Origin of the sequence: Desulfobulbus sp. (assembly GCF_031547805.1) — a bacterium.
Lineage (GTDB): Bacteria > Desulfobacterota > Desulfobulbia > Desulfobulbales > Desulfobulbaceae > Desulfobulbus.
Genome location: NZ_JAVBRQ010000015.1, coordinates 1 through 57,671 on the forward strand (window position 1 = coordinate 1; position 57,671 = coordinate 57,671).

At 57.9% G+C, this 57,671-nt stretch carries 51 protein-coding genes (1 of these 51 running past the window's edge); 17 read left to right on the top strand and 34 right to left on the bottom strand.

Translation table 11 applies throughout. From position 1 onward, the window contains the following. Positions 1 to 202 precede the first annotated feature (202 nt). A complete protein-coding gene (locus RMR13_RS05335) occupies positions 203 to 709 on the bottom strand; it encodes an Hsp20/alpha crystallin family protein (RefSeq protein ID WP_409070263.1) in 507 nt (168 codons plus the stop codon). Positions 710 to 839: 130 nt separating this feature from the next. Between RMR13_RS05335 and RMR13_RS05340 the strand changes: the two genes are divergently transcribed. The 8 genes from RMR13_RS05340 (at position 840) to RMR13_RS05375 (ending at position 11,972) form a co-directional block, all read left to right on the top strand. Continuing rightward, entirely contained in the window at positions 840 to 1,511 is a 672-nt protein-coding gene (locus RMR13_RS05340) for a glycoside hydrolase family 25 protein (RefSeq protein WP_310599605.1), read from the top strand. Further along, the gene (gene nadB / locus RMR13_RS05345) at positions 1,508 to 3,085 is read left to right on the top strand and encodes an L-aspartate oxidase (RefSeq protein ID WP_310599606.1); all 1,578 of its coding nucleotides are present in this window, start codon (positions 1,508 to 1,510) and stop codon (positions 3,083 to 3,085) included. Before RMR13_RS05340 ends, nadB begins: the two co-directional genes overlap by 4 nt. Positions 3,086 to 3,093: 8 nt before the next feature. Then, a complete protein-coding gene (locus RMR13_RS05350; RefSeq protein ID WP_310599607.1) occupies positions 3,094 to 4,677 on the top strand; it encodes a peptide chain release factor 3 in 1,584 nt (527 codons plus the stop codon). A gap of 269 nt (positions 4,678 to 4,946) precedes the next feature. Then, a complete protein-coding gene (locus tag RMR13_RS05355) occupies positions 4,947 to 6,536 on the top strand; it encodes a radical SAM protein (protein WP_310599608.1) in 1,590 nt (529 codons plus the stop codon). Positions 6,537 to 6,763: 227 nt separating this feature from the next. Further along, positions 6,764 to 7,327 (top strand): hypothetical protein, encoded by a 564-nt coding sequence (locus RMR13_RS05360; RefSeq protein ID WP_310599609.1) that lies wholly within the window; start codon positions 6,764 to 6,766, stop codon positions 7,325 to 7,327. An 85-nt stretch (positions 7,328 to 7,412) separates the two neighbouring features. Continuing rightward, positions 7,413 to 11,213: a phosphoribosylformylglycinamidine synthase gene (gene purL / locus RMR13_RS05365; RefSeq protein ID WP_310599610.1), complete on the top strand. Its 3,801-nt coding sequence runs from the start codon at positions 7,413 to 7,415 to the stop codon at positions 11,211 to 11,213. A gap of 124 nt (positions 11,214 to 11,337) precedes the next feature. Then, a complete protein-coding gene (locus tag RMR13_RS05370) occupies positions 11,338 to 11,580 on the top strand; it encodes a FitA-like ribbon-helix-helix domain-containing protein (RefSeq protein ID WP_310599611.1) in 243 nt (80 codons plus the stop codon). Further along, positions 11,577 to 11,972 carry a type II toxin-antitoxin system VapC family toxin gene (locus tag RMR13_RS05375; RefSeq protein ID WP_310599612.1) on the top strand — a complete coding sequence of 132 codons (396 nt, stop codon included), beginning with the start codon at positions 11,577 to 11,579 and terminating at the stop codon, positions 11,970 to 11,972. The genes RMR13_RS05370 and RMR13_RS05375 overlap by 4 nt, the downstream gene beginning before the upstream one ends. A gap of 191 nt (positions 11,973 to 12,163) precedes the next feature. On the opposite strand, the gene RMR13_RS05380 is transcribed toward RMR13_RS05375, so the two are convergent. The 24 genes from RMR13_RS05380 to RMR13_RS05495 form a co-directional block, all read right to left on the bottom strand. Continuing rightward, positions 12,164 to 12,724: a sugar transferase gene (locus RMR13_RS05380; protein ID WP_409070266.1), complete on the bottom strand. Its 561-nt coding sequence runs from the start codon at positions 12,722 to 12,724 to the stop codon at positions 12,164 to 12,166. Further along, on the bottom strand, positions 12,721 to 13,671 hold the full coding sequence (locus RMR13_RS05385) for an NAD-dependent epimerase/dehydratase family protein (protein ID WP_310599614.1): 951 nt from the start codon (positions 13,669 to 13,671) through the stop codon (positions 12,721 to 12,723). The genes RMR13_RS05380 and RMR13_RS05385 overlap by 4 nt, the downstream gene beginning before the upstream one ends. 67 nt (positions 13,672 to 13,738) lie before the next feature. Next, positions 13,739 to 14,971 carry an oligosaccharide flippase family protein gene (locus tag RMR13_RS05390; RefSeq protein ID WP_310599615.1) on the bottom strand — a complete coding sequence of 411 codons (1,233 nt, stop codon included), beginning with the start codon at positions 14,969 to 14,971 and terminating at the stop codon, positions 13,739 to 13,741. Positions 14,972 to 15,178: 207 nt separating this feature from the next. Next, positions 15,179 to 15,940 (bottom strand): glycosyltransferase family 2 protein, encoded by a 762-nt coding sequence (locus RMR13_RS05395; protein ID WP_310599616.1) that lies wholly within the window; start codon positions 15,938 to 15,940, stop codon positions 15,179 to 15,181. A gap of 105 nt (positions 15,941 to 16,045) precedes the next feature. Further along, complete coding sequence (locus tag RMR13_RS05400) at positions 16,046 to 17,002, bottom strand: glycosyltransferase family 2 protein (RefSeq protein WP_310599617.1); 957 nt, start codon at positions 17,000 to 17,002, stop codon at positions 16,046 to 16,048. Then, entirely contained in the window at positions 17,002 to 18,306 is a 1,305-nt protein-coding gene (locus RMR13_RS05405; protein WP_310599618.1) for a glycosyltransferase family 4 protein, read from the bottom strand. Before RMR13_RS05405 ends, RMR13_RS05400 begins: the two co-directional genes overlap by 1 nt. A 13-nt stretch (positions 18,307 to 18,319) precedes the next feature. Further along, entirely contained in the window at positions 18,320 to 21,769 is a 3,450-nt protein-coding gene (locus RMR13_RS05410; RefSeq protein ID WP_310599619.1) for a glycosyltransferase, read from the bottom strand. Positions 21,770 to 21,823: 54 nt separating this feature from the next. Then, positions 21,824 to 22,771, bottom strand: a complete 948-nt coding sequence (locus RMR13_RS05415; protein ID WP_310599620.1) for an NAD-dependent epimerase/dehydratase family protein — start codon at positions 22,769 to 22,771, stop codon at positions 21,824 to 21,826. A 63-nt stretch (positions 22,772 to 22,834) separates the two neighbouring features. After that, entirely contained in the window at positions 22,835 to 23,551 is a 717-nt protein-coding gene (locus tag RMR13_RS05420; RefSeq protein WP_310599621.1) for a WbqC family protein, read from the bottom strand. Positions 23,552 to 23,576: 25 nt separating this feature from the next. Next, the gene (gene cysC / locus RMR13_RS05425) at positions 23,577 to 24,185 is read right to left on the bottom strand and encodes an adenylyl-sulfate kinase (protein ID WP_310599622.1); all 609 of its coding nucleotides are present in this window, start codon (positions 24,183 to 24,185) and stop codon (positions 23,577 to 23,579) included. Then, positions 24,182 to 25,405: an aminotransferase class I/II-fold pyridoxal phosphate-dependent enzyme gene (locus RMR13_RS05430; protein WP_310599623.1), complete on the bottom strand. Its 1,224-nt coding sequence runs from the start codon at positions 25,403 to 25,405 to the stop codon at positions 24,182 to 24,184. The genes cysC and RMR13_RS05430 overlap by 4 nt, the downstream gene beginning before the upstream one ends. Beyond that, positions 25,386 to 26,600, bottom strand: a complete 1,215-nt coding sequence (locus tag RMR13_RS05435; RefSeq protein ID WP_310599624.1) for an aminotransferase class I/II-fold pyridoxal phosphate-dependent enzyme — start codon at positions 26,598 to 26,600, stop codon at positions 25,386 to 25,388. Before RMR13_RS05435 ends, RMR13_RS05430 begins: the two co-directional genes overlap by 20 nt. Next, on the bottom strand, positions 26,581 to 27,300 hold the full coding sequence (locus RMR13_RS05440; protein ID WP_310599625.1) for a class I SAM-dependent methyltransferase: 720 nt from the start codon (positions 27,298 to 27,300) through the stop codon (positions 26,581 to 26,583). Before RMR13_RS05440 ends, RMR13_RS05435 begins: the two co-directional genes overlap by 20 nt. Positions 27,301 to 28,100: 800 nt before the next feature. After that, positions 28,101 to 28,913 (bottom strand): Stf0 family sulfotransferase, encoded by an 813-nt coding sequence (locus RMR13_RS05445; protein WP_310599626.1) that lies wholly within the window; start codon positions 28,911 to 28,913, stop codon positions 28,101 to 28,103. Positions 28,914 to 29,153: 240 nt separating this feature from the next. Further along, on the bottom strand, positions 29,154 to 31,181 hold the full coding sequence (locus RMR13_RS05450; RefSeq protein ID WP_310599627.1) for an ATP-binding cassette domain-containing protein: 2,028 nt from the start codon (positions 31,179 to 31,181) through the stop codon (positions 29,154 to 29,156). Positions 31,182 to 31,200: 19 nt separating this feature from the next. After that, positions 31,201 to 31,986, bottom strand: a complete 786-nt coding sequence (locus tag RMR13_RS05455) for an ABC transporter permease (RefSeq protein ID WP_310599659.1) — start codon at positions 31,984 to 31,986, stop codon at positions 31,201 to 31,203. Positions 31,987 to 32,176: 190 nt separating this feature from the next. Beyond that, positions 32,177 to 33,547, bottom strand: coding sequence for a phosphomannomutase CpsG (locus tag RMR13_RS05460; RefSeq protein WP_409070267.1), 1,371 nt, complete (start codon positions 33,545 to 33,547; stop codon positions 32,177 to 32,179). Continuing rightward, a complete protein-coding gene (locus tag RMR13_RS05465) occupies positions 33,544 to 34,977 on the bottom strand; it encodes a mannose-1-phosphate guanylyltransferase/mannose-6-phosphate isomerase (RefSeq protein WP_310599629.1) in 1,434 nt (477 codons plus the stop codon). Before RMR13_RS05465 ends, RMR13_RS05460 begins: the two co-directional genes overlap by 4 nt. Positions 34,978 to 35,048: 71 nt before the next feature. Beyond that, entirely contained in the window at positions 35,049 to 35,597 is a 549-nt protein-coding gene (rfbC, locus tag RMR13_RS05470; RefSeq protein ID WP_310599630.1) for a dTDP-4-dehydrorhamnose 3,5-epimerase, read from the bottom strand. Continuing rightward, positions 35,597 to 36,475 carry a glucose-1-phosphate thymidylyltransferase RfbA gene (rfbA, locus tag RMR13_RS05475; RefSeq protein WP_409070264.1) on the bottom strand — a complete coding sequence of 293 codons (879 nt, stop codon included), beginning with the start codon at positions 36,473 to 36,475 and terminating at the stop codon, positions 35,597 to 35,599. Before rfbA ends, rfbC begins: the two co-directional genes overlap by 1 nt. Positions 36,476 to 36,477: 2 nt before the next feature. Then, on the bottom strand, positions 36,478 to 37,374 hold the full coding sequence (rfbD, locus tag RMR13_RS05480) for a dTDP-4-dehydrorhamnose reductase (RefSeq protein ID WP_310599632.1): 897 nt from the start codon (positions 37,372 to 37,374) through the stop codon (positions 36,478 to 36,480). A 2-nt stretch (positions 37,375 to 37,376) separates the two neighbouring features. Beyond that, positions 37,377 to 38,438, bottom strand: coding sequence for a dTDP-glucose 4,6-dehydratase (gene rfbB, locus RMR13_RS05485; protein ID WP_409070265.1), 1,062 nt, complete (start codon positions 38,436 to 38,438; stop codon positions 37,377 to 37,379). 114 nt (positions 38,439 to 38,552) lie between these two features. Next, on the bottom strand, positions 38,553 to 40,538 hold the full coding sequence (locus RMR13_RS05490) for a nucleoside-diphosphate sugar epimerase/dehydratase (RefSeq protein WP_310599633.1): 1,986 nt from the start codon (positions 40,536 to 40,538) through the stop codon (positions 38,553 to 38,555). A 413-nt stretch (positions 40,539 to 40,951) separates the two neighbouring features. Continuing rightward, on the bottom strand, positions 40,952 to 41,242 hold the full coding sequence (locus RMR13_RS05495) for a GNAT family N-acetyltransferase (protein WP_310599634.1): 291 nt from the start codon (positions 41,240 to 41,242) through the stop codon (positions 40,952 to 40,954). 206 nt (positions 41,243 to 41,448) lie between these two features. Between RMR13_RS05495 and RMR13_RS05500 the strand changes: the two genes are divergently transcribed. From RMR13_RS05500 to RMR13_RS05515, 4 genes are all read left to right on the top strand, one after another. Continuing rightward, on the top strand, positions 41,449 to 42,627 hold the full coding sequence (locus tag RMR13_RS05500) for a phospholipase D-like domain-containing protein (RefSeq protein WP_310599635.1): 1,179 nt from the start codon (positions 41,449 to 41,451) through the stop codon (positions 42,625 to 42,627). 183 nt (positions 42,628 to 42,810) lie between these two features. Continuing rightward, a complete protein-coding gene (locus RMR13_RS05505; RefSeq protein ID WP_310599636.1) occupies positions 42,811 to 44,439 on the top strand; it encodes a hydantoinase/oxoprolinase family protein in 1,629 nt (542 codons plus the stop codon). Between the two features lie 99 nt (positions 44,440 to 44,538). After that, a complete protein-coding gene (locus tag RMR13_RS05510; protein ID WP_310599637.1) occupies positions 44,539 to 45,240 on the top strand; it encodes a cytochrome c biogenesis protein CcdA in 702 nt (233 codons plus the stop codon). 52 nt (positions 45,241 to 45,292) lie between these two features. After that, a complete protein-coding gene (locus tag RMR13_RS05515) occupies positions 45,293 to 45,790 on the top strand; it encodes a TlpA disulfide reductase family protein (RefSeq protein WP_310599638.1) in 498 nt (165 codons plus the stop codon). Positions 45,791 to 45,797: 7 nt separating this feature from the next. Here the strand turns inward: RMR13_RS05515 and RMR13_RS05520 are convergent, their stop codons facing one another. The 6 genes from RMR13_RS05520 to RMR13_RS05545 form a co-directional block, all read right to left on the bottom strand. Then, on the bottom strand, positions 45,798 to 46,223 hold the full coding sequence (locus RMR13_RS05520; RefSeq protein WP_310599639.1) for an acyl-CoA thioesterase: 426 nt from the start codon (positions 46,221 to 46,223) through the stop codon (positions 45,798 to 45,800). Between the two features lies 1 nt (position 46,224). Continuing rightward, entirely contained in the window at positions 46,225 to 47,619 is a 1,395-nt protein-coding gene (locus RMR13_RS05525; protein ID WP_310599640.1) for a TolC family protein, read from the bottom strand. Between the two features lie 487 nt (positions 47,620 to 48,106). Then, a complete protein-coding gene (locus tag RMR13_RS05530; RefSeq protein WP_310599641.1) occupies positions 48,107 to 49,258 on the bottom strand; it encodes a cytochrome d ubiquinol oxidase subunit II in 1,152 nt (383 codons plus the stop codon). A gap of 1 nt (position 49,259) precedes the next feature. Next, positions 49,260 to 50,798 carry a cytochrome ubiquinol oxidase subunit I gene (locus tag RMR13_RS05535; protein WP_310599642.1) on the bottom strand — a complete coding sequence of 513 codons (1,539 nt, stop codon included), beginning with the start codon at positions 50,796 to 50,798 and terminating at the stop codon, positions 49,260 to 49,262. Between the two features lie 2 nt (positions 50,799 to 50,800). Beyond that, positions 50,801 to 51,067: a DUF4492 domain-containing protein gene (locus RMR13_RS05540; RefSeq protein WP_309413187.1), complete on the bottom strand. Its 267-nt coding sequence runs from the start codon at positions 51,065 to 51,067 to the stop codon at positions 50,801 to 50,803. After that, complete coding sequence (locus tag RMR13_RS05545) at positions 51,064 to 51,549, bottom strand: Rrf2 family transcriptional regulator (RefSeq protein ID WP_310599643.1); 486 nt, start codon at positions 51,547 to 51,549, stop codon at positions 51,064 to 51,066. The genes RMR13_RS05540 and RMR13_RS05545 overlap by 4 nt, the downstream gene beginning before the upstream one ends. 197 nt (positions 51,550 to 51,746) lie before the next feature. Between RMR13_RS05545 and RMR13_RS05550 the strand changes: the two genes are divergently transcribed. Continuing rightward, a complete protein-coding gene (locus RMR13_RS05550; RefSeq protein ID WP_310599644.1) occupies positions 51,747 to 52,598 on the top strand; it encodes a class I SAM-dependent methyltransferase in 852 nt (283 codons plus the stop codon). 38 nt (positions 52,599 to 52,636) lie between these two features. Beyond that, positions 52,637 to 53,149, top strand: a complete 513-nt coding sequence (locus RMR13_RS05555) for a PaaI family thioesterase (protein WP_310599645.1) — start codon at positions 52,637 to 52,639, stop codon at positions 53,147 to 53,149. A 6-nt stretch (positions 53,150 to 53,155) separates the two neighbouring features. On the opposite strand, the gene RMR13_RS05560 is transcribed toward RMR13_RS05555, so the two are convergent. Next, the gene (locus RMR13_RS05560; protein WP_310599646.1) at positions 53,156 to 54,049 is read right to left on the bottom strand and encodes a hydroxymethylglutaryl-CoA lyase; all 894 of its coding nucleotides are present in this window, start codon (positions 54,047 to 54,049) and stop codon (positions 53,156 to 53,158) included. A gap of 219 nt (positions 54,050 to 54,268) precedes the next feature. Here RMR13_RS05560 and RMR13_RS05565 point away from each other — a divergent pair, with 219 nt between their 5' ends. Next, positions 54,269 to 54,838: a flavodoxin family protein gene (locus RMR13_RS05565; RefSeq protein WP_310599647.1), complete on the top strand. Its 570-nt coding sequence runs from the start codon at positions 54,269 to 54,271 to the stop codon at positions 54,836 to 54,838. Here RMR13_RS05565 and RMR13_RS05570 read toward each other — a convergent pair. Then, the gene (locus RMR13_RS05570; RefSeq protein WP_310599648.1) at positions 54,835 to 55,308 is read right to left on the bottom strand and encodes a hypothetical protein; all 474 of its coding nucleotides are present in this window, start codon (positions 55,306 to 55,308) and stop codon (positions 54,835 to 54,837) included. The genes RMR13_RS05565 and RMR13_RS05570 overlap by 4 nt on opposite strands. Positions 55,309 to 55,388: 80 nt before the next feature. On the opposite strand from RMR13_RS05570, the gene RMR13_RS05575 reads away from it, so the two are divergent. Both RMR13_RS05575 and RMR13_RS05580 read left to right on the top strand, forming a co-directional pair. Continuing rightward, positions 55,389 to 56,219 carry a nitroreductase family protein gene (locus tag RMR13_RS05575; RefSeq protein ID WP_310599649.1) on the top strand — a complete coding sequence of 277 codons (831 nt, stop codon included), beginning with the start codon at positions 55,389 to 55,391 and terminating at the stop codon, positions 56,217 to 56,219. Beyond that, positions 56,216 to 57,361, top strand: coding sequence for a glycosyltransferase family 4 protein (locus RMR13_RS05580; protein WP_310599650.1), 1,146 nt, complete (start codon positions 56,216 to 56,218; stop codon positions 57,359 to 57,361). Before RMR13_RS05575 ends, RMR13_RS05580 begins: the two co-directional genes overlap by 4 nt. A 53-nt stretch (positions 57,362 to 57,414) precedes the next feature. Here the strand turns inward: RMR13_RS05580 and RMR13_RS05585 are convergent, their stop codons facing one another. After that, on the bottom strand, positions 57,415 to 57,671 hold the final stretch of the coding sequence (locus tag RMR13_RS05585; RefSeq protein WP_310599651.1) for a hypothetical protein. Its footprint extends 2,941 nt past the window's final position; the window shows 257 of its 3,198 coding nt (coding positions 2,942-3,198); its start codon lies off the right edge, out of view; the stop codon is at positions 57,415 to 57,417.

Genomic DNA, 57,671 nt, shown 5'->3' on the forward strand with positions numbered 1-57,671 from the left:
TGCGTTTTTTGCCCACCGGACACCCCCCACCCCCCCGTGCCTGGGGCCCCGGCGTGTGTTAGCTCCTGGGCGCGCGCCATGCCCATAAATCAAAACCCCAGTGTCTGACATTTCCCGACTGGCCCCTCGACATGACGAAAAAAAAGCGTGCCCGGAAAGATTCCGGACACGCCGCCCAAGAGATGGGTGATTGCAGTAGGCCTTACTTCACTTCGATCAGCCGTTCTTTGGCCGCCTGTGCCTTCGGAGCGCTCTTCGGGATGCTGATGTTGAGCACCCCATGCTCCATTTTTGCCGAGATCTTGTCCGCCTTGATGTTGTCGGGCAGGATCATCGCCTGCTGGAAGCGCGTGTAGGAGAACTCCCGGCGCAGGTAGCGGCCTTCGCCGCCGCTTTTCTCGATGGCTTTGTCCACTTCGGCCCACTCCCGGGTCTGTTTTTCGGTCATTTTTTTCTCCGCTTTGGCATCTTTGTCCTCGCTCTGGAACTTCTTTTCCATCGTCACGACGAGCTGGTTGCCGTCGTTGATGCGGATGTTGAAATCCTCGCGGGTCATGCCGGGCGCGGCCACTTCGACCTTATACTCTTTGTCGGTTTCGATCACGTTGATGGCGGGTGCCGTGGCGTTGGCGCGGACCATCCAGCCGTTGTCGAAAAAATCGTCGAAAATGTCGGGAAGCCATTGGCGTTCCCTTCTTACGGGTAACATAATTTTATCTTTTTATTGGTTTGACATCATACCCGCCCAAAAGTCAAAATGTGTGCCACACCGCGCGGGGGCGGAAGCGGATTTCTGATTTTCCTAAATAAATATTACCTTTGCGCATCTTTCAAAAACGATGCGCCGGATCCTTCTTTTTTCGCTTCTTGTTGCCACAGTGTACGGTTGTTCGCGCAGTCGCACCCCGGACGACTACGAGGTTTGGGGGATCGACGTTTCGAAGCATCAGACGGGCGTCGACTGGCGCCGCGTGGTGGAGCGCAACCGCCCTCATTTCGTCTTCCTGAAGGCGACCGAGGGGCTCATCATTTCCGACCCGACCTACGCCCGCCACGCCTGCCAGCTGGATAGCCTGGGCGTGCTCTGGGGCGCCTACCACTTCTTCGGCCACCGCACCGGGGGACGCGAACAGGCGCGCAACTTCATCCGCACCGCGCAACTTAAACCCGGTAACCTGCTGCCCGTGCTGGACATCGAGAAGCACCGCTTCATGACCGACCCGAAAAAGACCGTGAAGGAGGCCAAAGCGTTCTGCGACGAGATCCGCGGCTATTACGGCGCCGACCCGATCATCTACTGCTCGACCGTTTTTTACGAGACCTACCTGAAAAAGGATTTTCCCGCCAAACGCTATACGCTCTGGATCGCCGATTACCGCGGCGAGCCGGGCGACCTGGAGTGGCACTTCTGGCAACACACCGACGCCCACCGCCTGGAAGGGATCCGCGGCAACGTCGACCGTAACGTGTTCGGCCACAAACCCGAGCACCTCAAGAGACTGACGCTATGAGTATCGAAACCGATTTTCTGGTCATCGGCAGCGGCATCGCCGGCCTGAGTTACGCCCTGCGCGCGGCCGACCACGGACGCGTGCTGATCGTCACCAAGGGCGACATCACCGAGTGCAACACGAACTACGCCCAGGGCGGCATCGCCTGCGTGATGTACGAGCCGGACACGTTCGAGCGACACATCCACGACACGCTGGTCTGCGGCAGCGGCATCTGCGACCGCCGCGCGGTGGAACAGGTCGTCACCGGAGCCCCGGCCGCGATCAAAGAGCTGGTGCGCATGGGCACGAAATTCGACCGCAGCGCCGACGGCACCTACGAACTCGCCCGCGAGGGAGGCCACACCGAAAACCGCATCCTGCACGCCAAGGACCTCACCGGCGCCGAACTGGAACGCGTCCTTGTCCGCCAGGTCAAGCGGCACCCCAACATCGAGGTGCGGGAACACCATTTCGCCGTCGACATCCTCACCCAGCACCACCTGGGCCAGATGGTGCGCAAGAACACCTCCGGGATCACCTGTTACGGCGCCTACGTGCTCGACCTGAAAACGCAGCAGGTCGCCACGGTCCTCTCGCGCGTGACGGTGCTCGCCACGGGCGGGGTGGGGAACATCGACCACACCACCACCAACCCGTCGGTCGCCACCGGCGACGGCATCGCGATGGTGCACCGCGCCAAAGGGGTGATCGACAACATGGCCTTCATCCAGTTCCACCCCACCTCGCTGTACCACCCCGGCGAGCGCCCCGCCTTCCTGATCAGCGAGGCGATGCGCGGCTTCGGGGCGAAACTGCGCCTGCCGAGCGGCGAGGAGTTCATGAGCAAATACCACCCGATGGGCTCGCTCGCCCCGCGCGACGTGGTGGCCCGCGGCATCGACAACGAGATGAAGACGCGCGGCCTGGATTACGTCTACCTCGACGTGACGCACCTCGACCCGCGCTCGGTGATCGACCATTTCCCGAACATCTATAAGAAGTGTCTCTCCGAGGACATCGACATCACCAAGGACGTAATCCCCGTGGCCCCGGCCGCCCATTACTGCTGCGGCGGGGTGAAGGTCGACCTGAACGGCCAGACCTCGATCCGGCACCTCTACGCCCTGGGCGAAACCTCCTCCACGGGCCTGCACGGCGCCAACCGACTGGCCTCCAACTCGCTGATCGAGGCGGCGGTCTACGCGTCCAAAGCCGCCGCGCACTCCATCCAAAAGATCAAAGAGATCGAGCTGCGCACGGACATCCCCGCCTGGGACTACGAGGGCACCTCGCACCCCGAGGAGATGATCCTGATCACGCAGAACTACCGCGAGATGCAGCAGATCATGTCCGCCTACGTGGGCATCGTCCGCTCGAACCTGCGCCTGGACCGCGCCAACCGCCGCCTGGAGATCATTTTCCGCGAAACGGAGGAATTGTACCTGCGCTCGACCCTCTCCCGTAACCTGTGCGAGTTGCGCAACATGATCGCCGTGGGCTACCTGATCATCAAGGACGCCCGCCGCCGCACCGAGAGCATCGGGTTGCACTATTCGCTCGATTACCCGGCCTCACCCGGAAACGAATTTTAATCGCATACATGGACCTGACCCAAGAAATAGCCCGGCGGCGGACTTTCGCCGTGATCGCGCATCCCGACGCCGGGAAAACCACCCTGACCGAAAAACTGCTCCTCTTCGGCGGCGCCATCCAGATGGCCGGCGCGGTCAAATCCCGCAAGACGGCGGTGCACGCCACCAGCGACTGGATGGCCATCGAGCGCGAGCGCGGCATCTCGGTGACCACCTCGGTGATGAAGTTCAACTACCGCGACTACGAGATCAACCTGCTCGACACCCCCGGCCACCAGGACTTTTCCGAAGACACCTACCGGGTGCTGACCGCCGTGGACTCGGCGCTGATGGTGATCGACAGTGCCAAGGGCGTCGAGGCCCAGACCACCAAGTTGATGGAGGTCTGCCGGATGCGCAACACCCCGATCATCACCTTCATCAACAAGCTCGACCGCGACGGCCTGGAGCCGCTCGACATCCTTTCCGACATCGAGGACAAACTGCAGATCGAATGCGCGCCGCTTTCCTGGCCGATCGGCATGGGCAAGGGATTCAAGGGGGTCTACGACCTACACCGCCGGCAGATCACCCTGTTCACGCCCAGCAAGGATACCCGTCCCGAGGACTGCATCGTGGTCAAAGACCTGGCCGACCCGATGCTCGACCAACTGCTGGGAAACTACGCCGCCGACAAGCTGCGCGAGGACATCGACCTCCTCCACGGCGCCGCCAACCCCTTCGAATACGAGCACTACCTCAAGGCCGGCCAGACACCGGTGTTCTTCGGCAGCGCCATCAACAACTTCGGCGTGCGCGAACTGCTCGACGCCTTTGTCGAACTGTCGCCGCCGCCCGGTCCGCGCGCCACCACCACCCGCATGGTCCACCCCGAGGAAGAGGCCTTCAGCGGCTTCACGTTCAAGATCCAGGCCAACATGGACCCGGCCCACCGCGACCGCATCGCCTTTTTCCGCATCTGCTCGGGCAAGTTCACCCGGGGCATGAAGGTGGTCCATCACCGGCTGGGCAAGGAGGTGAACCTGAGCAACGCCACGGTGTTCATGGCCCAGGAGCGTTCGCACGTGGACGAAGCTTACCCCGGCGACATCATCGGCATTCACAACCACGGCACCATCAAGATCGGCGACACCTTCACCGACAAGGAAGAGCTCAAATTCACCGGCATCCCCAACTTCGCGCCCGAGCATTTCCGCCGGGTGATCCTGAAAAATCCGCTGAAGATGAAGCAGTTGCAAAAGGGCCTGCTGCAGATGGCCGAGGAAGGCGCGGTGCAGGTCTTCCGGCCGCTGATGGGCAACGACTACATCCTCGGCGCGGTGGGCGTGCTCCAGTTCGAGGTGACCATGACCCGGCTCAAGGACGAGTACGGTGTGGACGCCACCTACGAACCGCTCAGCTACACCCTGGCCCGCTGGGTCAGTTGCGACAACAAGCAACAGTTGCGCGAATTCGAGAAGAAAACCCAATTCAACCTGGCCTTCGACGCCGAAGGCCACCTGACCTACTTGGCCGAGGGGACCTGGCGGCTGGCGCATACCCAGGATCTGTTTCCCGAGGTGGTTTTCCACAAGACCCGGGAATCGGTGTGAGTTGCGCCGGCAACGCGGCCTTTTCCTTCTCCGCCGCCGGCATCCTCCGCCATGTCGATTGTTCACGATGCCGAACGCCATTGCCGCTGAGCCGGGCGACGGGGTGCGGAACCGGGACCAGGGGCAAGCTGTTTAAGCGCAGCGAGTTCTTGCCCCGCCGGGTTCGCGGCTCGGCGGCCGGCGAGGGAGCGACCTTGTTCGGTCAGGCACGAACGGTTTTCGCCTGACGAAGAACACTCGCCAAGAAGAAGCCGAGCCGGAATCTCCCCATGACCTCAATCCTGCTGATCCATCCGCCGGTGGCCAAACCCGGCGAACCGCCGCCCGGCATCGCCGCCCTGGCAGGTTGCCTGCGCCGGCACGGCATCGCCTGCGCCCAGCTGGACGCCAACCTCGAAGGCCTGCTGTTCCTCCTGGATCAAGAACCTCCTGCAGCCGACGACGCCTGGTCCAAACGGGCCCTGCGCCATCGGCACGCCAATCTGACCGCCCTGCGCTCTCCCGAACTCTACCGGAATGTCGATCGCTACCAGCGGGCGGTGCGCGACCTCAACCGGGCGCTGGAACTACTGGCCCGGAAGCGGCCGACAATCCATGTAAGCCTCGGCAATTATCAAGACGAGTTCGATCCGCTCGCCAGCGACCAACTGTTGCAGGCGGCCGCACATTGTAGGCGCAGTCCCTTTTTCCCCTGGATGGAAGCGCGACTGCCCCCCCTGCTGGAGGCGCTCGCACCCGAGTGGATCGGCCTGTCGCTGTGCTATCTCAGCCAGGCGGTCTGCACCTTTGCCCTGCTCGGGTTCCTCCGGGACCGGTATCCCGCGATCAAGCTGGTGCTGGGCGGCGGCCTGCTCAGCTCCTGGATGGGCCGCCCCGGCTGGAACGAGCCTTTCGCCGGCCTGGTGGACCGCTGCATCCAAGGCCCCGGCGAAGCGCCGCTGCTGCGTCTGTTGGGATACGATGGCCCAATAACGGGCGCGGCTCCCGACTACACCGACCTGCCGCGGGCCGACTACCTCGCTCCCGGCCCGGTCCTGCCCTATTCCGCCTCGCGCGGCTGCTATTGGAACCGCTGCACCTTCTGTCCGGAAACCGCCGAGCAGAACCGCTACCAGCCGATTGCACCCCAAACCGCGACCGGCCAGCTGGCGCGGCTTTGCCGCGACCTGCGACCGAACCTGATCCACCTGCTCGACAATGCCGTCAGCCCGGCGCTTCTGACGGCGCTGCGCGACCAACCGCCCGGAGCGCCCTGGTTCGGTTTTGTCCGGTTCCACGAGCAATTGGCCGATGTCGACTTTTGCCGGCAGTTGCGTGCCGCCGGCTGCGTCCTGCTCAAGCTGGGGCTGGAATCGGGCTGCCAGGCAGTGCTGGACGCCATGGACAAGGGTATCCGCCTGGAGTTGGCGGCCCGGGTGTTCGCGGCCATGGAACAGGCCGGCATTGCCACCTACGTCTACCTTCTCTTCGGCACCCCCTCGGAATCGCTGGCAGAGGCGCGGCAAACCATGGACTTCGTCCTGCGCCACCACCGGGCCATCACCTTCCTCAACCTGGCCATCTTCAACATGCCGATTGCCAGCGAAGAGGCCAAGCGGTTGCCGGGCACCGAATTTTCTCCGGCCGATCTATCGCTCTACCTGGATTTCGTCCATCCCCGAGGCTGGGACCGGCGGTCGGTGCGAACCTTCCTCGACCGCGAATTCAAGCGCCAGCCGCAGATCGCCGCCATCCTCCACCGCGACCCGCCGTTTTTCACCTCCAACCATGCCCCGTTCTTCAGCGGCTGTTTTCCCTGGCCCAACGGAGAGAACCGTAAAAAAAGCGAGCCCGACGCGCACTTTGGGGCGGAAAAATAGGAACGGCATTGGTAAGTTGGACACGCCTGCGTTGAAGATGCGCCTCGTGTTGCACTCGCCGACGCAAACCGGAGCAAGGAGATGGCGGCATGACAAGCCGGCAGACCGTGCAGGCATGGTAGGCGTTGACAGTCTTGCCAAAAGAGGCAAGGCTTTCGTTCCGCCATGTCGAACTGAACGATAACTCGATGAAATAATTAATATATCTTCCAGGAGACAACCATCTTATGAACGATCACATCAAAGCAGTTCCTCGTGTTCTTTGGCAAGAAATCAAGAAAGATCTTCCATCTTTCGGAACCTTGGGTTTCATTGTCGGCTGCTTAGTGCTCATTCGATTTCACTTGATTGGCGTTGCCCCGAAAGATTCATACCTCAATGCTTTGCTCATCAGTTTTGTTGATCCCCGGACATTTTTCTTCATCTTCCTAACCCTTCTTTGGCTCGGCTCACTGATCACTTGCCTCCGCGCGCTAGGGATCAATTGCCTTTGTCTGGAGAGATCGGTTGCTCATACCGAGAATCGATTGGGACAACTGGCGAGCTCAATAATTTCCTTCACTGTTGGCTTGTCACTCTTCATCTGCCTTCATGCCCTGTGCACAAGTACGACACATGGCGCCATAGTAATCGTACTTGCGGTGGTCGACATTTTCATCGTCGGAGGCCTTGTGTATGCAGCATATGTTACCCACCGCTTACATCCATTTGATAAGTGCTGCGTTGGCTTGCTAATATTCATCACGGCTTCAGCCGCCATTACTTACCTCGTTCTCAATAAACAAGGCTAACTCAGCAATCTTACCACGCTCCCTGAAACTGCGATCACCATTGAAACTTACCACTAATTTTCATCCTCATACCCACCGACCAACCATGCCATCTCTCGTCACCCAACTCCATCGTCAAATCAAGCCCGATTTCGCCTATTGCTTCAATATCGAATCCAGCCGGGCGCTGAAGCCGGAGGAAACCGAGCGGCTGCGCCTGATCCTGGCCGACGGCTTTCTCCTCGACACCGTCACCTTTACGCCCGCCCTGGCCGGCGAACGGGTCATCGAAATCGGACCCCGGCTCAACTTCGCCACCGCCTGGTCCTCGAACATGGTGTCCATCTGCCGGGCAGTCGGCCTGGACATGGTCACCCGGGTGGAACGCTCCCGCCGCTATCTGGTGCCGGAAGGCGAAGAGATGGCGGCCTTTGCCGCCAAGCATCACGACCGGATGACCGAATGCGTCTACCCGACGCCGCTGACCACCTTCGAGACCGGCATCGAGCCCGAGCCGGTCTACGAGGTCGACCTGATGGGCAAGGGGCCGGACGGCCTGCTCGACATCCCCGGCATCTCCATGGACCAATGGGACCGGGAGCTGTACCACGATTATTTCGTCAAGCGTTGCGGCCGCAACCCGACCATTGTCGAGATCATGGACCTCAACAACGCCAATTCCGAGCATTCGCGCCACGGTTTTTTCCGCGGCAAACAGGTGATTGACAGCTACAACTACGACACGCCCCTGTTCAAGGTGGTAACCGATACCCTGGTCGCCAATCCCAAGGGCAGCAAGGTGGCCTTCAAGGACAATTCCAGCGTGATCGAAGGCACTTCCCTGCTCACGCTCCTGCCCGAACAGCCAGGCCAGCCCTCGCCGCTGCGCGAGGCCGCGGTCCACTATCACCCACTGCTCACCGCCGAAACCCACAACTTTCCCACCGGAGTCGCCCCCTTTCCCGGCGCCGAGACCGGCACCGGCGGCCGCATCCGCGACGTGCAGGGCACCGGCCGCGGCGGCCTGGTCATGGCCGGGACCGCCGGCTACTGCGTGGCCAACCTCCACATTCCCGGCTACCAACTGGAATGGGAAAACAACTACGCCTGCCCGGACACCCTGGCCCCGGCCCTGGAAATCGAGATCGAGGCCAGCAACGGTGCCTCGGACTACGGCAACAAGTTCGGCGAGCCGCTGATCCAGGGATTTACCCGCAGTTTCGATCTGCGCCTGGATAGCGGCGAACGCTGGGGCTTTCTCAAGCCGATCATGTTCACCGGCGGCATCGGCCAGATCGACGACCGGCACACCGAAAAAAAGCAGGCGGCCAAGGGCATGCTGATCGTCCAGGTGGGCGGCCCGGCCTACCGGGTCGGCTTCGGCGGCGGCGCGGCCTCGTCGATGATGCAGGGCGAGAACGAATCCAAGCTCGATTTCGACGCGGTCCAGCGCGGTGACGCCGAGATGGAACAAAAGATGAACCGGGTGATCCGCGCCTGCAACGAGATGGGCGACTTGAGCCTGATCGACGTTATCCACGACCAGGGTGCCGGCGGCCCAGCCAATGTGCTCAAGGAGTTGGTCGAACACGCCGGCGGCCGGGTGGAGATCCGCAACATCCGGGTCGGCGACCCGACCATGTCGGTTTTGGAAATCTACGTGGCCGAATACCAGGAGCGGGTCGGCCTCCTGATCAGTCCCGAGAACATCGAGCGCTTCCAACAGATCTGCGAGCGTGAGAAGGTGGCCTGCGAAATTCTGGGCGAGGTCACCGGCGACTTGCGCTTCACTGTCCATGACAGCCTGGACAACTCCACCCCGGTGGACATCGAGATTCCCGAACTACTCGGCAAGATTCCGCAGAAAACCTTCACCGACAGCCGGTCCGTCCTGCCCCTGTCCCCCTTTGTCCCGCCCAAGGGCCTGGATGTGCGGGAGGCCCTGCACCGGGTGCTGCGGCTGGTGTCGGTGGGCTCCAAACGGTTTCTCACCAACAAGGTCGACCGGGCGGTCACCGGCCTGATCGCCCAGCAGCAGTGCTGCGGCCCGCTGCAACTGACCGTCGGCGACGTGGCGGTGGTGGCCCAGAGCCATTTCGGCCACAGCGGCATTGCCACGGCCATCGGCGAACAGCCGATCAAGATGCTGGTGAGCCCGGCGGCCGGGGCGCGGATGGCGGTGGGCGAGGCGCTGACCAATTTGGTTTGGGCCCGGATCAGGGATCTGGAGCAGGTCAAATGCTCGGCCAACTGGATGTGGGCGCCGAAGTTGCCCGGCGAAGGCGCGGCCCTGCGCGATGCGGCCGAGGCCATGGCGGCGGCGATGATCGCCGTGGGCATCGCGGTGGACGGCGGCAAGGACAGCCTGTCCATGGCGGCCAAGGTGGGCGACGAGGTGGTCAAATCGCCGCGCGAACTGGTCATTTCCCTGTACGCCGCCATGGACGACATCCGCAGGAAGGTCACCCCGGACATCAAGGAGCCCGGGGCGGCCCTGCTGCTGGTCGACCTTGCCGGCGGCAAGAACCGCTTGGGCGGCAGCGCCCTGGCCCAGGTCTGCGGCCGGATCGGCGACGAGGTCCCGGACATGGACGACCCGCAGCTGGTCAGGCGGGCCTTTGGCGCCGTGCAATACCTGCTCGAACAAGGCCTGATCCACTCCGGCCACGACCGCAGCGACGGCGGCCTGATCACCACGGTGCTGGAAATGGCCTTTGCCGGCAACTGCGGCCTCAACCTGGCGCTCAGCGGCCAGGCTTCGATGCTGGAGATGCTCTTTGCCGAGGAGCTGGGCCTGGTGATCGAATGCGGCTGGAACCATCTGGCCGAGGTCAAGCAGCGGTTCGAGCAGGCCAAGGTGCCCTGCATGGTGCTGGGATCCACCACGGCGAAGAAGGCCATCACCGTCCAGTACAACGGGCAGGTGATTTTGGACGACGCCATGATCGTGCTCCGCCAATGGTGGGAGGAAACCAGCTATCAACTGGAGCGGTTGCAGATCGGCCCGGAACTTGCCGAAGCGGAGAAGTTCAACATCTTCGACCGCCAGGGTCCGGAATACGCCCTGAGTTTCAAGCCCGAGGCCACCGCGCCGGCCATCCTGCAAAAAAACGACAAGCCCAAAGTGGTCATTCTCCGCGACGAGGGCTCCAATTCCGACCGGGAGATGAGCTCCGCCTTTTACTCGGTCGGGTTCGAGCCCTGGGACGTGACCATGACCGACCTGCTGGCCGGCCGGATCGATCTGGCTCGCTTCCGGGGCATCGCGGCGGTGGGCGGTTTTTCCTATGCCGACGTGCCGGAGAGCGCCAAGGGCTGGGCCGCGACCATCCGCTTCAATCAGCGGCTCCAGGCTCAGTTCCACGCATTCTACAATCGGCCGGACACCTTTACCCTGGGCATCTGCAACGGCTGCCAGCTCTTCGGCCTGCTCGGCTGGGTGCCCTGGCAGGGCATCGAGGCCGAGCGACAGCCCCGCTTCATCCACAATCTGAGCGGCCGCTTCGAATCACGCTGGACCACGGTCAAAATCCTGCCCAGCAAGGCGATCATGCTGCCGGGCATGGAAGAGACGGCCTTCGGCATCCATGTCGACCACGGCGAGGGCTTTCTGCATTTCCCGGACGCCGCCATCCGCGACCGGGTGTGGAACGAACAAATGGCGGCAGTGGTTTTTGTCGACGACGAGGGCCAGCCCACCGAAAGCTATCCCTTCAATCCCAACGGTTCACCCGGCGGTCTCGCCGGCATCTGCTCGCCCGACGGCCGCCATTTGGCGATCATGCCCCACCCCGAACGGGCCTTCCTGCCCTGGCAGTGCCACTGGCTGCCCCAATCGATGCAGGGCTTGCCGGTCAGCCCCTGGCTGCGGATGTTCCAGAACGCCTATGCCTGGTGCATGGGTTGAACGGAGAGGCGAAATTGACCGATGAGGAGTCGCTGCGACAGTCTCTATTCCGCAGCAGCCAATCAGCTTGGCCCTTGATCAAAAACCAAAATGGATGTATTTTGGTTCCAAAAAAGGAGATCATATGTCGACAACACTTACGCTCAAAAATATCCCCGAGAATGTCTACGCCCGTCTCAAGGCTTCTGCCGAGTTGCACAGGCGCAGTTTGAACAGTGAGGCCATTGTGTGCCTCGAAACCGTTCTCGTCCCTGAAAGTATGGATGCGAGCGAACGCCTGAAACGTGCCCGCCTCCTTCGGGAGCGGATCGGAACAGGCTTTCAGGCTGCGGACATCGATGCTTTCAAGCGGGAAGGCCGTTCATGATCGTTGTCGATACCAATGTTCTGGCCTACTTGTACCTGCCGTGCGAGTTTACCTCTCATGCCGAACGCTTGCTGCTGGATGAGCGGGAGTGGGCAGCCCCCTTGTTATGGCGAAGTGAATTTCGCAATATTCTGACCGGGTATATGCGACGAGGCCGATTATCTCTCGCTCAGGCGATGCGACTCCAGAACGAAGCTGAATCGTTGCTCGTCCGTGCGGAATATGAAGTCAACTCAGCGGATGTTCTGGCCTTGGCCGATAGAAGCGATTGTTCCGCATATGACTGCGAATTTGTGGCCTTGGCCATGAGTCTTGGGATAAAGGCCGTCACGATGGACGGCAAGCTGTTGCGGGCATTTCCGGAAACCACTCTTTCTCTTGTTGCGTGCTGACAGGCATGGTCGCACATTGAGGCACCCGACGGTGAGAATGAGGCTTGGCAAGGGATGTTGTTCGGAATCCGACAAAACAGCGAGAAGAAATCTCGTTGTGGCAAGGGGATGTCTCCTTTGGTCGAAATGCCTCATCCCCCTCGGCCACGTTTTGCCGTGCGGATCACATCTTGTTTGATCTGGAAATGGGGTTAGTGCGAGACTCCGTCGCGGCGGCTGACCCGGACCAGGGTCAGCCACAGGATGGTGAGATCAAACCGGAAGGATCGCCGGCGCAGGTACTCCGCATCCAGTTCGACCTTTTCCGGAATGGGCAGTTCGTCGCGGCCGTTGATCTGCGCCCAGCCGGTCACGCCGGGGACGAGCCGATGCACGCCCTGCTCGGTCCGCAGGGCGATCAGGTCGTCCTGATTGAACAGGGCGGGACGCGGCCCGACAAAGCTCATGTCGCCCCTCAGCACGCTCCACAGTTGCGGCAGTTCGTCCAAGCTGGTGGTGCGGAGGAAGGAGCCGATCGGGGTCAGATGGCGGGCCGGATCGTCGAGGAGATGGGTGGCGACCGCCGGGGTGCCAATCCGCATGCTGCGAAACTTGGGCATTTTAAAGAGCACGTTGTTTTTCCCCACCCGGTCCGACCAGTAAAGCGCCGGACCCGGCGAGGTCAGCCGCACCAGAAGGGCAATCGCCAGCAGGGGAACCGCCAGGACCATCAGAGCGATCGTTGCCAGGACCAGGTCGAAACCCCGCTTCAACACCCGAACATCTCCCGTAGTCCCGTCTTCAGGGAGATTGTCGCCTCCCACCCCAGCTCCCGGGTGATACGCGCCGGAGAATACCAGGCCGAGCCCAGCAGGCGGGCAACGGCCTCGCTGTCGAGCGGCACGCGCCGCCGGCACAGGACTTCCAGGCCGTCGCCGCAACGGGCCGCGCCGCGCAGCACGGCTGCGGGGACGCTCCACCGGCAAGGCGGCAATCCCAGAACCTCCCGCAGGGCATCGTACAACTGCCGTCCAGACGGGGCCTCCGGCCCGGCCACGATATAGGTCCGGCCACGGGCTCGCTCATCTTCCGCCACCCGCAGCATGGCGGCAACCACATCGTCGACATGCACCAGGGAGCGACGGTTGCCGGTCTCGGGCAGAGGCGGAAACAAACCGCGCCGCACCAGCCTGCCCATGCGCTCAAGATTGCCCCGCCCGCCGGACCCGTAAACCATGGCCAACCGCAGGTTCACGGTGTGCATGCCGTATTGCCGCCCGGCCTCCAGCACCGCCTCCTCCGCTGCCCGTTTGGCTTGCCCGTAGGCTGTTTCCGGCGCTCCCGGAAAATCCTCGTCCGCGCACAATTCGCCGGGCTCGGCCATGGCCTTGACGCTTGAAAGAAAAACAAAGCCTTGCACCCCGGCCTGCCCGGCCGCCTCGACAAGATTGCGCGTTCCCTCGAAATTGACCCGCCAATGCTGGTCGGCATCGCTGTGCGACAGGGCGGCAAAGGCGTGGGCATGCCCGGCGCAGTGGAAAACCGTCCGTGCGCCCTGGCACGCGGTACGCAATGCCGCAGGATCGTCCAACGACGCCGTGCGGCTTGCCCTGTCCGGAACGGGGTGCCTGCCCAAGGCCGCGCAGGCCGCACCCCGGCGATCCAGCTCCCGCCCCAGACGGCCGCCGATGAACCCGGTTGTACCGGTAATCAATCGCACCCCGCCACCTCCTGGAATAGATCGACATTCTGCAAAGCAGATCCGGAGACATGCATCGCCATGGAGTTCATGTTGCGCTCCCGTGTTGCCGCACCAAAGGGGCGTTTTTCCAAGCGTGGAGCAAAGCTGCCGACAAGCCGATGCCCACCACCACCTCGGTGGCCACGGTCATCCATACTGCGGCCCAGACACCGTAGATGGGCATCAGCAACCAGTTGCCGCCGACATTGAACACAGCGGCCACCGTGGCTGTCCATGCATACCGGCGGTCAAGCCCCAAAGCAAAAACCCCTTGCGCAAGTACCGTGTTGGCCAGGGAAAACACCAGCATGAAACAAAGCACCTTAAACAAGGTGCCAGCAAATACGAATTTTTCACCGAAAAACAACGGAAACAATATATCAGCCGTGGGTAGGGCCATCAAAAAAATCATCGCCCCCATCCCCCCAGCCAGCAAGGAAAAACGCACGATGCCGATCACAACTTCTCTGACCGGTGTTTCCACGTTCAATCGAAAACGGCGAAACAGCATGAGACTTATCGGCGATGCGAGTAGCAGAAAGGCATCGATCAAGCGAAACGCCACGGCATAGGCGCCGACGTCGGCGTTTGGCATATCCAACAGCTCACACAAAAGCATATCTGACCGAAAATAGATCACCGAGGCCAGGTCAAGCCAGATGAGGGGAACAACAACAGCGTAGATTCTTCTAGGAATTTTAAAAACAGGAAGCACCCAGCCATTACGCATGAGCAGCAACAGAAAAAACACCATGCCCATGCAATGCGCCCCTAAGACCTCCCAAGGTTCATCTGCCCCCCACCATAGAGCAAAAGCGATGCTGGCGGCTGTCAATGCCCGGCCGCCGATCTGCCACGCGGCATCCCGGACCAGGCGGCCTTGACCGCGGAGAATGGCGAGCGAAAACTGCCCGAGCACAGTTACGCCAAAGGCACCCACTGTTGCCAGCAAGGTCAATCGATGCGAAAAAAATGGGCCCGTCATCGCCAGAAGCGCCAGCAACGCAATGGTCATGTAGGCGTGACCAAACGCGAATCCATGCAGTTTTTCGCTATATTCCTCCAATGCCAAGGATGTGCGGGCTTTCTCGCGAAGCAGAAGCTTGCCGAAACCGCCATCGACAAGGATCGCCAACAGAATGCCGAACGAAGTCGCCTGTGCGTAGACACCAAAGGTTTCTGGCCCAAAACGACGGGCAATGAACACGCTGAGGATAAACGACACCCCGCCGATAAAACCGATCGCCAGCCACTGCGCCCCAAGAAAACGCCGAAGCATTCCATATCCTTGCATTCGCGTTTCCCCGAATATCACACAACAAAAACGCGGCGATGGACATCGTTCATCTCTGCGGTTGATTGTTCCCCAAAAAATCCGGCCATACACCTCGGCGTGAGAGTTGTTGCAGCTTTTCCGTGATATCGGACTAATAGGATACATCCTGCTGCTTCGACAGCGAGCCGCATCGGTGTACTCATCATGTCTTCATGAAGCATTTGGCACTCCGGGTAGTCGCCCCCAATGTTTCAAAAAATAGCGAACCATGCTCGACAAATGCCAACGCATATAGCGAAATTGACTATGGCTGTCGCGCCGGGCATCATGTACAACCGAGATGACAGGGCATGCGATGACCTTCATCCCGGCGTTCCAAGCTCGTACACAGATATCCACATCCTCGTAATAGAGGAAGAAGCGTTCGTCAAATCCACGAAGTTGCTTGAAGGCATCGCTACGGAACAACATGAACATGCCGGCAACCCACTCTGGGAAAAAGACCGAGGAATCGTCCGGAATCCGGCAACGACCATCCGATACACCCAAGGTTTTCAGCAACAGGGACCGGATGGTGGGAAAAGTACGCATACTGTCTTCCACTCCGCCCAAAGGATTTCTGACAAGTGGCGCCGCAATGACGGCTTTGGCCTCCTCCTCCATGACAGCAAGTAAAAATGGAAAGGGATTGTTTTCTAACTGGATATCCGGATTCAGGGAACAAAAATACGGTTGATTGCAGTGGTTGAACGCCGCATTGTGGTTGGCTCCGAAGCCTGCCGGCCGAGAGTTGTCGATCAACCTTATCCGGGTATCTTGCGGCAGCATCAACGATTCTGGAATATTACGCGTTACAATAAGTTGTCCGACTTCCGGATAATTTAACAAAACTGTGACGAGTCGCTCCACCATGGTGCCGTGACCATGACTGACAACCGATATAGCAACTGATTGCGAATAATTCCGGTTCATCCGTCAGTTTACTGGAGAAATGAAGGGCGAGCCAAAAATGACATGAGCGATTTGGCTATTTGGCCTAATAGTCGCTGTTATTGAGCACGTTTTTCATGGGTGCGCTCAATGATGGGATCGGCTGAGCATTGTGAGGCAAACAAGAAAACCTGCCGTACGAAGCACTCCTTGTCTAAAAAAACGATATTTGAATACTGTTTTGATACGCTCCATTCTTGACATGCGTGGAAGATCAACGTAGGCATTAATCATAGTGCTCATTGAAGAAGGTATTTGATCACGATACCGGTCCAATATAGCCTGCGCTTGATCCATTGCATATAATATAGATTTTTGAGAAACTCTAAAATTTTGCATATGATACACAATCCTCCCGAGCCCCCACTGCTTCGCACCGACACAATTTTTGTGGTGCTGCCGATACAAAATCGTTGGCTCATCCAAAAAGGCAATTTTACCAAATAGGGCGGCAATCAATGCCAGCCACCAATCGTGCATGACTGCCTTCTTTGAAACTGGAGTCGCCAGTTTTATCAAAGGGCGATTTATCATCATCGTACAACCTGTTGCAATATTTTGCGTCAGGAGGCGATGCATTTGAGAACCAGAACGAGGAGAAAGATGTTGGTATTTCAACAATGAGGAAGCGATGGGTTGCAGTTGCTCATCAACGATACGCAAATCTGTATGGATCAATATTGGTTTATCATGACCGTATTTTTGTTCAATCGATTTCATCAGTTTGAGCGTTTTGGCAATTTTATCCGGCAGCCAAACATCGTCCTGATCACAAAGCATAATATAATTTGCGGCCGACTTTTCCAATAGGTATGAAAAATTTCCACAGGCTCCTTTGGTTTGAAAATATTCATCATCAAACAATACTTTTTCAGGGCATTGGCACGCCAATATATTGATTATTTCAATGGTACGATCGACTGACCCATCATCTCTAATGATCAACCTCCAATCTGTATAATCCTGGTCAACGAGTGATTTCAACTGTTCACGAAGGAACGTTTCTCCGTTAAATGATGCAAGAAGTATGTCGATTTGATACATTAGTTTTTTAAATTAAGGAGACCATCAACCAAGTGTATAGCATTGTTTTCAAATTGCTCTATGGAAAAGAAACGCTCATAGGCTGCCCGTGCCGGAGTGGCAAAACGTTCTATCAATTCCGGCTGGTTGACAATGTTCGTGATCGCATCCGCCAACGCCTCTGGAGAACCTGCCGGAATCAGTATTGCCTCCTCATGATTCAACAAATGCGCCTGCCCTATCGCATCAGAAATGATGCAAAGCTTCGAACACATTAAGGCCTCTGTTACTACAACCGGCATGGGATCGTCTGTGGATGGGCAAATGAGCACATCCAAAGAAGCAAGCAGTTTGAGGCAGTCGTCATTGGACATTGTTCCACGATAGTCGATATTGGAAAATTTTCTCATTTTTACAAGAATATCCTTGGTATAGTCAGGATTTCCATCGGGGTCATAAGGCTCGCCAACGATGATAACACGAATTCTCTCAAGAACAGGGGAAGAAAGTTGCGCCAGAGCGGACAACAAAATATCCTGCCCTTTACGGCGAATGAATGAACCGATAAGACCAAATACTATCTCCCGGGAACACAGGGGCGCATTTTTCTCCGTGGTGGCACGATCTGCCACGCCGTAGCGTAAATATGCAGTTTTATCTTCGGAAACGTATCTTCGTCCGCAAGCTTCGGAATTTGGACTAACCCACCATACAGCCCGCATCATATCAAAACAGCGGGGAAACACAGGAGGCGCATAACGAAAACCTTCGGCACTTTCATGAATCCACCAGGCCATGGGAAGCCCGTGGGAGGCAAAATTCTGCAAAAATATTGATGAGGCAAGGCTGTTCACAATAATTGCATCAAAATGGCGGCAAAACAGTTCTTGGCAAAAGAGGTCTCGCTGTGCGGAGAGATAGTTTTCGTCAATAATCACGGTCATGCCTACGCGTTCCAGCACATCTTTGAGAGGACCATCTCGCAGGGCCAGAATAACAGGAGGGAGGCCATAGTGTTTAGCCAGCGTTTGCGCAAGTTGTACTCCGACAATAGGCGCTCCGGTTAAAGAGAGTTCGTGGAAGATGAACAAGATTGAGGGAGGTTTCCCTGATCGATCGCGGCAAAATAAATGCTGTGCCTGTGCGGAAAGCAGAAAACGTTGTATTGAGGTCCGGGTGATTACGGAGGCATTCTGCGATGTAATTTCAGATAGATAACGATTGAGATAATGCAAAAACAACTTTCTGTTTTGTTGCGTGACGAGAGACTTGAGCAACAGAAAGCCCTTTTTTATTTTTCCCCATGTTATGCTGCGATGTGTCATAATATCACACTTCTCAGGCAGAAATTAACTCATTGTAAAGCTGTCGATAAGCCAAAACCATTGTCGGTAATGAGAACAAACGGATCGCTCGTTCCTGGTGCTGCTTCCCCAACTTTTCGCGTCGAGGGGTATCGTCCAGCAATTCACACACTTTTTTTGCAAATTGCGCGGAATGCCCTGCAGGCACCAAACTCGAAGGCGTATCTAAAATTTCTCCCAACGCTCCGACATTATGGGCAACCACAGGCAGCTGCAAGGCCATGGCAATAGGGGTTACCTGACCAAAGCTTTCAGCTATGACAGGTGCAAGAAACACAGACATCCTGGAATAATGGTTCGGCAAGTCCTCGAAAGCCACATGCCCCACAAGTTGAAACTGGGCAGCAACCCCCGCGTCGGCGATCTTTGCCTTTATTTGCTCGTAGAGAGCGCCTCCCCCGACAACAAGGATGGTGACAGCAGGCCGCATCATTGCCAGTGCAATAAGTGGATCAAAGGACTCAATCGTTATTTTATCTCCATCCAGCCTGTACACCATTCCCACGCAATTCGGATCCCGTAGCGACATGTCCGCATGCCTGAAATAGTGATCAAAATCCACGCCGGGATAAATGACGAGGTTCTTTCCGTCGTTTTTTCCAAATGTTTCTTCAGTATATCGGCTGACAAAAACATTTTTTGTCACAACAGGTGATTCGTAGGGTTCAACGGGAGTATTGACGTGTTGAATGACTGGAACAGTCACATGCGCAAGATTGTCAAAAATACGAGAATACCAGGGCATATCACCTGCGCCCCAATAATGGACATGGATGCAATCTGGCATATATGCATCGAATCTGTCGCGAAACACGCAATCAGGCGTATCCAAGGGAAGCTCCTCAACAGTAACGCCAAGGTAGGCCTGAGGGGAGGGGTTCGACTGCGCAATGATGTGATGTCGAAACTCCGGTCCGACGCCTTCAACAATATCCGCAATCAATTTGCTGGATCCCCCCATATGAAAGTTGCCGATAATATGGAGAATTCGTTTGGCGTTTGCGGCGGGCACGGGCGCTTGTATGAGATAGGGAGTCGCCGCGTTGTGGGACAATCCTTTGTTTGGGCATTCAACAGTGCGGAATATTGCCAATATTCTGGAAACATACCGTTCGCACGTAAAGTCACGGACATACGCATAAGCGTATCGCACCATATCCGGGTCGGGGTGCAGCAAAAATTTCTTTAACTTTTCTGCCATATCCGCAACATCCAGGTGCCGGGCAATAATGCCGCGACCTTCTCCAAGCATCTCTTCCGCGCCACCGGTGCCGGAAAATGCGGCGGCGGGCAGGCGTGCCCGCATGGCCTCAAGAACAACTGTGGGGAAGGGATCTTCGCGCGAACTCAGGAAAAAAAGGTCGGACCCGCAGAAATACATAGAGGGATCGTTCTCAAATTTATCCAGAAAAATGAAACGGTCAGCCAGTGGCCCGTTCTGGAGATTTTGCTGTATCCCCGCAATGTATGCGGGGTCGGCATTATTGCCCAGCCAAACAAAAAAAATATCCTGCATGCTGCTGCCCAAGCATGTCAGAACATCGGTGAACAAATCGACGCCTTTGCGGGGCGCCGCTTGACCACAGCCAAAAATAATACGGGCATCCTGGGGGATACCGAGTTGCGTACGTAACTTCGTTCTTGTTTCTTCTCGAGAATAAGGCGTACTGTAATGACGAGCACCCTGTCCAAGCACAACAGTTTTTCCGGGAAGCTTTGCGGGAAAAGGAAAGGCTTTTCTGACAACGTTACCGCCAAAAATGACGGCATCAGAATATGTGGCCAGTTGCTCTGCATTCGTCAGAAGATTTCCCTGCTCTATCACTCGCAGCATTTCATGAACCAGGGAAATGATCGTCATGTCGTGTTGCTTCAAGAGTTTTGTCAAGGACCCGGAAATGACGGTATTGGCGATCACCCGCCTGACACCGTTTTGCGCCAGACGGGCAACAATCCGTTCGACACGTCCGGGCAACGAATCTCCGCATGCATATTGCATATCAAGCAAATGGACAGTGCCCAGTTCATGGAACTCGCCAAGCTTCGGACCGCCTTGATAGATGAGGAAATGCAGGGAAAAATCATAGTGTTGACGCAAAAAGCGAGCCAGACGCAGTGCAAGGATTGTCGCCCCGCCAAGACGTGCGTCGTGCGAGACTATAATCATGGCCTCCCGGCCTGGTGCAAAGTTACCCACGGTCCGGAAGCCGCCTCGCGCGGCAAGTATACGGGCGACAGGCCCTCTCTCAAGCATAGTTGCATAGAGCTTGCGTGTCAGCGCGGAAAAGCCATGAACTCTTTTATAACGCCAAGCTGTTTGCGCCAGGTTACCCCCCTGCCGCAAACGGCTTGCAGCGATACGCAACGGGTGTGTTAGACGCCACGAGCGGGAACCATACAAACCCGCCAAATCCCTTTGCGCCTGTGCACAGCCTTGTTCCAATTTTTGTATTTTTTCAACATTGAAAAAAACATCATATCTTCTCGCCAAACTCCGCATTTGTACTGTTGTAAAACCATAGACCCTTTCCAGGGCCGCACGCGTCTCGTCTTCGTTCAACAAATCCATAAGCAAATGCAAACCAAAGTGTACGCAATATGGCCGGTGCTCTTGTCTCAGACAAAGGTGCGCAAAGGCATAGCGAGGTTCGCACCAATCATTGATCATGAACTCTTCAAACTCGGGAAAAACACGCAGCCAGTCTTCCTGCGATGGCAAACCAAGAAAACATTCCAATATATATGAAAATTCAGCCATATACTGTTTTTTTGCCGTGGTTGTATCGCCACTATCACTAGTCCTGTACCATCTGAATTGGGTTAACTTTTCCTGCAACACAAAAATATCGTCGCGCAGGCATATGCATACCCAATTTCGCAAATCGTTGATCAGTGTGGGGCCATAGTTCGTATACAGCCGTTTGGCATAATCCGCTTTCATCAACACGGAAGGATGGCATAGCGCATTGGCATGAAAAAAGAAAAAACGGAGCCATTCATGCTTGGTCTTGTTTTTCTGATCGAATGCGGGCACTGGAATTTTGTTCCCTTGTAGGTCTATACCCTCCACGCGGGTAAAAACAGCCGCATACTGTGGATTATCTTCAATAAAAGCCACCTGCTTTTCAAGCTTCTCGGGCATCCAGATGTCATCGGAATGATGCAGTGCAAAATATTCTCCATTGAGGGACTGGATCATGTCAAAAATGAACGCAGTCCGCCTGTTTTTGGGAGAGCGCACGGCACGAATACGGGGATCGCCGTACGATTGGATAACCTCCCAGGAATTATCGGCGGAACAATCGTCTGCAATGACCAACTCAAAGTCAGTCATCGTCTGCCGCAAAACGCTGTCTATGCTCTCGCGTAAAAAATGCGCATGATTATAAGAAGTGAGTAATACAGAAACTTTCGGTCTTGCCATCAGGTTGCCTGTTGATTTTTAGCCGCCGCAACGGACCGTTATATGTAATGATACTTATTTCACTTCGCTTTCGGCTGAAAAATTTCGCTCCAGCCAGAAGAAGGAGCGCTTAACACCTTCTTCAAAGACAATTTCCGGCTTCCAACCCGTGTCCGTTTCCAGCCGGGTGGAGTTCAGAATGTTTTCACGCACGTCAAACATCCGCTCCGGCACATGTTGTATGGCCGGCATGGAATATGCCGTGGGCAAATTCCTTTGTAAAAGATCAAGCACCTGTGCGTTGTTCAGGCCGCGTCCTGTGCCAACATTATATGCCGTGCCCGGCACTCCTGCTTCCAATGCGGCCAGAACAGCCCGCGCCGCGTCTTCCACATGGATGTAATCGCGTACGGTGCCGGTGGAACCGAAAACCGTAATGGGCCTGCGCGCCAGAACGGAACCTATGGCCGTGGCAACAAAGCCCTGGCCGCGAAAAGGCATCTGTCCTTCACCATAGATGTTGCCCGGCCGCAGGCAAATAATCGGGATGCCGCGTTGCAGGCCATACATGGCCGCGTATTTTTCCGTGGCCAGCTTGGTGATTCCATAAGGAGACAGCGGTTCTAGGGGATGGTTTTCCGTAATGGGCAAAAACTGCGCCTGTCCGTATACCGTTCCACCGGAAGAAAGGAACACGAACCTGCCTTTGCACCGCTCTGCCGCGAACTGCAACAAACGGACAAAACGGGGCAGGTTTTCGCTGATATCCTTTATGGGATCCTCGTAGCTGGTTTGCGGCACCGAAGTATACGCCAGATCGACAATCTCGTCGAAATCACCACTCAGTCCGGACAAGCCACAATCCGCAGCCCCGGCAACGCTGTGATACATAACTCCTTTCGGCAGGGAAAGCTCGGAAACCGGCAGAAGATCGGCCACGTAGACCCTCCGCTCAGTCCGATTCAGCAAGTGTACGATATGACGGCCGATAAATCCGGCGCCGCCCATAATTAATGTTCTCATGGATGCAATAGCTTATATAGAAGACCTAACAGGTTTTTTCTTTTCATGGTTGCTGGGCCTGACTTACATCACATACTCTACAGGTTTCCTGCCGCATTGCGCGCGCACCTCTTCCGGGCTGTTCCACATCAGAACGTCCAGTATGGAAAGATGCGGCTCGTACGCATAGGGTTTGCAGTCATAAGCAAAGCTTGGGATGCCGGTGAAACCGAGTCGGATGCCTCGTTGCGCGAATTCTTCAGGCCGGAACAGCGCCCGCCCGCCCGGCGTGTTCAGATAGGTGCCGGCACCGAGCAGAGTACATATTTCCAGAGCCCATTGTCCGGGATGCGTGATTTCCGGTAGCCTGAATCCGGCTTCGGAAGCGATGATGGGCCGAAATGGAATGGCGAGATAGTCACAAACAGCGGACAGGCCACTTACATCGATATCGGTGAGAGAATCGGAACGGGCCGTATCAAAGGCGCGTTCAACGATATGGACAACCTGTTTGTAGTAGGGAGCATGTTTTTTGTAATGATCTAGCTGGCCAAGTACCTTGTTCTGCGTTTTCATGCGATCGCACAGCTTGGTAGTTGAAATCGACATTTTTATCGAGCCATGCACATCACAATTGATATATTGCCAGCCTTGCTTGGGGTGTTGAATACGGTTGCGGGTCATCCACGATTTTGGGGCATATTGAGTGAGATCGAACACTATCCAGGTGTCACAGCGGAAAATGTGGTCGAAATACCCGAAATACGGAAAAAAATATGGCTGCATAATCCCCGCGATCATGCGAAAGCCCTTTTTTCAGCCATGATCAATGCCCAATCTTCGCGTTTTCTTCAATAAAGCTTGCAAGGTACCTTGCACAGTCCTGCTCTGAAGCATGCTCCGTCCTGAGAATGCAATCAGGTGACTGCGGCACTTCATACCCAGAGGAAACTCCTGTATAGTTTCGTATCTTGCCTTGCCGCGCTTTTTCATAAAAGCCTTTGACATCACGGCGTTCACACTCTTCCACCGAGCAATCGACATGTACCTCGCGAAAAAAATCTTCCCCGATAATGCGCCGCGCTTCCTGGCGAAACGCCGCACTGGGAGAAATAAAAGCGCATAAGCAGATAATACCGCTCCTGACGAATATCTTCGCCAGTTCGGCAACTCTGCGGTTGTTTTCACGCCGTTCTTCCATGGAAAAACCAAGGTCGCCACAAAGCCCAGCGCGGATTACATCACCATCCAGAACGGTAATACGGTAATTTTTTTGGAAAAGCAGCACTTCAGCCGCATGGGCGAGCGTGGATTTTCCGGCGCCTGAAAGACCCGTAAGCCAAAACGCCATCCCCCTGTGGTTTTGCCTTGCCTCGCGCATTTCCTGACTGACAAGGCTACGCGGAGCGATGAGATGTATAACATTATTCTTCATTGTTGCGGCTCTTCCCGTTTGGGAAGTGCTCCTTTCAGTTTCTTCGCATGGGTGTGGACAAAACGGATGAGGTCGCAGATGACAGTAATGTCCCCATCCGTCACGCGCTGGCCCGATGGCACCTGCATCACCTTTTCGCACAGCGCATCCGTCACGGGCAAGGTATTCATATACTGCGGGAATTGCGTTTTGTAGGGAACACAACGGTGCATGCCGGGCACAAAATAACGCCGGACCAGCACGTTTTCCGCCTCAAGAATACGCACCAGGGCATCGCGACTGAGGCCGAATTCTTTTTCCTCAATTTCCAGCACCACATACTGATAATTATGTCGTTCCCCAGGCGTGGGCAGCAAAAAACGAATTCCGGGCACGGCTCGCAGACCTTCAACATAGAGGTGCATGCGTTTTTCATTGGCAGCGCAATTTTTCGGGAAGTCTTCAAGGCTCAGAAGACCGAAGGCAGCTTGGGCTTCCGAGAACCTGCCATACCCGGCGATAGGAATCGGCACCGTCATTCTCCGTCCGTAACTGCTACGCAGATTTCGCAGGCGTTCGGCAAGGTCATCATCATTGGTGGTGATGCAGCCGCCTTCAGTGGAGGTTAAAATTTTCGTGCCGTGGAAAGAAAAAACTTCGCAACTCCCAAAGCCTCCTATGGAAAATCCTCTGTGGGTACACCCTATTGCGTGCGCGGCATCAAAAAAAATAGAGATATCACGTTCTTTTGCCAATTTTGTCAATCCATCAGCATCACAGGCGTTTCCCCACAGATGTACCCCCAAAATGGCACAAACACCAGGCGTATCAAGCAGAGGAGCGACGGTATCTGGGGTAATGAGATGACTATGGTGGGTAATATCGCAAAATACAGGTTCCAGCCCCGCCCAGCTTAAAGCTTGAACAGTAGCCGCGAAGGTAAAACTCGGCACGATGACCTTGCCTCCCACGGGGAGGTTCAACCCTTTGCAGGCAAGACTCAAGGCGATGGTGGCATTGGTCATAACCAATGCGTATCGCGTACCCAGCAAACGACAGAGTTTTTCTTCAAACTCCTGCGTCAATACGCCATGGTTAGTGTAATAACGGCGTTCAAACAAATCATGAAAGGAATCGCAAAAATATTCCCAGGACGGCAGGTTGATCTGTCCCACAGGGATCTGGTTTTCAAAGATAGGAGAATTTCCCCATATAGCCAATTCAGAGAGGTTTTTTTTCATACATATGTCCCTTTTCCCGTAGCATGACTTTGAGCATCTGCCGATGTTTATAAATGAAATGCAGAGTATCAGAGATGATATCCACATCTTGCTCGGAAACGTGCGTACCGGAGGGGAGGACGCAAGTAGAGGCGGTAATCGCTTCGGTTACAGGGAGAACTGTCGTGACAAAGCCTTGTTCCGCGATATGCAGGGGGGGGGTATAATAAGGACGAGCCAATATATTTTCAGCCTCAAGCAGTTGCAAAAGTTCATCGCGAGTTAGTTCCCATTCTTCTTCAAATTTCACCACCACGTTTTTCCAGGTACGTGTTTCATTGGTCGCGTATTTGAAGAGATGCAAGGGCAAGCCTTCCAGGCCGCTCTTGTATCGCTTAAAAATAATTTTATTATGCCGGAGTTGTTCTTCAATCTCATCAAGGCAAGCCAGACTCATCGCGGCATGAAGTTCGTTAAGCTTGGCATTGCAGCCAAGCTCTGTGATCACATCTCTTTTTTGGAAACCAAAGGCTTCCATTCTTTTAAGTTTATCCCGTAGTTCAAGGTCATTGGTGGTAATATAACCGCCCTCAAAACCGTTGATAAATTTGCTGGCGTGCATGGAAAATACTTCCGCTCTACCGAAACCACCAATTTTTCTTCCAGCAATTGTTCCATAAGCGGCTTCAACGGAATCAAAAAGCAAGGGGATGCCGCTTTCAGCGGAAAGCATCTCAAGATCTTCAGCCGCACTCATATTGACGATGGGGTGAACTCCGAGCAATAATGCGGTCTTCGTGGAAATAAGCGGCCTGAATAATTCGGCATTAACTCCCAAGGTTTGCGGGTCAATATCCGTAAAACATGGCTCCATCCCGGCCCAACGCACGATAGCCGCCATGCGCCGATATGTGGCTGACGGCATAATGACTTCCGTACAGCCTGGAAGGGCCAGGGCGTATATGCTCAGTAGCAATGCCATAAAGCCGCTGCAAAAGGTGGCGCAGCTTGCCGTGCCGTGCAGTTCAGCCAAGCGTTTTTCCAACTCGCGGACAAGGGGGCCGTTGTTTGTAAGCTGCTGCGTGGTAAACAGGGAGCGGGCATAAGATAAAAAACGTTCTTCAGATGGTCTGTACAAGCCCGATGTGGGTTTTGGGATATCAAACAAGTTGCTTCCGCCGAAAAGCGCAAGGTCGTCAATATATCGCTTTTTCATATCTACCTGTGGGTACTAACATGGAGTTAAAGCGGTAATGAGCTTGATAAAATGCAGGCGGCATTTCCGAAATAAAGACCTTCCAGCCGCAGGATTCAGCGAGTTTTGTGAACCCGCTGCGAGTATACCAGCGCCCTATAGCGCTTGTATGGTCGCTTGTGGGCAAAGCTTCCCGGCCATTGAAAAAGACATTGGCGTTGTCTTCGTCAGGAATAGAACCGATAAACAGGCGTTTTAAGTTAGTAAAGCGCCTACGGAGCAGAGAAAGCACCTCAAAGGCATACGCTTCAGAAAAATAGGCAAAAGATCCAAAACATAATAGTTTAGTAAATCTTTCCGGACTGGACTCTTCCCGACAATATTCCTGCGCTTCTTGCAACAAAAACGTATGCGAAGGAGGCCGTTCAAAATTTTCCCGGGCTATTTCAATGAGCGATGGAGAAAAATCCGCACCAAGATATTCGCGGACCTCATCAAAAAATTCAAAACCAAGTCTTCCGTTGCCACAGCAAAGATCCAGCAGAATATCATCCTGTTGAAAATTCAACGCTTGCCTGATCATGAGAAAAATCAGATCAAGCTGCTCCTGCGAGAGCGGTTTGCCATTGACCGTTCGGCGCACTTGATCCCAAAAATCGTCTGAAGCACATGTTTTTGGTCGCTCAATATAATCGTAATGCGCTTGATTTATTTTAGCCATACAAGTTGTCCTTTCTACGCTACATCACGGCCGGCTCATATTTTTCCACAGAAAAACTCACAAAAAAAACAGTCGATTGAGTCAAAGACGGCACGGTCCAATCAGATCTCTTTTGCCGAAAAGATTCACCGGTAATCGGTAACGCCGCGGTCAACATAGACAAAGGAATCTTTAGGGAGTTTCAAGATATCGGCCCAATTAGTCTCGTGGTCATGCCTCTGAAGACTGGCTTCCTTTGCTGGAAAGTGACCGATCAACATGGCGAGGAATTGGCTCCAGTGGTTGTCCTGGATCCGTGATATCAATGCAGTGAAACTGTTATCATCATATTGATTTTATAGTGTTTTTCAACCAACATAAAAACTCACCTGCTGGGTGAGTTTTTATGCACCGAAAAAAAGCGAGTAAAATCAATATTGTTATTGCACTTTCATTTCACCATCTTCACGGATTCAGGGTTGTATGAACGAAATTTCCGTTCAGAATGATAACTTGCAGCAAAGGTATCACATCATATTTCGAGACAGGTGCAATCAATTGCTTGAGGAGGGTGCCGTAAGGTTATGGTTCGAATCTCTTTGATTTGCATGATTTTCCACAAAATATTGTGCACCAATGAGTTCCTCCGAGCTTCTTCTTTCTTCAATTTTTACGAGATAACAGTGACGCTGTATAATATTAGCTTTGCAAACAGCATGACCCTAAAGGAACCTTTGAATAATTCAATCTGAAAAAACAAACAAACCGTTGATTCAACATGTTAAATGTACAAAACCAACAAATTTGACTGATTATCAAAATTACCTTAATGGTACATTAAAAATTTTTTGCATCCAAGCTTGTATCCGCCATGGCCTCGTTATTTTAACGTCACCCTTGTCCTGTTTATGGTCATTATAAAATTTTGATACATAATATTTAGTTAATGCATCGCGTTGCTTTTTTAACGATGGCTCGAGTATAGAATTTCTAGAAATAGACATCGACAAAAAATTATTCGCAATATTATGTAAAATATCACCATAATTTTTATCTATGTCTTCATAAAATATACGGTCAGGAGTATGCCCATTGACAGAATAATATGTTTCCCATTGTTGATAGAGTTCATTTATTTCTTTAACTTTACTAGATATGGCATAAAAGTCATAGTCCGACTCATTGATATTTTTTCGCGACACTTTTTCCGAAGACCAAGACTCGGTGAGCTCTCCCTTAAACCATGAAACTGCCTGTAAAACAATATCCTTACGTTGAATAGATATAAAATGCAGATTGAATGATTTTAAATACTGTTCATACAACGAAAAATGATTATAATGCGCCTTAACGGCAAACAATCCGTTCGATTTTGTCCGATGCTGGATAAGTTTTTCAAGATACTCTTTATCGGACAGAGTACCCCACCTGGCTTCAAAATCAACCCGGTGAACCGGATTGAAGAATTCCGTTGACGCGGCTATGGCGTCTATACTCATCAAACCGCGCAATAAAAGAGTGCTGCCGACCCTCGGCGTACTGGCTAAAATAAGAACTTGCTTAGGTTCGCCGGCATAGAAAGGTTCATCAAACTCGGCTTTGTTGTATTGAGAGTAGTATGTATGCCCGGACATGAGACTTCCTCCAAAGAGTTAGCTACAATAAAAACTTATGTGCTTTGGCTGGTAATTCCATCTACCTGAATCCGTGAAGATGGTGAGGTAAAAGTGCAATAACGATATTGATTTTACTCACTTATTTCGATGCATAAAAATTCACCCAGCAGGTGAGTTTTTGCACTGGTTGAAAAACGCTATAAAATCAATACAATAGGAACAGTTTCACTGCATTGACATCACGGATCCAGGATCTATTTATTTCTCCACTACGTATAATACGCCCATATCCGGCAGACCCAGCCGCTGGAAGCACTCCTCCCCGAACCACTCTTTGCCGAGTTGCTGCAAGGAAAAGCCGGCCTTGCCGATTCGCTCGACAAAATCCTTTTTGGCATACATGCGGATATGATCATCCTGACCGAACCTGCGCCAGCGCTCCTCAATCGTGGCTTGCGGGTTCTCGTCGCTCTTTTCCAGAACGAGGCTGAGGGGCACAAGCAACAGCCCAAAGCCGCTCGGCTTGAGAATGCGGTATAATTCCCGCAAAGCGGCGAGGTCATCCGGGATATGCTCCAACATGTGCAAGCTGATCCAGACATCCACGCTTTCAGCCTCTATTTCAGGCATGTGCGCCAGGTCAAGCGTATGGTCCACATCCGGGCGCAACAAGTCCGCTGTTTCATGCTGAAAAGAAAAGTTCCGACGTAAAAAATCGCTAAAGGCCGGGTTGGGAGCGAACTCAAGAAAGCGGAATTCAGAATCGGTAAACCCCACCCCCAGACGCCGGAGTAAATATTCAGCGCTCATGCGTTCCCGATCCATACCGCCACAAACCGGGCAGGAAAGTCGACTTCTGTTATAAAATTCCATTTGCAGGGCTTGAGCGTCAAAGCCGTATCGGGTGAGCTTGTCTTCCAGCTCTTGCCACAGGGGAAGATAGCCGGAATGGGTCTGACCGCAGAGAGAACACGTAAAGTACCGCTGCTCTTTGCCCGCGTAGTGCTCCACAACTGTATTCGGCATATTCGCTGCAGTCCATATTTTTTGAGGATGGCGCGGGGTCACATGAAAAATGAAGGCATGTGCCGCCATGTCGTTGAAACGGCGCTCTCCATTCGCAACAGGAGTAGTCGCCGTCGCATGGATGCTGTACGTGCCTTCCAAAATTGGCACCCGGGTTGTAAAATCAACGACAAAACGGTCTCCCGCCTTGCCGTGCAGAGGAGGATGCCCCTCCAACCCCGTGCCGCTTCCGATGATCCCTTCGTTAAGCCTGTTACGAATCTGATATCCTATATGCGTAGAGCACGCAGCATGAAAGGTGAAATGCAACCGCACGGTGAGCCTTTGGTTGAACTCCGCCTGCGTTATGATCTCGCCTTTTCCGTCCAACACCTCGACGCATGTAAAATGGACATCGCCCGTTCCCGTCCGTATCACCCGGTGTTCAAAATCCGGGTCAATTTTGTAGTCTACGGATGTATCCGATGTCGGAGCGGAGATTTCGTCCACCGCATCCGCTGGCACAGCGCCGGAAAGTTGTACGTTGCATTGGTTGCGTTGATCCCGCAGGTACATCTCGCTTATCTCAGCGGCGGCCCCCATGGCAAGTATGCTTCCTTGGGCAAGATAGACACCGCGCTGACAGAGGCGTTTTATGGATCCCATGTCATGGGTGACAAAAAGCACCGTGGTGCCGTTTTGCATCAACGACTGCATTTTCGACATGCATTTAAACTGAAAGGCAATATCCCCGACAGCCAGAGCTTCGTCAACGATGAGGATGTCCGGATTGCCCTGGATGGCGGCGGCAAAGGCCAGGCGGACGAACATGCCGCTTGAATAGAGCTTGACCGGTTGGTCGATGAAGTCGCCGATGTCGGCGAATTCAAACGCATTGGGCAGATAGGCGTCGATTTCCTCTTTGAGCATTCCCTGCAGGGTACCCTGGAAATACACATTCTCCCGGCCCGTGCGCTCGGGGTGGAATCCCGCGCCGAGTTCCAGAAGGGCCGATACGCGCCCCAGAACCTCCACTCGCCCCGCAGTCGGAGCCAATACCCCGGTGAGCACCTTGAGCAGGGTGGATTTGCCTGAACCGTTGACCCCGATGATGCCGACGCATTCGCCTTTTTCAACGGTAAAAGAGAGATCCCGCAGGGCGTAAAAATCCGTGTGACGTTTTCGTCGGAAGGGATCCAGGGCTTCAATGAGCCTGTCGCGCTTCCTTGCGTACAGTGGGTATACTTTTGAAAGATGTTCAACAGTGATGATCGGCTGCATAACCGCATAACCCGGCTGATCAGATGACGTCCGCGAAATGCGGTCGCAGTCTTTTGAAGGTAATGGCTCCGGCGCATACCACGACCGAAAGCCAGGCGAAAAAAAACAGATGATCTAGCAGGGGGCGTTGCCAGAACCAGAGCGGTTCCACAAAGGTGTTTCGGTAGCCCTGTATGATGTAATACGCCGGGTTGGCGGTAAAGAACCAGTGATATTTCGGCGGCAGCATCGCAGGATTCCAGACGATGGGCGTTGCCCAGAAACCAAGGTTCATGCCGATACCCAAAACGCTTGCAGCGTCCGGAATGAACACCGTGAGAGCGGAGGTAGCCCAGGTAAGCCCTAGCAGGAACAGAAACATCAAAGGAAAATAGTAGAACCACTGCAGCCAGTACAGAGAAGGGAACATGTCGAAGTACAGAAGGATACCCAGCAGAAGGCACATCAAGGAAAGGTGTATGACGGCAAGGGCGCACAGCCGGATACCGGGCAAATAGCTCATGCGAAAGGTCGCCTTGCGCACCAGAAAACTGTAGGAAACGACCGAAGACGCCCCTGACTGCGCTCCATCGGCAAAATAGTACCAGGGCACCAAACCGCAAGCCAGCCACGCGACAAAGGGGAGACCGCTTTCATTGACCGTGGCAACTCTCAACCCAAATTGGAAGACCAGGGAGATGACGGTCAGAGAGACCACCGGCCCGATAATAGCCCAGGCAAAACCAAGGTAGGACGACAAGTGATTCTGCGTAAAATCTCCCTTGACCAGAGTCAGGAGGTTTCGCTTCTGCCTCCATAATTGCATAAATCCAACTAACACCGTGGACACCTCTTCATGTCAACATGTAGCATATAGACTTTGATGAACCTCATCAGCATGCCTTTTCAAATGCCATCGTTTTTCCCAAACTTGTTGCATGCACATGTTTTTGTTCCAAGGTTTTTCCTATATAAAACCCGCGGTAGGTCCACAAGGCACTGAGCATGGCCTGTCATCAGTCGTTTTTTTTGACAAGCTGTTCGATTTCACCGACCCTGGCGTTGACCAGGGCGGCGTTGCCTCTAGCCTCGACATTGAGCCGCAGCAAGGGCTCGGTGTTGGAGGAGCGCAGGTTGAACCGCCAGTCGGCGAATTCGAGGCCGATTCCATCGGTGCGGTCCACCACCAGCGGGTTCCGGCCGGCAAAATGCGCCTCCACCCGTTGCATCGCCGTTTGGGCATCGTCCACCCGATAGTTGATCTCGCCGCTGCAGGGAAAGGCGGCCTCACGGTCGCCGACCAGGCTGGAGAGCGGCTTACCGGTGGTGCTCATCAGTTCGGCCACCAGCAGCCAGGGGATCATGCCGCTGTCGCAGTAGGCAAATTCGCGGAAATAATGATGAGCGCTCATCTCGCCGCCATAAATGGCGTTTTCGGCGCGCATCCGTTCCTTGATGAAGGCGTGTCCGGTCTTGCTTTGAACCGGAATGCCGCCAGCACGGCGCACGATGTCGATGGTGTTCCAGATCAGGCGCGGGTCGTGGATGATTTCCTCGCCGGGATGGCGGGCGAGAAAGGCTGCGGCCAGCAGGCCGACGATGTAATAGCCCTCAATGAATTTGCCGGTTTCGTCAAAAAGAAAGCAGCGGTCGAAATCGCCGTCCCAGGCAAGGCCCATGTCCGCCCTGTGCTCCCGTACGGCCTCGGCGGTGGCGGCCCTGTTTTCGGAAAGCAGTGGGTTGGGGATACCGTTGGGAAAGGTGGAGTCCGGCTCGTGGTGCACCTTGATGAATTCGAGTGGAACATCCAACTCCCGAAACCGCGCCTCCAGGGCATCGACCACATGGCCGGCCACGCCGTTTCCGGCATTGGCCACCAGTCGTAAAGGACGAAGCCGGGTCGGTTCGATGTAGCCCAGCAAATGGTCGACGTACGGGGCGAGTATCGAGCAATGCCGCAAGGTGCCGCGCTTTGCTGCCTTGGTAAAAATGTTGCCGCTTGCCAGCCGCTCGATCTCCCGGAGGCCGGTGTCGCCGCTGATCGGCCGCGCCCCGCTACGGACCAGCTTCATCCCGTTGTAATTCATGGGATTGTGGCTGGCGGTCACCTCGATGCCGCCATCGACATCCAGATGAAAAGCAGCGAAATAGACCTCCTCGGTCCCAGTCTGGCCGATGTCGATCACATCCACGCCGGCATCCATCAACCCTTCGGCCACGGCTCGCTTGAGCGCCGGGCTGGAGAGGCGAGCATCGCAACCGACGGCCACGCTTCGGGGCCGGAGATATTCGCCGTACGCCCTGCCAATGCGGCGGGCGATGTCCTTGTCCAGATCCACGCCCAGTTGGCCACGAATGTCATAGGCCTTACAGCAGGTGAGCATTATTGGCACCGTCCGTACTGATCAAGGAAACGGACGATATCGTCTTCTCCCAGATATTCGCCGCTCTGCACCTCGATCATGACCAGGGTGAGTATGCCCGGATTTTCCAACCGATGGGAGCAGCCGGCGGGGATGTAGGTGGATTCGTTGGCGCCTACCAGCATTTCCTGGTCGCCGCTGACCACCTTGGCCATGCCACTGACCACGATCCAGTGTTCGCTGCGATGATGGTGCATCTGCAGGCTGAGGCTGGCCCCCGGCTTGACCTCGATCCGCTTGATCTTGAACCGAGGCCCTTCCTCCAGCACGGTATAGGCCCCCCATGGTCGGAAAACCGTGCGGTGCAGCCTGTAGGCATCATGATCCTGCTGCTTGAGGTGGGCCACCACCTTTTTCACGTCCTGCACCTTGTCCGGGTGGACGATGAGCAGGGCGTCGGCCGTATCGATGACAATCAGGTTCTCGACCCCGACCGTGGCCACCAGTCGGTCTTCGCTCTGGACATAGACGTTGCGGCTGTCGCAGAAAAATGCCTCGCCCGTGTGCCGGTTGTGGTCGACATCGCCGTCGATAAGCCGGCTAACCGCGCTCCAGGAGCCGATATCGCTCCATCCCATATCCGCCGGCACCACGGCGATGTCGGCCGAGCGTTCCATCAGGGCATAATCTATCGAAATATCGGGAAAGCGCTCGAAGTCGTCCGGTGGAATTTCCTGCATGGCCGCATCCGGCTGAGCAGAGGCGTTCATGGTGTGCCAACAGGCCTGCGCCGCCTCGAAAACCTCCGGGGCGTGTCTGGCCATCTGGTCCAGCACCGTGCCGGCGGCAAAACAGAACATGCCAGCGTTCCAGTAATAATTCCCCGCCGCCAGGTATTGTTTGGCGGTGTCGATATCCGGTTTTTCCACGAACCGGTTAACCCTCTTCCCTACCGCCAGATCCTTGCCCGCCTCGATATAGCCAAAGCCGGTTTCGGGTGCGTGCGGGACAATGCCGAAGGTCACCATGAGCCCCTGGCGAGCCAGTTTCTTTGCCTCCGCGACCGCGCAGGCAAAGGCGGCTTGGTCCCGCACCAGATGGTCGGCCGGCAGGACCAGCAGACAGGTTTCGGGCCCGAATGTTTCCCTGACTTGTAAGGCGGCCATGGCAACTGCCGCGGCGGTGTTGCGGCCAAAAGGTTCGAGCAAAAAGCGAGTCTGGATCTGTTCGCCGATGCCGGCCTTGACCAGTTCGTCTTTGCTGGTGAAATAATAATCCCGATTGGTGACGGTGAGTATCTGTCCGCCTTCGGCGACCAGGGCGGCCCGCAGATACGTTTTCAGCAGCAGGCTCTGACCGTCGGCCATTTTTATGAAGGGTTTGGGATGTCCTGCACGGGAAACCGGCCACAGACGAGTCCCCGCGCCGCCTGAGAGAATGACAGGGACGAGCATGAGCAATCCTCGGCAATAACTAGCGATAATTTTTATAATTTCCTTTTAATGAACCGACAGTGCTGCCCACCTTATCGAAATATCTCGGCTCGCGCAAGGGTGTCTCCGGCCGCGTCTTTTGCCGCCAGCCTCGGTTTGCCGTTGATGGGCCAGGCGATCGCCAGTTGCGGATCGGACCAGAGGAGAATCCGCTCACTCTCCGGAGCGTAATACTCCGTGGTTTTATAAAAAAATTCGGCAATCTCGCTGATCGCCAGGAAACCGTGGGCAAAACCCGGTGGAATCCAGAGCTGCCGTTTGTTCTCGGCACTGAGATATTCTCCCACCCATTGACCGAAGGTCGGTGAGCTTTGGCGGATATCGACGGCCACGTCGAACACCTCCCCGGTCACGCAACGTACCAGTTTGCCTTGGGCGGCAGGCGGCAGTTGGTAATGGAGCCCCCGAAGCACACCTTTGACCGAACGGGAATGGTTGTCCTGGACGAACCGGACATCAAGCCCGGTTGCTTGCAAAAAACGGTGCTCATTGAAGCTTTCGTAAAAAAAACCACGCTCATCGGCGAAAATTTTCGGCTCGATGATCAGCACCTCGGGAATTGCCGTGGCCAGCACCCGCATCAAAACACCTTTTCCTTCAAGATTGCCGACAGGTAGCGGCCATAACCGTTTTTCGCCAGCTCCCGGGCCAGGGATTTGAGTTGTCCGGCATCGATCCATCCCTGGCGGTAGGCGATTTCTTCCGGGCACGCCACCTTCAGCCCTTGCCTTTTTTCAATAGTTTGAATGAATTGGCCGGCCTCCAGCATGGATTCGTGGGTGCCGGTATCGAGCCAGGCATAGCCGCGGCCCATGATTTCGACATGCAAACGGTCGCGCTCAAGATACACGCGGTTGACATCGGTGATCTCCAGTTCTCCCCGCGCCGACGGTTCGATGGTTTTGGCAATGTCGATCACCTCTTGGTCATAAAAATACAACCCGGTGACCGCATAACTGCTCTTCGGTTCCTTGGGCTTTTCTTCGATGCTGGTTGCTTGCCCCTGTTCGTCGAAGGCCACCACGCCGTAGCGCTCCGGATCGTTCACCCGGTAGGCGAAAATGCTCGCTCCGGTCGTTTGCCCGTCGGCGTTGGCCAACAGTTTGTGCAAATCGTGACCATAAAAGATATTGTCGCCCAGGACCAGGGCAACCGCATCCTTGCCGATAAACTGCTCGCCGATGAGGAAGGCTTGCGCCAGTCCATCCGGGCGAGGTTGGACCGCATAATTCAGGTTGATCCCCCACCTACTGCCATCGCCGAGCAGCTGCTCGAAGCGCGGGGTGTCCTGCGGGGTGGAGATGATCAGGATATCCCGGATATTGGCCAGCATGAGCGTGGACAGGGGATAATAGATCATCGGTTTGTCGAAAATCGGCAGCAGTTGCTTGGACACCGCCAGGGTTGCCGGATACAGCCGGGTGCCGGAACCGCCGGCCAGGATGATTCCCTTGCGCATGGTCACGTCCGGTGGAGTTGTTGCAGTACATGCCCAAGCCCTTCCTGCCAGGGCGGCAGCCGCAGGCCGAAGGTGTGCCGGAGCAGATCGGTCGCCAGCCGGGAATTGGCCGGCCTGGCTGCCGGCAGGGGATACTCGGCCGTGGCGATCGGCAGAATGTTCTCCGGCCGCAGTTTCAAGTCGCGGCCATCGCGCCAGGCGGTGGCGACCACGGTCTTCGCATAGTCGCACCAAGTCGTTTCGCCGGTGGCAGCTAGATTGTACAGACCATAGGGAAATTGTTCCCGGTCCGGCCATCGCCGATACTGCCCGAGAATCTGCGCGGTCACATCCGCCAACAAGGCGGCTGAAGTGGGTGCGCCGGACTGGTCGGCAACCACCTTGATTTCCTCGCGCTCCCCGGCCAGCCGTAGGATGGTCTTAGCAAAATTGTTCCCATATGCGCCAAACACCCAACTCGTTCTGAATACCAGATGTTTTTTCACCTGCCGGCGCAAGGCCTGTGTCCCCGTTGCCTTGCTTTTCCCATAAATACCCAGGGGATGGGGAATATCGGCCTCGCTATGGGCCCCGGATTTGCTACCGTCGAACACATAATCCGTGCAATAGTGCACCACCAGGGCGTCGAGCCGAGCGGCCTCCTCGCCGATGACTTCAGGTGCCCGGCTGTTGACGGCAAAGGCCGCCTCCGGCTCCGATTCGGCGCGATCGACCGCGGTATAGGCCGCCGGGTTGACGATGATCTCCGGCCGCCATTCCCGGATCAGCCGGCGGATGGCCTGTTCATCGGCCAGGTCACACTCGGCATGGCCGACGGCCCGCACAGTGCCGAGCGGCGCCAGTGCCCGCTGCAACTCGAAGCCGACCTGCCCGTTTTTGCCTGTCAGGAGAATCCGCACAATCAGGCCCCATACTGTTGGGCCAGCCAATGGCGATAGGCGCCGCTGGTCACGTTCTGCATCCATTGTTGGTGCTCAAGATACCAGCCTACGGTTCGGCGCAGGCCGGTTACAAAGGTCTCCACCGGCCGCCAGCCCAGTTCCCGTTCGATTTTGCCGGCATCGATGGCATAGCGCCGGTCGTGGCCGGGCCGGTCCTGGACAAAGACGATCTGTTCCGCATAGGGACGGCCGTCGCCCCTGGGGCGGAGTTCGTCCAGGATGGCGCAGAGCGTGGTCACCACCTCGCGGTTGGTTTTCTCGCTCCAGCCGCCGATATTGTAGACTTCTCCGGGCGAGCCGGCTGCCAGCACCCGTCGGATGGCGTCGCAATGATCCCCGACATAGAGCCAGTCGCGGATCTGCAAACCATCGCCGTAAAGCGGCAGGGGCTGGCCGACCAGGGCATGATGCATGCACAGCGGGATCAGCTTTTCCGGGAACTGGTACGGCCCGTAGTTGTTGGAACAATTGGTGGTCAAAACCGGCAGACCGTAGGTGTGACGATAGGCCCGCACCAGGTGGTCGCTCGCCGCCTTGCTGGCGGAATACGGGCTATTGGGTTCATACCGGTTGGTCTCGGCGAAGGCCGGAGCCTCGGGGGTCAATGATCCGTAAACTTCGTCGGTCGACACATGCAGGAAGCGGAAGCCTTCCCGGTCTCCGGCTGTCAAGCCGTTCCAATGGGCCCTTGCCGCCTCGAGCAGGCGGAAGGTGCCCACGATGTTGGTCTGAATGAAATCGTCCGGCCCGTGGATGCTGCGGTCGACATGGGATTCCGCGGCAAAATGCACCACCGCCCGCGGCCGGTGCCGGGCCAGCAGGTCGACAACCAAATCGGAATCGCCAATGTCGCCCTTGACAAAAATATGCCGGTCGTCGCCCGCAAGTGAGGCGAGATTCTCCGGATTGCCCGCATAGGTCAGGGCATCGAGGTTGATGACAGGCTCATCGGACCGCTCAAGCCAGTCGAGGACAAAATTGCTGCCGATGAAGCCGGCGCCGCCGGTAACGAGTATGGCCATGATTCAGACAAATCTTCGGTGATGGAATTTTTTCATCAAAAAACGAATCAAGGCATCGGCACATTGCCGGATGCCGCCGCGATCGCTCTCCAGAATCGGCTGCGGGCTTACCGGTCAGACCGTAAAATCGGGTTGATATTCCGGAACAATGCGCCGCAGGGTTTCCTTGATACCCCGGCTATCCAGGGCGTGGGCCTGTTCCGCCAGATGATCGAGCTGACCGCTGAGCATCGATGAAGAGGGCATTGTTTCTCCTCGGAGCACCATGATCTTCTCGTGATGGGTATCGACGATCCCCTCGCCCTCGGTGATCAATTCTTCATAGAGTTTCTCGCCCGCGCGCAGCCCGACGAAACGGATCTCGATCTCGCTGTCCGGCTCCCTGCCGGTCAGGCGGATCAGTTCCCGGGCCATGTCGGCGATCTTGACCGGCTCTCCCATCCTGAGGATGAAAATTTCGCCGCCTTCCCCCATGGAGCCGGACTGAAGAATGAGCTGGGCAGCCTCCTCGGCCGACATGAAATAACGGGTCACCTCCGGATGGGTGACCGTCACCGGCCCGCCCTTTTCGATCTGCCGCTTGAACAGCGGCACCACCGAGCCGGAGGAGCCCAGCACATTGCCGAACCGAACGCCCATGAACCGGGTGGCATGCCGGGAAGGCACAAGGGGTGCCATATCCGCCGGCACCTCATCCTGCATCCTCTGCCAGGCCGGGCTGAAGGCGCCGTCCCAGCACGAGCTGTTGTAGGCCAGCATCAGCAGCTCGGTCACCCGTTTCGAGGCCCCCATGACATTGGTCGGCCGGACCGCCTTGTCGGTGGAGACCAGGACAAATCGCTCCGCTCCGTGCACGATGGCGGCCTCCATCAGGAGCTGGGTGCCGAAGATATTGTTGTAGACCGCCTGCCAGGGGTTGCGTTCCACCAAGGGCACATGTTTATAGGCGGCGGTGTGAAAGACCACCGCGGGTCGGTGCTGCCGAAACACCGCATTCAGCAGGCGCAGATCCTGGACTTTGCCTAAAATGGCGACGCTCCGGACTTCCTCGTGTTCGTGGCGCAATTCCATCTGCACATTGTAGAGATTTTCCTCGCTGGCATCGAAGAGGACGATCAATGCCGGGGAAAAACGGAGAAGCTGCCGGCACAACTCGGAACCGATCGAGCCGCCCGCCCCAGTGATCAGCACCGTCTTGCCGGTCAGGTACCGGCCGATCCTGTCCTGCTCCAGCCTGACCTCCTCGCGGCCAAGCAGATCCTTGAAGGAGATGTCGCGGATGGTGCGGATCGATACCTGGCCGTTGATCAATTCCCCCATGGTGGGCAGGACCTTGAAAGGGAGTTGCGTCCGCTGGCACAACCCGACAATCCGCCTCATCTTCGCCTTGTCGATGATCACCGTGGCAATCAAGATTTCCTGGGCCCTGGCGCGGCGGGCATGTTCGCCGATGTCCTCGATCATGCCCAGCACCGGAACGTTGAACAGCTTCATGCCGGTCTTGCCCGGATCGTCGTCGACCAGGCCCACTGCCTTGTACGGCAGCCGGCTGTTCTCGCTCAATTCCCGCAGCAGCCGGGCGGCGGCGTCTCCGGCCCCGACCAGCAGCAACCGTTTCTGTTCCACGGGCTCGGCTGTTCGGAAACCTTCCGCACCGTTGGCCATCCGTTGGCAGACGAAGCGAATGAGCATCCTGTGGCAGGAGATGCAGCCGAAGGTGAAGATGCCGTCCAGGATGAAGACCGACCGCGAGAATCCGAGAAAATGGGCACCGAACAACAGCAGGAGGATGACCAGGGCGGAAGAAAAAACGGTGGCCAAAGCGATATGGACAATATCGTTTAAGCTGGTGTAGCGCCACATGCCCCGATAGAGGCCGAACAAGTAAAACGTGGGCAGCTTGACCGCCAGGATCAGAGGCAGCACCCCAGTGAATTGGCCGAAAACCGGGCCGTGCAGCATGGAATCGAAGCGAATCGCGTAGGCCAGATAGTGTGCCAGCACAACCAAGACGGCATCGCCGCAAAGGACCAGCCAGAATTTCGGATTCTTCGCCAAGGTCCGGAGCAACCGCCAATGCGAAGAAATTTTGCTCAACACGGCTGCTCCCCCGCCCCTTGATCAACAGGGCAATCGGTTCGAGTACTCTTCATCCTCAAAACATCTTCAAAAACAGAATCCGCCGGGTGGACGCAATCCATCCGGCGCATTTTCCCCAAGGATCAACTTTGCCCTGCTTATATCCCAATAAAGGGGATAAATTTCAACCCATAAAACAGGTAAAACCGACAATGTTCGCGCCAAGATAGCGGCATGATGCACACGGACCGGTCCTTCGGCCCGCAAAGCGCCTGTCGTAGCCTGGTTTTCGCCCCATTATCCGCCCGGGTCGGGATGATATACGGACAACGGCGTCCGTTTGTATCAAAAAATACGTATGCAATCAAGACGAACCTGCACCTGACCACTGCCAAAATCGAACGGTATCACCTGCGCCACTTGCCGCAATTCGTCTAAAACGGCGAGTTCGCCCGCAGATCGGCGTATTCCCTGTTCCGCTCCATGAAAGTGGCCACATAGGAACACTGCGGCACCACCTTTTTCCCCTGGCGGCGGGCATCCTCCAGCGCGAAACGGGTCAGGATCGCGGCCACGTTCCTGCCCCGCAGCTCCGGCGGCACGAAGGTATGGGTAAAAGCCAGGGCGCCATCGCCCTGTTCCACGTAGTCCAGCACCGCGGTTTTTCCTTCGATGTGCAGCTCGAAGCGCTTCATCAGCTCGTTTTTTTTCGGTTCGTTTTCCATGTTGTTGCCTCCTGTCGTTGCTTCCTTGTACCCAACCCGGTGTTGTTGCCCCGATCGAACGGCCCGACGCCGTTGCCGGGCAATCGTGATGAAACGGCATAATCGAGGGTTGCTCGGGTTTCTCTTCCGCCCAATCCATGATACAGTGGCGCCATCACCGGAAACGCCCGCAAGCCGCCCTTTCCGCCCAAACGGTGACCGACCCCATGCGACCTCCAAGACGCACCGCCAAAAAACGCTTTCGCCTCTTCGGGCGCCTCTCTCACCTCAAGGCGAGTCCCGATGCCGTCCGTTTTCACCATAATCAGGTCGCCCTCCTGCCGCACGGGGGGGATTTTTTCCCCGCCCTATTCCAGGCCATGGCCGAAGCCACCACCGCCATCTGCGCCGAATTCTACATCGTCAAGGCCGACGAAACCGGCCAGGCCTTTGCCCATGCCCTTCGGCAAGCGGCCGCGCGCGGGGTCGAGGTCTCTTTAATTTATGACGCCATCGGCTGTTTCGACACCCCTTCCTCGTATTTTCAACGGCTGCAGGCGGCTGGTGTGCGCTGTTTGCCGTTCAATAAACCCGCCTTTTCCCGGCTGCATTGGCTCGATCTCCGCGATCACCGCAAGATGGTCGTCATCGACGGTACCACCGCCTTTCTCGGCGGGCTCAACATCGGCGACGAATATGCCGGCTACGGCGACAGTTACGAGCATTGGCGCGACGTCGGCCTCCGCCTCGACGGGCCGGCGGCCGGAGAATTGCAGCGGCTGTTCCGCCAAACCTGGTCCCAGGAGGGCGGTGGCGGCGTTCCGGGGCAGAGCCTCACCCCGCCCTTGCCCCAAGGCGAGGCCGACGTGATCATCATCAACGGTTCTCCCCACCGCAACCGGCCCCTGATTCGCAATACCTTCCGCCTGGCCGTGGCCGGTGCCACCCGCTGCGCCCGGATCATCACCCCCTATTTCCTTCCCGGCCCGCGGGTGGTCCGCTCCCTGTTGCGGGCCGTCAAGCGCGGTGTCCAGGTACGGATGATCCTGCCTTCGATCAGCGACGTGCCCATCGTGCAAATGCTGAGCCGGGCCTATCTCAAGCCACTGATGGCCGCCGGGGTGGAGGTCTACGCCCGCCAGGGAACCATTCTCCACGCCAAGGTGATGCTCATTGACGACCAATGGGTGACGCTGGGCTCGGCCAACCTCGATTTTCGCAGTTTTCACCGTAATTTCGAGATCAACATCATCGTCGACAACCACGCCTTCGGCCTTGCAATGAAGGCCCTGTTCGACGAGGAGTTGGGGCTGTCCAAACGCCTGTCCCTGATCGACCACATGCACGCCACCCCGCTGGAACGATTCCTGGAATGGCTACTGACGCCCTTGAGCCGCTTCCTCTGACGCAAACGACCGCGCCCGGAAACCGCAGGCTTGCTCATCCCATGCAAGGCTTGCTTTTGGCTCCGTCCGGTGGTATCCATCAACCTTTTGCCTCCCCTGAGGCTGTACCCTTCGTTGAACCCGCTTGGTACCCGACAACTTATCGTCGCATAATTCCGACATCGCCCGCACGACGCACGCATCATGACAACCTACTGCATTGGCATCGACACCGGCGGCACCTACACCGACGCCGTTCTCTTGGACCTCGCTTCCGGCCGGGTGGTCGACTGGCGCAAGGAACGGACCACTCCCCACGACCTCAGCCTCGGCGTCGGCCGGGCTCTGCAGGGCCTGCTGCGGCAATCCGTCCAGGCGCGCGAGGTGGCCAGCCTGGCCGTCTCCACCACCTTGGCCACCAACGCGGTGGTCGAGGGGCAGGGCGCCAGGGTCGGCCTGTTCGTGTTCGGTCCGGTCCGCCACTTCAAGCTGCCGGTGGTGGCCAACATCTTCCTCAAGGGCGGCCACACCATCACCGGCGAGGAGGACGAACCCCTGGACCTCGAAGGACTGGTCGACACCCTGCCGATGCTGGCCAAAGAGGTGGACAGCTATGCGGTCTGCGGGGCCATGTCCATCAAAAATCCCGCCCACGAACTGGTGGCCCGCGAGGCCATCCGCCTGATCGATCCCAAGCCGGTCTTCTGTTCCCACCTGGTCTCCGGCCATCCGGGCATGCTCGAACGCTCGGCCACCGCCTGTCTCCATGCCAGGCTCATGCCCCTGATGGCCGACTTCCTCGCCTCGATCCAGCGTTCCATGCTGACGGCAGGACTCGATTGTCCGGTCACGATCATCTGCGGCAACGGCCGCGGCGAAGATCTGGACCGGATCGCCGACCAGGCGGCGATCACCATGGCCAGCGGCCCGGCGGCCACCGCCCGCTTCGGCGCGGCCGGCGGTTTCGACTCGGCCCTGGTGGTCGATGTCGGCGGCACCACCACCGATGTCTGCCTGATCAAGGACGGCGAGCCGTTGCTCAACCGCGAGGGTTGCGTCATCGGCGAATGGCGGACCCATGTCGAAGCGGTGGACATGTACACCGCCGGCGCCGGTGGAGACAGCCATGTCATTGTCCACCAAGACGGCCGCATCGCCCTGGGCGGCACCAGGGTCCAGCCCCTGGCCATGACCCCGGATCTGCCCGATCCGTGCCGCTGGCTGAGCCGGGAAACCGATACCCACCTGGTCCTGCCGGTCGACGGCCTGGCCCCGGAGTTGGTACGCGAAGACGAGGTGCTCGGCTACCTGGCGCAGCACGGACCGACTCCGCCCAGCATCCTTGCGGCGCAAACCGGAACGGGCGGCATCCTCCTGGAAAAGAAGCTGGAACGGTTGATGTTTCTCCAACGGGTCGTGCTGGCGGGCTTCACTCCCACCGACGCCCTGCACGGCCTGGGCCTGCTCGATATCGGCCAGGCAGCGGCGAGCAGAAGCGGAGCCGAGGTTCTGGCCGCCCAACTGGGAACGACCGCCGAGGCCTTCTGCCGCCAGGTCGTGGCCGAAACCGAGCAGGCCATCGAAACCATCCTTCTCACCTATCTGGCCCGGACAGTCTGGAAGGACAGCCCCAGCGCCGCCCTGCTCAACCGACGGGACAACGACCTGTTCTCCATGCATTTTGCCGTAAAATTGCCGCTTATCGGAATCGGCGCGGCGGCCCGGTGTTTTCTTCCCGGGGTGGCCAGACGGCTGGGGACCACGGTCGCCTTTCCCGAATACTGCGAAGTGGGCAACGCGGTGGGCGCCGCCCTGATCGCCATGCGCGGCTAAAGAACGACAGGGCTCGGCCGCGCCAACCTTTCTCCTTTACATCTGCCGCATCCTGGTTATCCTTGAGAAGGAATATCAGATATTCGGGGAGTAAATCGTATGGATGTCCTGCTCAGTCAATTCGATACCTATTTGCAGTCCTCGCTGCTCGTATCGTTGATCATCGCCTTTCTTGGGGGAGTGCTCGCCAGCCTGACCCCCTGCATCTATCCGATGATTCCCATCACCGCCGGCGTCATCGGCCACGCCAACGTCGGCGGTTCCAGATGGCGGGGGTTTTTCCTGTCTCTGCTGTACGTGGCCGGCATGGCGCTCACCTATGCCGCCCTCGGGGTCTTTGCCGCTGCCACCGGCCGCTTTTTCGGGACCATCAACAGCAGCCCCTGGACCTTTCTGGCGGTCGGCAACGTCTTCCTCCTTTTCGGGCTGACCATGCTGGACGCCCTACCGATGCCGGCCTTTGCCAGCCGGTTTTCCTCCGCCCGCCTGGGCCTGACCGGCATATTCCTGGCCGGCGTCGCCTCGGCCCTGGCGGCCGGCCCCTGCACCACGCCGGTCCTGGGCAGCCTGCTGGCCTATACCGCCACCTCCAACAGCCTGGCCGCGGGCGGCCTGCTGCTGTTCGTCTTTTCCCTGGGCATGGGCGCGCTCCTTTTGGGTGTGGGCACCTTTTCCAGCTTCCTCTCCTCCCTGCCCCGCTCCGGGCCGTGGATGGTCCTGATCAAAAAGGCCATGGGCATTCTTATGCTGCTCATTGCCCAGTATTTCTTTGTCAAGGCCGGTTCCTTCTTCCTCTTTTAAGATACTTCACTGCCCTTTTTTCCAGCCCACCTCGAACTTCCGGACATATTCCATGCGCTATCTCGCAAAAAACTGCCTCCTGCTCCTGATGCTCCTGCTCCTGCCTCTCCCTGCCATGGCGGCGGCACAAATCGGCCAGCCCCTGATCCCGTTCAAGGGGATCGATCTCAACGGCCAGCCCTACGATTTGCAGTCAGTCATCGGCAACAAGCCGGTGTTTCTCGTCTTCTGGGCCTCCTGGTGTCCGAACTGCTGGTCCGAGGTGCCCAAGATCAACCAGTTGGCCGAAAAATACCGGGCACGGGGCATGGAGTTTGTGGCGGTGAACATCGGCTACAACGATTCGATCGAGCGCGCCTCAGCCTTTGTCCGCAAGACCGGCATGACCTACCCCACCTATTTCGACGGCACCAGCACCGTGGCCCAAAAATATCAGGTTCAGGGGGTACCGACGATTGTCGTCGCCGACAAACACGGCATCATCCGCTTCCGCAATTTCACCACCCCGAATATCTCCGAGGCCAACTTTGCCACGCTGATGGGGGAATAAGGAAAGGTTACGGCTCGTCGGCCGGGTCGATCACCGGGTAGGCGTCCCGGACCTCGGGGGGAATGGTCACCGGCTTACCGGTGGGCAGGTCGCAGAAAATGAACAGGGTTTCGGCGCTGGCCAGCACCACCTCGTCGCTTGGGCGAATGAACTTGTACTTGCGCAGGGAGCGGAATTTGCGAAAATCCGCGACCCAGGTCAGGATGGCGATGGTTTCCCCGAGGTAGGCCGAATGCTGGTATTCGATGGCATGCGACCGGATGATCCAGGTCCTGCCGCTGGCCGCGAACCGCTCCTGGGGCCAGCCCAGTTCGGCCGAGTGCGTCATGGCCGCGTCCTGCATCCACTGCACGTACTGGACGTTGTTGACGTGGCCGTTGAGGTCGATGGCCGTGGCCGGCACCACCAGTTCTATCCTGCCGATGGCAGCCATGTCACTTTCTCTCCTTGGCCGGCTGATCGAATCCGGCGAGATTGCGTCCAGTGGATGCCAATAGCCTTTGCTGGGCAAGGTGATAGCCGACCAGCGCCTGGGCCAGTCGGCCGTAGGTCGTCACCAGATCGCGCTGCGCCTCGTTGAGCCGAACCAGCGAGGCCTCGCCCGCCTCGTACTCGTTCCTGGCCAGATCGCGGTTTTCCTCCACCAACTTGACGGTTTCCCGTTGCAGGCGCACCTGTTCCTGGGAGGCGGCCAACATCGCGAGATCCTGACGGATCTCGGCGGCCACGTTGTTGCGCAGCCCGGCCAGGGCGAACACCGCTTCCCGCTTGGCCTGTTCGGCCTCGACCACCCTGGCCTTGTCGGCGCCGCCGGCATACAGGTTCCAACTCATGTTCACGCCCACGGTGTTACCGAAGTCGTCATTGGTCAACCGTGCGTCGCCCTCCCGCATGCCCTCGATGGCTCCGCCCAGCTGAAATTTAGGATAAAAAGGCGCCTTGGCCATGCCGGTTCCGGCCTCGGCCTGCTTGACCACCATCTCCAGCTGGCGGATGTCCGGCCGGATGGAGATGGCTTCCTTGATCAAGGTCTCGGCAGCTTCTTTTTGCTCGACCAGGGCGGTCTCCTTGTCCAGGGCCGCAAGCCGCAGGTGGGAGGGAAAGCTCGCATCTGGCAGCCCCAGCAAGGCCGCCAGACCGTAGCCCGCAGCCTCGAATTCCCGCTGCGAGCGGATCAGGCTGGTCTTGGCCGAATTGACCTGGACCCTGATGTTGAGCACGTCGCCCCAGGGACCGGCCCCGACCTTGAACCGGTTCTGGGCATCCTCGAGTTGTTGGCCGTAAAAGGTCGCGTCGGCCCGGTTGATGTCGATATAGGTCTGGGACAGCTGGGCATTGAGAAAGGCCTCGGCCACCGCGGTCACCAGCATCCGCTGGCTGTCCACCAATCCCGCCTGCGCCGCCTGCTCGCCGTATAGGGCCTGCCGTTCCCTGAAATCGCGATAAAAACCGTCGAACAACAGCCAGGTGGCCTGGATGCTGGAACTGTACACATCGGTGTTTTGGTCCGCCTTCCCCCCGATCAACGCGGCCAGGCCGCGATTATACTGATAGCTGTTTTCGGAGAGATGCTGCCGGACGCCGGACCCGCTGGCATCCAGGCTGGGCCACCAGGTCGCCGCCGCCTGCCGCACCCTGGCCCGGGCCTGTTCGATGCGCGCCTGGGCGGCCGCCATGTCGGGATTTCCGCTGAGGGCGACCGCTTGCGCGATTTTGAGATCCAGCACCTTGACCTTGGCCAGGTCGGGAATCGCCGGCTGTTCCGCTGCGCGGGCGGAGACCTCCAGGCAAGAGATCAGAACCACCATTCCCACCAATATCCGTTGCATCGCTCCCTCCGGTGACGCGGCGGCCTTGCGCCTCGCCGTTGCTCATCCAATCGTCCTGCTGCCTTCACGATTCGGCCGTTGTGCCGCCGGCCATGACATTTCGGCACTATAAACCACTTTTCCCGACAGATGACACAGGAAAAACGCCCCGAGATGACGGCGGAGCATCGCACCCCCGACGATCGGGCATATCCGCCCGGCTTGTCTCGGTTCGGCAGGAGCGAAAAAAAGCCCATGCCGGCGGACACCGACATGGGCCAGGAGTTGAAAAGCGCGCCCCGAACCGCCGGTTGCGGCACACGCAGGGCGGGCGATCTCTTCAGTACAGTTCCAGTTTCCGCAGCAACCGGATGGAGATCAGGTAGGCCGCCGCCAGTACGGCCACCCAGGCAATCGACAAGATAACGGGCATCATAGGTGGTTCCTCCGAATCATTGAACTTCCCGGAAGAGGCATGCCGCCGCCTCCGGCACAAACGAGTACGATCTCAATACGCGGCCTTGTCGCCGGTGTCTTCGATCCTGATTTTTTCCCGGTTCATCAGGCGCCAAACATAGGCGATGTAGGCCAGGACAAAGGGGATGGCCAGGGCCACATAGGTCATCACCTTCAAGGTATAGTAGCTTGACGAGGCGTTATAGATGGTCAGGCTCGACTGGAGATCGGCCTTGGACGGATAAAAGGCGGTATTGTTGTAGGCCGGCAGCAGCAAAACCGTCAGGCCGATCAGCACCGTGCCGATGCCGCCCAGCCAGATGCCGCGGGTTTCCGAAGTCTTGGCGGTTTTCCACGCGCCGGTAATCAACAGCCCCAGACCGACCACCAACAGGCCCAGCAGCCAGGGATTGGCCAGCAGATTGCGCAGGTACTTGAAGCTGACAATCTCGATCGTGCCCTTGGCATCGACAATGCCGTAGCCGCGCATGAACAGCAGCGCCCCCACGATCAGCAGACAGAACGGCAGGGAGAGCAGCAGGTTCTGCCAGCAGGCGGAACGCAGCCGGGTTTCCATTTCCGGCACCTCGCTCAATTCCAGGTTGTTGATCAGGTACATGGCGCCCAGGGTGCGGGCGTTGAACACCAGGAACAGGCCCATGGCGATGTTGAAGATCGACGAGACCGAGGGGCTCAAGGCCGCTTCCAGGCCTCGGAACTGATGGGTCCAGGTGACGAAGTTGCTGTCGTTGAGCTGAAAGTTGGAGCCGGTGTAAAAGGTGCCGACCGCGGCCCCGATCAGGAGAATGCCGACCACCCCGTTGAGGAACAGGAACCCCTCGTACACCAGGCTGCCGAAAATGTTCCACGGCTTCCGGCGGAATTCATAGCTCACGGCCTGGACGATGAAGGTGAACAGGATCAATACCCACACCCAGTAGGCGCCGCCGAACGAGGTGGAATAAAACTTGGGGAACGAGGCGAACAGGGCGCCGCCGAACAGCACCAGGGTGGTGAAGGTCAGCTCCCACTTGCGGCCCAGTGAATTGATGATCAGGTCTTTTTCGGTTTGATTCTTGGCCATCTGCCACAGCAGGCTTTGGCCGCCCTGGACAAAGGTCATGGCCAAAAACAGGGCGCCGACCACCGAACAGAGCAGCCACCACAGGTGCTGCAGGGTTGCGTAATCGAGACGTTCTATCATGTCAGTTTTCCTCCGGTCCGATGTTGATCTGTTTGACCATGATGCTGATCTCGGCGATCAACAGCAGGGTGAAGAGGACAAGAAACATAAAGAAGGTGGTCTGCACCGTACCCGCGGTCAGATTGGTCCGGGCGATGGTCACCGGCAGCAGGTCCTGGATCGACCAGGGCTGCCGCCCCACTTCGGCCACGATCCATCCCGCCTGGGAGGCGATCATGCCCAGGACATAGGTGATGGTGCCCAGGCCCAAGAGCCATTTCTTGTGCTCCAAGGTTTTTTTGTAGGAGAAGTAGAGATAGCCGATGAAAATCAGCGGGAACAGGGTGCCCAGGAAGATCATGACGTGGAAGGCGTTGAAGGACAGGGCCACGGGCGGCACCGCCTCCTCGGGCTTGTTCAGATAGCCGTAGCCGAGATGGGCCTTGTTCTCGTTGAACGCGGCCAGTTGCACTTCGGCGGCGGCCTCGTCGCCGGCCTTTTTGGCCTGCCGGTAAGCATCGAGGCTGGCCACCGCCTTCTTGCCGAGTTCCATCTTCTGCACCGCCCCCAAGATGTTGTGCTCGGCGTTGCCGTAGACCAGATCCTTCATGCCCGGCACAAAGGAGCCGAAGGACCGGTTGGCCATCAGGGACAGCACGCCGGGGATGTGGATATTGAAACCAGTGAAGGCGGGCTGGGTATCGTAGACCTTTTTGTCCCGGTTGATGATGCCGAAGGCCACCAGGCCGGCATTGGTCTGTCCCTCGTAGAGCCCTTCGAAGGCGGCCAGCTTCATCGGCTGCACCTGGGCGATCTCATAGGCCGACTCGTCGCCGTTGAAGATGGTGAAGATGGAGGCGATCAAGCCCAGGGAGGCGGCGACCACGATCGAACGCTTGGCCATGAGCACATGGCGGCCGTGCAGCAGGTACCAGGAGGAAATCGAGATGACGAAAAACGCGCCCAGCATCATGGACGAGCTGGTGGCGTGGGTGAATTTGTTGACCGCATAGGGCGAGAAGGCGACCTCGAAGAAGTTCTGCATCTCGAACCGGGCGGTGTCGGGATTGAACGCCTGGCCCACCGGATACTGCATCCAGGCGTTGGCCACCAGGATCCACACCGCCGACAGGTTGGAGCCCACCGCCACCATCCAGGTGGAGAACAGATGGAATCCCTTGGAAACCCGGTTCCAGCCGAAGAACATCACCGCGAAGAAGGTGGCTTCGAGGAAAAAGGCGACGATGCCCTCGATCGCCAGGGGCGCGCCGAAAATGTCGCCGACCATCCAGGAATAGTTCGACCAGTTGGTGCCGAACTCGAATTCCATGATGATGCCGGTGGCCACGCCGATGGCGAAGTTGATGCCGAAGAGCTTCATCCAGAACTTGGTCAGCCGTTTCCATTCCTCGCTGCCGGTTCGCACGTAGATGGTGTGGTAGAAGGCGATAATCCAGCTGATGCCCAAGGTGAGCGGCACAAAAATCCAGTGGTACATGGCGGTCAGGGCAAACTGCGCCCTGGCCCAATTGACCATGCCAAGGTCCAAGTTTTCAATCATAGTTATTCTCCTTTGACGGGTTGAACATAGCCGGGGGCGGATCGCGTCAGTTGCTCGATCACGTAATCGGCCCGTTGCGCATCGGTGGTGAACTGAGTCGCCAGGAAATCAGGAAAGAAAAAAAATTTCAAGACCGCAAACATGATAAACAGTTTTATAAATATTATTTTCCATAAAGTGCGGCCCACGGTCATTTGGCGGAAACCGTCGCGGTAGAAGCGGTAGATGCGGGTCACGATCCAAGGACGGGCGGTTTTCAGGGCGGTCATTGCACCTCGTTGCGGAGCGGGTCGGTCCGGTCGAGGCTTTTCGGCTCCAGCAAAACCTCAAGGGGAGATGTCAGACAGGTGGTCTCGGTGGCCAGCTGCTCGAAACTGACCTGGCGCAGGGTGGCGCGCAGCTGTTCGCGGGCTTTCCACCAGACGCGATGCACGGCGCAATTGTAGCTGGCCTTGCAGCCCGAGGGCCGGGCGATGCAGTCGTTGAGCTGGATTTCGCCGATCATGGTTTCCACCACTTCAAGCAGGCTGATGGAGGAGGGAGGCCGGCTGAGGGCAAAACCGCCGCGCGCGCCCTGGCGAATCTCGATCAATCCCGCCTTGGCGAGATCCTGGGCGATCTTGGCCAGGAAATGGGCCGGAATATCCGCCTGCCGGGCGATTTCCTGCCGGCTGGCCAGGACGCCCTCGCCCTGCCGCGACAGATAAAGCATACAACGAATGGCATATTCGGCGGCACGGGTCAAGCGCATGATCGAGTCCGGCAAAAAAAGACAAATAAGATTATTTTTATCCTACATATCTGATTCGACCAGGGGTGTCAACCGACAATCCCTGAAAACAGGGCTGGGAAATGGAGCGTCCGGGCCGAGAGCCCGCCACGGAGTGGTCCATTCGCGATTGCGCCGCAGGGGTTGACTTCCCTTGCCGGCTCGAATAAAGGAAAGGCATGCAGATTGACAGCCCGAGCATAACGGCCCTGCGGGTCGCCGTCCGCCGCGCCGCCCACCAGGTGCTCGACCATCCCAGGATCTTCGACGACCCGCTGGCCCTGCGCGTCCTGGGCCTGGATGCCGACGCCGGCCACGGCCGGAGCTGGCTGGACGACACCCCGCTGGACCGGGTGCTCCGGACCGCCCTGGCCCTGCGCAGTCGCCACGCCGAAGACACGCTCCAAGAAGCGCGGTTGCGGGGCATTGACCAATACGTGGTGCTCGGAGCCGGGCTCGACACCTTTGCCTGCCGCCATGCCGCGGTCGGCAGCGACAACCTGCGGGTGTTCGAGGTCGACCACCCCGCCACCCAGGAATGGAAGCGGCAACGACTGCACCTGGCCGGCATTGCGGTGCCGGAACACTGCACCTTTGTCCCGGCGGATTTCGAGCGCCAAACCCTGGCGGAGGGGTTGCGCCTGGCCGGATTCGACCCTGCCCGGCCCGCCTTTTTTTCCTGGCTGGGCGTGGTCATGTACCTGACCGCCGACGCCATCGACGCCACCCTGCGCACCGTGGCCGTCCTGCCGGCCGGCAGCGGCATCGTTTTCGACTACGTAATCGACCCGGAGCTGATGTCCCCCCTGGCCCGGACCGCCTTGAACGGATTGGCAGTGCGGGTCGCCGCCGCCGGCGAGCCGCTCCGAAGCTTTTTCGTTCCCGCCCGTCTGGCCGACCACCTGCGGCAACTGGGTTTCGGCCGCATCAAGGATCTGTCCCCCGAAGCCCTGGATGCCCGTTATTTCCGCAACCGGGCCGACGGTCTGCGCGCCGGCCGACTCGCCCACTTCATGACGGCCTGGGTTTGAAGACCGCCATCTGTCCCGCAATGAGGAGAACCGCCAAGATGCCCGTCAATCGCACCGACCTGAAACCGATCGTCAATCTGGAAGGACAAACCTGCTTCGGCTGCGGCACCAGCAACCCCGTGGGGCTGCACATGGCCTTCCACACCGACAATCAACGCCTTTATTCCTTCGTCAGCGTGCCCCCGGCAATGGCCGGCTGGGACCGGACCGTGCACGGCGGCATTCTCTCGACGATTCTCGATGAAATCATGGGCTGGTCGGTCATCTACCTGCTGGGAAAGATCGGGGTGACCAAGTCGATGACCGTGGAATTCAGGAAACCGGTCCAGGTGGAAGACCGACTGACCGCGGTCGGCGCCATCGCCGAGACGATCTCCGACCGGCAGATCACGGTGAGCGGTGAAATTTACAACGGGGAGCAGGTGCTCTGCGCCAGGGCCGAGGGCACCTTTGCGGCCTTGTCGGCGCAGGCGGCGGTCCGGCTGGGGGTGATGAGCGCCGATTACATGAAGCGGTTTGCGCCGATCCTCCAGCAGCGCGAAGGCGCCTGACGCGCCTTATTCCGGGGTGTGCTGCGCCCGGCAGATCCGGCCCGGCAGCCGCCGTTCGAGCAGGGTTTCGATGGCCTCGGCCGCCCGACACAGCCCGCCCAGGTCCAAGCCGGTCGCCACCCCCATGCCCTCGAAGAGATGGACCGCGTCCTCGGTGGCGACATTGCCGGCCGCGCCCTCGATGAAGGGGCAGCCGCCGAGACCGCCCACCGCCACGTCGAATCCCCGCACGCCGGCCTCGAAGCCGGCATACAGGTTGACCAGCCCCAGGCCGCGGGTGTCGTGGAGGTGCAGCGACAGTTCGGTCTCGGGGTACCGTTCGCGTACCTTGGCGGCCAGATGCTTCACCTGGTGAGGATGAGCCATGCCGGCGGTATCGGCCAGATTGATCTCGCCGGCGCCGGCGTCCACCAGTTGCCCGACCGTGTCCAGAACCACGGTTTCGGGTATCCCGCCTTCGTAAATGCAACCGAAGGCGCACCTGAGCCCGGCGCGGATGTCGATCCCTTCGGCGGTGGCGGCCGCGATCAGTTGGGTGGCGGCCTTCATCACCTCGGCCATGGACCTGCCGTCGTGCTTGCGGCTGTCGCTTTCCGAAACCGGCACGATCACCGCAAGGTGCTCGAGGCCGCTGCGGAGCGCCCGCTCCACCCCCTTCTCGTTGTGCACCTGGGCCGTGCACTGGATATCCGGATATTGCCGGCGCACCAGCGAGACCAGGACATCGGTGTTGGCCACCTGCGGCACCGAGCGGGGGTTGACGAAACTGCCCAGCTGCAGCCGCCGGACTCCGGCCGCGGCCAGCAGGCGAACGATCTCCAGCTTTTCCGCCAGCCCGAACAGCCGGCTCTCCCCCTGCAATCCATCGCCCAAGGCCTCTTCCTGCAACACAACCCGCATCGTCCATCCTCTATGAAAAAACGCTTAGCACTCCCTCTGCAGCCGGGTTTCGATCATAGCATGTCAAGGCGCAAGAAGCGAAGAGATTAGCGTTTCCCCGCGCCCATACCGGGCACGCGGCCGAACCCGTCGATATTTCCCTGGCAAAAGAGCGGTCATATTCGTACAATGCCGGCCGCAACGCTCCGCATTCGCGGCAACCTCCGCCACCCAAGGGCCATGAACATCGTCAACATCCTCGGCAGCCCGAGAAAAAACGGGACCAGCGCTCGCATTGCCCGCGCCTTTGCCGAAACCGCCGCCACCTATGGCGCCACGGTCACGGACTATGCCCTCAACACCATGCAATACCGGGGATGCCAGGGGTGCGAAGGGTGCCATACCCGGGCGGACCGCTGCGTGCTGCTGGACGAGGCCACCCCGGCCCTCGACCACCTGTATCAGGCCGATATCGTTGTCTTTTCGGCCCCAATCTATTTCGGCGACACCTGCGGCCAGTTCAAGTCGTTCTTCGACCGGATGTGGTCGTTGATCCGCACCGATGCCCCTGAGGACGAGGCAGGCACCCGCCTGCCGCCCAACAAGGTGGCGGTGCTCGTCCTGACCCATGTCCAAGCGGCCGGGGCGCACAACGATGTGGTCGGCCGCTATGTCCGCAACTTGGAACTCTACGGCTTCGAAGTCAGGCCCCTGGTCGCCGGCGGGCTGCGCCTGCAGCCGAATACCGACATCGACGCCCATCTCCGGGCCGCCGCGACCCTGGCTCGGGAGCTGGTGCGGGCCGGCTAAGCGGTTTTGCGGTTGCCGGTTTGCGCCAGCAGTTCCCGATAGACGGCGTCGCCCACGGCCAGCACCTTGGCGCCGTACCGGGCAAAGACGCACAAGCTCTGCCGGTGCGCGGGATAGCTTGCCAGCGGGAGATATCGTTGGGCGCACAGGGCGAGGACGAGCATCAGGGTGTTGTAGTGGTCGAGATCGAGCCGGCAGGCATACCGCAGCACCTGTCTGTCCTCGGACAGGACCGGCCGGGCGAGCGCCTGGGCGGTGCCGCAGATCAGTTGGTCGGTCGGCCCGGTACCGGAGGCGGGGACTACAATGGCCCTTGCCAGGCGCAGGCCGTATTCGGCGATCACCTGAGGAATGAGCAGCAGATCGAAGGCATCGAGCGCCAGCGGCAGCAACGCCAGCCGTTCGAGATAAATCAGGGTCGAGGTATCGGCCACTCCGCCTCGCAGCGCCTGCAGTTGTCGGACGATCACAGCCTGCGGCCTCTCTTCCCCACGCTTTTCAACCGTACCGGATTATCTGCCGCGGCCATTATCGCACCATGAGGAACACGATGGATTTGCACTTCATCATCGACCGGGAACTCTGCATTCAATGCGGGGCCTGCATCGACGACTGCCCCTTCCATGTCATCGAAATGGCTCCGGATTATCCGGCGCTCAACCTCAAGCGGGAACACCATTGCATCCGCTGCCAGCATTGCCTGGCGGTCTGCCCGACCGGCGCCCTGTCGATCCTGGGCCGCAGGCCGGAGGATTCCCTGCCCCTGCCGCAGACCCTGCCCGACAGCGCCCAGATGACGGCGTTGATCAAGGGGCGGAGGTCGGTCCGCCGGTTTCTGCCGGAGCCGTTGGCGCCCGAGGTGATCGACGCCATGATCGCGACCGTGGCCAACGCCCCCACCGGCAAGAACAACCGCAAGTGCCTGTTCACGGTCGTCGACGATCCAGCCTCGATGGAGGTGCTCCGCCGCGAGACCATCGAAGGCTTGCGCCGGGCGGCAGCGACAAGGCGGCTTGGCGAAAATCTGAGCTATTTCCGTCATGTGGTCTCGGCCTGGGACCAGGGGCGGGACATCGTCTTCCGCCGTGCCCCCCACCTGTTCATGGTCTCGGTGCCGCCGGAGATCACCACCCCCGACGCCGACGCCATCATCGCCATGAGCTACTTCGAGTTGCTGGCTGCCTCCATGGGCATCGGCACCCTGTGGAACGCCATGATCCGCTGGGCCTTTTCCATCATCGATATCGACCTGTACCAGCGGCTGGGCATTCCCGGCGACCATGCCAGGGGATACGCCCTGCTCTTCGGCCGGCCCGCGGTCCAATACCACCGGACCGTCCAGCGCGACGAGGCGACGATCAACCGGGTGCGGCTGACATGAGCCTTTCCTTTGATGTTGCAGATGCGATGAAGACCTCCACACCATCCCTCCCTCCCCTGATCGTCCACACCGAATCGAGCCGGGTCTGGGGTGGCCAGGAAATACGGACCCTGACCGAACTCCGGGAGATGCGCAAGTGCGGTTTCCGCGTCGCCCTGATCGTCCCGGCCGACTCGGAATTGGCCAGGCGGGCGGCGGCCGAGGGGCTGCCCGTCCATACCATGGCCTCGTTCGCCAAGCTCTCGCCCCGCTCGTGGCGCGAGCTGTTCCGGCACTTCAAGGCGCTCAAGCCGACGGTGGTCAACACCCACTCGTCCGAGGATTCCTGGATGGCCGGAGCCCTGGCCCGGCTCTGCCGCGTGCCGCTGGTCATCCGCACCCGCCATGTCCTGGTTCCGGTTTCGTCGACTGTGAGCTATGCCTTTCCCCAGGTCATCTTCACCTGCAGCGGCGCCATTGCCGGGCAGTTGGCCGCCTGCGGCATCCCGCCGGCCAAGACAGTGGTGCTCTCGACCGGCAATGACGAAAACCGTTTCCTGTTCTCGACCGGCCAGCGGCAAGCCGTGCGCCAACGCTACGGCATCGACGACCGGGAACTCCTGGTGGGCAATGTCGGCTGCCTCCGACACTACAAGGGCCATCGGTTCATCCTCAGAACCGCGGCGGCGATGCCGCAGCCCTACCGGTTCATAATCGTGGGGGGTGGGGAGGAGTTGCCCGCGCTCCAGGCCATGGCCCATGAGCTGGGAGTGGAGGACCGGGTGATCTTTGCCGGGCATCAGGAGGCCCCGGAACATTTCTTCAGCGCCTTTGATCTCTGCTTCTTTTCCTCCTATGAAGCGGAAGGGGTCTCCCAGTCCCTGATCCAGAGCCTGCTCAACGGGCTGCCCGTGCTGGCCTGCCGGACACCGTCGACCATGGAACCGCTGGGCCTGGTCGAGGCCTGTCGCCTGGTCGACTACGACGACGTTCCAGCCGCCTGCCAGGGCTTGACGGAGCTGGCCCGGCTGCCGCGGCGGGATCCGGAGCGGATGGCGCGGCAGCACCGGTGCATCGCCGACCGCTACGGCCTCGGCAACATGGTGCGGATCCTGCTGGCAACCTATGGCCGTCACGGCATCCATCCCCCGTCGCCGGAGTAAACCGCCACGAAGTAAACCACTTGCCGTCGGCAAAGGCGCCGACACGCCATTGGTCAGGCGGTGGCCGGCAGGCCGTACTTCTGCCGATACTGCTCCCTGAACCGGCCCATTTCCACCATGTCGAGCAGATAGGCGTCGGAACGGTCGAGGTAGAAGGCCAGGGCCTTGGCGAAATTCCGCCCCACCATGCCGTCGACAAACACCTGGCTGATTTCGCGCTGCCGCTTGAGCACGAGCTGGGAGCGGTAGAAGATCAGCCATTCCTCGGCGGACATCGCCGCCACGATTTGCTGCAGGGCCTTGCGCGCCC

Bases quoted from the DNA above. Each gene is read 5' to 3' on its own strand.
- RMR13_RS05340 (WP_310599605.1), top strand. From the start codon at position 840: ATGCGCCGGATCCTTCTTTTTTCGCTTCTTGTTGCCACAGTGTACGGT.
- RMR13_RS05545 (WP_310599643.1), bottom strand. From the start codon at position 51,549: ATGCGCTTGACCCGTGCCGCCGAATATGCCATTCGTTGTATGCTTTAT.
- RMR13_RS05390 (WP_310599615.1), bottom strand. From the start codon at position 14,971: ATGCTTCGGCGTTTTCTTGGGGCGCAGTGGCTGGCGATCGGTTTTATC.
- RMR13_RS05400 (WP_310599617.1), bottom strand. From the start codon at position 17,002: ATGTATCAAATCGACATACTTCTTGCATCATTTAACGGAGAAACGTTC.
- RMR13_RS05525 (WP_310599640.1), bottom strand. From the start codon at position 47,619: ATGCAACGGATATTGGTGGGAATGGTGGTTCTGATCTCTTGCCTGGAG.
- RMR13_RS05510 (WP_310599637.1), top strand. From the start codon at position 44,539: ATGGATGTCCTGCTCAGTCAATTCGATACCTATTTGCAGTCCTCGCTG.
- RMR13_RS05405 (WP_310599618.1), bottom strand. From the start codon at position 18,306: ATGACACATCGCAGCATAACATGGGGAAAAATAAAAAAGGGCTTTCTG.
- RMR13_RS05355 (WP_310599608.1), top strand. From the start codon at position 4,947: ATGACCTCAATCCTGCTGATCCATCCGCCGGTGGCCAAACCCGGCGAA.
- cysC (WP_310599622.1), bottom strand. From the start codon at position 24,185: ATGAAGAATAATGTTATACATCTCATCGCTCCGCGTAGCCTTGTCAGT.
- RMR13_RS05515 (WP_310599638.1), top strand. From the start codon at position 45,293: ATGCGCTATCTCGCAAAAAACTGCCTCCTGCTCCTGATGCTCCTGCTC.
- RMR13_RS05440 (WP_310599625.1), bottom strand. From the start codon at position 27,300: ATGGCTAAAATAAATCAAGCGCATTACGATTATATTGAGCGACCAAAA.
- RMR13_RS05465 (WP_310599629.1), bottom strand. From the start codon at position 34,977: ATGCTCGTCCCTGTCATTCTCTCAGGCGGCGCGGGGACTCGTCTGTGG.
- RMR13_RS05500 (WP_310599635.1), top strand. From the start codon at position 41,449: ATGCGACCTCCAAGACGCACCGCCAAAAAACGCTTTCGCCTCTTCGGG.
- RMR13_RS05350 (WP_310599607.1), top strand. From the start codon at position 3,094: ATGGACCTGACCCAAGAAATAGCCCGGCGGCGGACTTTCGCCGTGATC.
- RMR13_RS05530 (WP_310599641.1), bottom strand. From the start codon at position 49,258: ATGATAGAACGTCTCGATTACGCAACCCTGCAGCACCTGTGGTGGCTG.
- RMR13_RS05550 (WP_310599644.1), top strand. From the start codon at position 51,747: ATGCAGATTGACAGCCCGAGCATAACGGCCCTGCGGGTCGCCGTCCGC.
- rfbC (WP_310599630.1), bottom strand. From the start codon at position 35,597: ATGCGGGTGCTGGCCACGGCAATTCCCGAGGTGCTGATCATCGAGCCG.
- RMR13_RS05520 (WP_310599639.1), bottom strand. From the start codon at position 46,223: ATGGCTGCCATCGGCAGGATAGAACTGGTGGTGCCGGCCACGGCCATC.
- RMR13_RS05575 (WP_310599649.1), top strand. From the start codon at position 55,389: ATGGATTTGCACTTCATCATCGACCGGGAACTCTGCATTCAATGCGGG.
- RMR13_RS05395 (WP_310599616.1), bottom strand. From the start codon at position 15,940: ATGAACCGGAATTATTCGCAATCAGTTGCTATATCGGTTGTCAGTCAT.
- RMR13_RS05335 (WP_409070263.1), bottom strand. From the start codon at position 709: ATGTTACCCGTAAGAAGGGAACGCCAATGGCTTCCCGACATTTTCGAC.
- RMR13_RS05540 (WP_309413187.1), bottom strand. From the start codon at position 51,067: ATGACCGCCCTGAAAACCGCCCGTCCTTGGATCGTGACCCGCATCTAC.
- RMR13_RS05410 (WP_310599619.1), bottom strand. From the start codon at position 21,769: ATGGCAAGACCGAAAGTTTCTGTATTACTCACTTCTTATAATCATGCG.
- RMR13_RS05565 (WP_310599647.1), top strand. From the start codon at position 54,269: ATGAACATCGTCAACATCCTCGGCAGCCCGAGAAAAAACGGGACCAGC.
- RMR13_RS05370 (WP_310599611.1), top strand. From the start codon at position 11,338: ATGTCGACAACACTTACGCTCAAAAATATCCCCGAGAATGTCTACGCC.
- nadB (WP_310599606.1), top strand. From the start codon at position 1,508: ATGAGTATCGAAACCGATTTTCTGGTCATCGGCAGCGGCATCGCCGGC.
- RMR13_RS05495 (WP_310599634.1), bottom strand. From the start codon at position 41,242: ATGGAAAACGAACCGAAAAAAAACGAGCTGATGAAGCGCTTCGAGCTG.
- RMR13_RS05360 (WP_310599609.1), top strand. From the start codon at position 6,764: ATGAACGATCACATCAAAGCAGTTCCTCGTGTTCTTTGGCAAGAAATC.
- rfbB (WP_409070265.1), bottom strand. From the start codon at position 38,438: ATGGCCATACTCGTTACCGGCGGCGCCGGCTTCATCGGCAGCAATTTT.
- RMR13_RS05430 (WP_310599623.1), bottom strand. From the start codon at position 25,405: ATGAAAAAAAACCTCTCTGAATTGGCTATATGGGGAAATTCTCCTATC.
- RMR13_RS05450 (WP_310599627.1), bottom strand. From the start codon at position 31,181: ATGCAGCCGATCATCACTGTTGAACATCTTTCAAAAGTATACCCACTG.
- RMR13_RS05415 (WP_310599620.1), bottom strand. From the start codon at position 22,771: ATGAGAACATTAATTATGGGCGGCGCCGGATTTATCGGCCGTCATATC.
- RMR13_RS05555 (WP_310599645.1), top strand. From the start codon at position 52,637: ATGCCCGTCAATCGCACCGACCTGAAACCGATCGTCAATCTGGAAGGA.
- purL (WP_310599610.1), top strand. From the start codon at position 7,413: ATGCCATCTCTCGTCACCCAACTCCATCGTCAAATCAAGCCCGATTTC.
- RMR13_RS05560 (WP_310599646.1), bottom strand. From the start codon at position 54,049: ATGCGGGTTGTGTTGCAGGAAGAGGCCTTGGGCGATGGATTGCAGGGG.
- RMR13_RS05445 (WP_310599626.1), bottom strand. From the start codon at position 28,913: ATGTCCGGGCATACATACTACTCTCAATACAACAAAGCCGAGTTTGAT.
- RMR13_RS05455 (WP_310599659.1), bottom strand. From the start codon at position 31,986: ATGCAATTATGGAGGCAGAAGCGAAACCTCCTGACTCTGGTCAAGGGA.
- RMR13_RS05420 (WP_310599621.1), bottom strand. From the start codon at position 23,551: ATGATCGCGGGGATTATGCAGCCATATTTTTTTCCGTATTTCGGGTAT.
- RMR13_RS05505 (WP_310599636.1), top strand. From the start codon at position 42,811: ATGACAACCTACTGCATTGGCATCGACACCGGCGGCACCTACACCGAC.
- RMR13_RS05435 (WP_310599624.1), bottom strand. From the start codon at position 26,600: ATGAAAAAGCGATATATTGACGACCTTGCGCTTTTCGGCGGAAGCAAC.
- RMR13_RS05375 (WP_310599612.1), top strand. From the start codon at position 11,577: ATGATCGTTGTCGATACCAATGTTCTGGCCTACTTGTACCTGCCGTGC.
- rfbA (WP_409070264.1), bottom strand. From the start codon at position 36,475: ATGCGCAAGGGAATCATCCTGGCCGGCGGTTCCGGCACCCGGCTGTAT.
- RMR13_RS05535 (WP_310599642.1), bottom strand. From the start codon at position 50,798: ATGATTGAAAACTTGGACCTTGGCATGGTCAATTGGGCCAGGGCGCAG.
- RMR13_RS05580 (WP_310599650.1), top strand. From the start codon at position 56,216: ATGAGCCTTTCCTTTGATGTTGCAGATGCGATGAAGACCTCCACACCA.